General features: G+C 38.6%; 51 protein-coding genes and 8 tRNA genes (1 of these 59 running past the window's edge). 20 read left to right on the top strand and 39 right to left on the bottom strand.

The annotated features are described in order from the left end of the window. The 4 genes from murA to GJV03_RS04870 all read right to left on the bottom strand — a co-directional run. Nucleotides 1–1,004, bottom strand: partial view of a UDP-N-acetylglucosamine 1-carboxyvinyltransferase gene (gene murA, locus GJV03_RS04885; RefSeq protein ID WP_004817645.1) — the 5' portion only. It extends 256 nt beyond the left edge of the window; the window shows 1,004 of its 1,260 coding nt (coding positions 1–1,004); it begins with the start codon at nucleotides 1,002–1,004; its stop codon lies beyond the left edge, outside the window. A gap of 6 nt (nucleotides 1,005–1,010) precedes the next feature. Continuing rightward, nucleotides 1,011–1,262, bottom strand: coding sequence for a BolA family iron metabolism protein IbaG (ibaG, locus tag GJV03_RS04880; RefSeq protein ID WP_004723729.1), 252 nt, complete (start codon nucleotides 1,260–1,262; stop codon nucleotides 1,011–1,013). Between the two features lie 135 nt (nucleotides 1,263–1,397). After that, a complete protein-coding gene (raiA, locus tag GJV03_RS04875) occupies nucleotides 1,398–1,739 on the bottom strand; it encodes a ribosome-associated translation inhibitor RaiA (protein WP_004723731.1) in 342 nt (113 codons plus the stop codon). Between the two features lie 179 nt (nucleotides 1,740–1,918). Next, on the bottom strand, nucleotides 1,919–3,367 hold the full coding sequence (locus GJV03_RS04870) for an RNA polymerase factor sigma-54 (protein WP_034613871.1): 1,449 nt from the start codon (nucleotides 3,365–3,367) through the stop codon (nucleotides 1,919–1,921). Nucleotides 3,368–3,890: 523 nt separating this feature from the next. Between GJV03_RS04870 and GJV03_RS04865 the strand changes: the two genes are divergently transcribed. The 4 genes from GJV03_RS04865 to GJV03_RS04850 all read left to right on the top strand — a co-directional run bounded on the left by GJV03_RS04865 (nucleotide 3,891) and on the right by GJV03_RS04850 (nucleotide 7,173). Next, the gene (locus GJV03_RS04865) at nucleotides 3,891–4,802 is read left to right on the top strand and encodes an amino acid ABC transporter substrate-binding protein (RefSeq protein WP_105714337.1); all 912 of its coding nucleotides are present in this window, start codon (nucleotides 3,891–3,893) and stop codon (nucleotides 4,800–4,802) included. A 91-nt stretch (nucleotides 4,803–4,893) separates the two neighbouring features. Further along, on the top strand, nucleotides 4,894–5,736 hold the full coding sequence (locus GJV03_RS04860) for an amino acid ABC transporter permease (protein ID WP_004723738.1): 843 nt from the start codon (nucleotides 4,894–4,896) through the stop codon (nucleotides 5,734–5,736). Nucleotides 5,737–5,738: 2 nt separating this feature from the next. Next, nucleotides 5,739–6,416, top strand: a complete 678-nt coding sequence (locus tag GJV03_RS04855; RefSeq protein WP_004723739.1) for an amino acid ABC transporter permease — start codon at nucleotides 5,739–5,741, stop codon at nucleotides 6,414–6,416. 13 nt (nucleotides 6,417–6,429) lie between these two features. Further along, nucleotides 6,430–7,173, top strand: a complete 744-nt coding sequence (locus tag GJV03_RS04850) for an amino acid ABC transporter ATP-binding protein (protein WP_004723740.1) — start codon at nucleotides 6,430–6,432, stop codon at nucleotides 7,171–7,173. A 79-nt stretch (nucleotides 7,174–7,252) separates the two neighbouring features. Here GJV03_RS04850 and GJV03_RS04845 read toward each other — a convergent pair whose 3' ends face one another. The 4 genes from GJV03_RS04845 to GJV03_RS04830 form a co-directional block, all read right to left on the bottom strand. After that, nucleotides 7,253–7,927: a DUF799 domain-containing protein gene (locus tag GJV03_RS04845; RefSeq protein WP_154129591.1), complete on the bottom strand. Its 675-nt coding sequence runs from the start codon at nucleotides 7,925–7,927 to the stop codon at nucleotides 7,253–7,255. Next, nucleotides 7,924–8,301 (bottom strand): DUF4810 domain-containing protein, encoded by a 378-nt coding sequence (locus tag GJV03_RS04840; protein ID WP_154129590.1) that lies wholly within the window; start codon nucleotides 8,299–8,301, stop codon nucleotides 7,924–7,926. The genes GJV03_RS04845 and GJV03_RS04840 overlap by 4 nt, the downstream gene beginning before the upstream one ends. A 10-nt stretch (nucleotides 8,302–8,311) precedes the next feature. After that, entirely contained in the window at nucleotides 8,312–8,983 is a 672-nt protein-coding gene (locus GJV03_RS04835; RefSeq protein ID WP_154129589.1) for a CsgG/HfaB family protein, read from the bottom strand. 130 nt (nucleotides 8,984–9,113) lie between these two features. Continuing rightward, nucleotides 9,114–9,737 carry a LysE family translocator gene (locus GJV03_RS04830; protein WP_034613803.1) on the bottom strand — a complete coding sequence of 208 codons (624 nt, stop codon included), beginning with the start codon at nucleotides 9,735–9,737 and terminating at the stop codon, nucleotides 9,114–9,116. Between the two features lie 399 nt (nucleotides 9,738–10,136). Here GJV03_RS04830 and GJV03_RS04825 point away from each other — a divergent pair, with 399 nt between their 5' ends. Then, nucleotides 10,137–11,756 (top strand): oleate hydratase, encoded by a 1,620-nt coding sequence (locus GJV03_RS04825; RefSeq protein WP_154129588.1) that lies wholly within the window; start codon nucleotides 10,137–10,139, stop codon nucleotides 11,754–11,756. Between the two features lie 89 nt (nucleotides 11,757–11,845). Here the strand turns inward: GJV03_RS04825 and GJV03_RS21415 are convergent, their stop codons facing one another. From GJV03_RS21415 to GJV03_RS04805, 5 genes are all read right to left on the bottom strand, one after another. Continuing rightward, nucleotides 11,846–12,019, bottom strand: a complete 174-nt coding sequence (locus tag GJV03_RS21415; RefSeq protein WP_171252542.1) for an NF038215 family lipoprotein — start codon at nucleotides 12,017–12,019, stop codon at nucleotides 11,846–11,848. A 106-nt stretch (nucleotides 12,020–12,125) separates the two neighbouring features. Further along, on the bottom strand, nucleotides 12,126–12,689 hold the full coding sequence (locus tag GJV03_RS04820) for a hypothetical protein (RefSeq protein WP_171287950.1): 564 nt from the start codon (nucleotides 12,687–12,689) through the stop codon (nucleotides 12,126–12,128). 56 nt (nucleotides 12,690–12,745) lie between these two features. Continuing rightward, nucleotides 12,746–13,507 (bottom strand): class I SAM-dependent methyltransferase, encoded by a 762-nt coding sequence (locus tag GJV03_RS04815; RefSeq protein ID WP_154129587.1) that lies wholly within the window; start codon nucleotides 13,505–13,507, stop codon nucleotides 12,746–12,748. Nucleotides 13,508–13,606: 99 nt separating this feature from the next. Beyond that, complete coding sequence (locus tag GJV03_RS04810; protein ID WP_154129586.1) at nucleotides 13,607–14,251, bottom strand: hypothetical protein; 645 nt, start codon at nucleotides 14,249–14,251, stop codon at nucleotides 13,607–13,609. A 330-nt stretch (nucleotides 14,252–14,581) separates the two neighbouring features. Beyond that, nucleotides 14,582–15,253: a D-Ala-D-Ala carboxypeptidase family metallohydrolase gene (locus GJV03_RS04805; protein WP_056515162.1), complete on the bottom strand. Its 672-nt coding sequence runs from the start codon at nucleotides 15,251–15,253 to the stop codon at nucleotides 14,582–14,584. Between the two features lie 209 nt (nucleotides 15,254–15,462). Here GJV03_RS04805 and GJV03_RS04800 point away from each other — a divergent pair, with 209 nt between their 5' ends. From GJV03_RS04800 to GJV03_RS04780, 5 genes are all read left to right on the top strand, one after another. Next, on the top strand, nucleotides 15,463–16,011 hold the full coding sequence (locus tag GJV03_RS04800) for a TetR/AcrR family transcriptional regulator (protein ID WP_056515165.1): 549 nt from the start codon (nucleotides 15,463–15,465) through the stop codon (nucleotides 16,009–16,011). Nucleotides 16,012–16,022: 11 nt separating this feature from the next. Continuing rightward, nucleotides 16,023–17,675, top strand: coding sequence for an MFS transporter (locus GJV03_RS04795; RefSeq protein WP_105714344.1), 1,653 nt, complete (start codon nucleotides 16,023–16,025; stop codon nucleotides 17,673–17,675). Between the two features lie 75 nt (nucleotides 17,676–17,750). After that, entirely contained in the window at nucleotides 17,751–18,878 is a 1,128-nt protein-coding gene (locus GJV03_RS04790) for an HlyD family secretion protein (RefSeq protein ID WP_034613784.1), read from the top strand. A 161-nt stretch (nucleotides 18,879–19,039) separates the two neighbouring features. Then, on the top strand, nucleotides 19,040–19,903 hold the full coding sequence (locus GJV03_RS04785; RefSeq protein WP_154129585.1) for a pyridoxal-phosphate dependent enzyme: 864 nt from the start codon (nucleotides 19,040–19,042) through the stop codon (nucleotides 19,901–19,903). Between the two features lie 80 nt (nucleotides 19,904–19,983). Next, on the top strand, nucleotides 19,984–21,183 hold the full coding sequence (locus GJV03_RS04780; protein ID WP_004817673.1) for an NAD(P)/FAD-dependent oxidoreductase: 1,200 nt from the start codon (nucleotides 19,984–19,986) through the stop codon (nucleotides 21,181–21,183). Nucleotides 21,184–21,353: 170 nt separating this feature from the next. Here the strand turns inward: GJV03_RS04780 and GJV03_RS21410 are convergent, their stop codons facing one another. From GJV03_RS21410 to GJV03_RS04775, 3 genes are all read right to left on the bottom strand, one after another. Beyond that, complete coding sequence (locus GJV03_RS21410) at nucleotides 21,354–21,506, bottom strand: hypothetical protein (RefSeq protein WP_004723764.1); 153 nt, start codon at nucleotides 21,504–21,506, stop codon at nucleotides 21,354–21,356. Nucleotides 21,507–21,650: 144 nt separating this feature from the next. Next, on the bottom strand, nucleotides 21,651–21,815 hold the full coding sequence (locus GJV03_RS21405; RefSeq protein WP_171287947.1) for a hypothetical protein: 165 nt from the start codon (nucleotides 21,813–21,815) through the stop codon (nucleotides 21,651–21,653). Nucleotides 21,816–21,898: 83 nt separating this feature from the next. Next, nucleotides 21,899–23,521: a mechanosensitive ion channel gene (locus GJV03_RS04775; protein WP_154129584.1), complete on the bottom strand. Its 1,623-nt coding sequence runs from the start codon at nucleotides 23,519–23,521 to the stop codon at nucleotides 21,899–21,901. A gap of 534 nt (nucleotides 23,522–24,055) precedes the next feature. On the opposite strand from GJV03_RS04775, the gene GJV03_RS04770 reads away from it, so the two are divergent. Continuing rightward, complete coding sequence (locus tag GJV03_RS04770; RefSeq protein WP_154129583.1) at nucleotides 24,056–24,478, top strand: hypothetical protein; 423 nt, start codon at nucleotides 24,056–24,058, stop codon at nucleotides 24,476–24,478. 108 nt (nucleotides 24,479–24,586) lie between these two features. Here the strand turns inward: GJV03_RS04770 and GJV03_RS04765 are convergent, their stop codons facing one another. Together GJV03_RS04765 and GJV03_RS04760 are read right to left on the bottom strand one after the other, a co-directional pair. Beyond that, nucleotides 24,587–25,036 carry an ABZJ_00895 family protein gene (locus GJV03_RS04765; RefSeq protein ID WP_004723773.1) on the bottom strand — a complete coding sequence of 150 codons (450 nt, stop codon included), beginning with the start codon at nucleotides 25,034–25,036 and terminating at the stop codon, nucleotides 24,587–24,589. Nucleotides 25,037–25,514: 478 nt separating this feature from the next. Next, nucleotides 25,515–26,726 (bottom strand): multidrug effflux MFS transporter, encoded by a 1,212-nt coding sequence (locus GJV03_RS04760; protein ID WP_154129582.1) that lies wholly within the window; start codon nucleotides 26,724–26,726, stop codon nucleotides 25,515–25,517. A 146-nt stretch (nucleotides 26,727–26,872) separates the two neighbouring features. On the opposite strand from GJV03_RS04760, the gene yccS reads away from it, so the two are divergent. The 4 genes from yccS (at nucleotide 26,873) to GJV03_RS04740 (ending at nucleotide 33,425) form a co-directional block, all read left to right on the top strand. Beyond that, on the top strand, nucleotides 26,873–29,047 hold the full coding sequence (gene yccS / locus GJV03_RS04755) for a YccS family putative transporter (protein WP_081401077.1): 2,175 nt from the start codon (nucleotides 26,873–26,875) through the stop codon (nucleotides 29,045–29,047). 99 nt (nucleotides 29,048–29,146) lie between these two features. Further along, nucleotides 29,147–29,707, top strand: a complete 561-nt coding sequence (locus GJV03_RS04750) for a YcxB family protein (RefSeq protein ID WP_004723779.1) — start codon at nucleotides 29,147–29,149, stop codon at nucleotides 29,705–29,707. Nucleotides 29,708–29,866: 159 nt separating this feature from the next. Continuing rightward, on the top strand, nucleotides 29,867–32,515 hold the full coding sequence (locus GJV03_RS04745) for a PepSY domain-containing protein (protein ID WP_154129581.1): 2,649 nt from the start codon (nucleotides 29,867–29,869) through the stop codon (nucleotides 32,513–32,515). A 124-nt stretch (nucleotides 32,516–32,639) separates the two neighbouring features. Next, on the top strand, nucleotides 32,640–33,425 hold the full coding sequence (locus GJV03_RS04740; protein ID WP_154129580.1) for a YdcF family protein: 786 nt from the start codon (nucleotides 32,640–32,642) through the stop codon (nucleotides 33,423–33,425). A gap of 33 nt (nucleotides 33,426–33,458) precedes the next feature. On the opposite strand, the gene GJV03_RS04735 is transcribed toward GJV03_RS04740, so the two are convergent. From GJV03_RS04735 to GJV03_RS04690, 10 genes are all read right to left on the bottom strand, one after another. Next, on the bottom strand, nucleotides 33,459–33,926 hold the full coding sequence (locus GJV03_RS04735) for a DUF2750 domain-containing protein (protein ID WP_034613763.1): 468 nt from the start codon (nucleotides 33,924–33,926) through the stop codon (nucleotides 33,459–33,461). A gap of 75 nt (nucleotides 33,927–34,001) precedes the next feature. Beyond that, nucleotides 34,002–34,077, bottom strand: a tRNA-Val gene (locus GJV03_RS04730). A gap of 185 nt (nucleotides 34,078–34,262) precedes the next feature. Further along, nucleotides 34,263–34,339, bottom strand: a tRNA-Asp gene (locus tag GJV03_RS04725). A gap of 8 nt (nucleotides 34,340–34,347) precedes the next feature. Then, nucleotides 34,348–34,423: transfer RNA gene (locus GJV03_RS04720), tRNA-Val, on the bottom strand. 107 nt (nucleotides 34,424–34,530) lie between these two features. After that, a tRNA-Asp gene (locus GJV03_RS04715) sits at nucleotides 34,531–34,607 on the bottom strand. A gap of 8 nt (nucleotides 34,608–34,615) precedes the next feature. Then, nucleotides 34,616–34,691: transfer RNA gene (locus GJV03_RS04710), tRNA-Val, on the bottom strand. Nucleotides 34,692–34,763: 72 nt separating this feature from the next. After that, a tRNA-Asp gene (locus GJV03_RS04705) sits at nucleotides 34,764–34,840 on the bottom strand. Nucleotides 34,841–34,884: 44 nt separating this feature from the next. Then, nucleotides 34,885–34,961: transfer RNA gene (locus GJV03_RS04700), tRNA-Asp, on the bottom strand. A 23-nt stretch (nucleotides 34,962–34,984) separates the two neighbouring features. After that, a tRNA-Val gene (locus GJV03_RS04695) sits at nucleotides 34,985–35,060 on the bottom strand. A gap of 282 nt (nucleotides 35,061–35,342) precedes the next feature. After that, nucleotides 35,343–35,741 (bottom strand): YbaN family protein, encoded by a 399-nt coding sequence (locus GJV03_RS04690; RefSeq protein ID WP_004723787.1) that lies wholly within the window; start codon nucleotides 35,739–35,741, stop codon nucleotides 35,343–35,345. 225 nt (nucleotides 35,742–35,966) lie between these two features. On the opposite strand from GJV03_RS04690, the gene GJV03_RS04685 reads away from it, so the two are divergent. The 3 genes from GJV03_RS04685 to dapE all read left to right on the top strand — a co-directional run bounded on the left by GJV03_RS04685 (nucleotide 35,967) and on the right by dapE (nucleotide 38,358). Beyond that, the gene (locus tag GJV03_RS04685; RefSeq protein WP_154129579.1) at nucleotides 35,967–36,812 is read left to right on the top strand and encodes a DUF1853 family protein; all 846 of its coding nucleotides are present in this window, start codon (nucleotides 35,967–35,969) and stop codon (nucleotides 36,810–36,812) included. 115 nt (nucleotides 36,813–36,927) lie between these two features. Then, nucleotides 36,928–37,068, top strand: a complete 141-nt coding sequence (locus GJV03_RS04680; RefSeq protein WP_004723791.1) for an entericidin A/B family lipoprotein — start codon at nucleotides 36,928–36,930, stop codon at nucleotides 37,066–37,068. A gap of 156 nt (nucleotides 37,069–37,224) precedes the next feature. Then, the gene (dapE, locus tag GJV03_RS04675) at nucleotides 37,225–38,358 is read left to right on the top strand and encodes a succinyl-diaminopimelate desuccinylase (protein WP_004723792.1); all 1,134 of its coding nucleotides are present in this window, start codon (nucleotides 37,225–37,227) and stop codon (nucleotides 38,356–38,358) included. A gap of 76 nt (nucleotides 38,359–38,434) precedes the next feature. Here dapE and GJV03_RS04670 read toward each other — a convergent pair whose 3' ends face one another. The 6 genes from GJV03_RS04670 to pilG form a co-directional block, all read right to left on the bottom strand. After that, complete coding sequence (locus GJV03_RS04670) at nucleotides 38,435–38,899, bottom strand: hypothetical protein (RefSeq protein ID WP_105714352.1); 465 nt, start codon at nucleotides 38,897–38,899, stop codon at nucleotides 38,435–38,437. Nucleotides 38,900–38,907: 8 nt separating this feature from the next. Continuing rightward, the gene (locus tag GJV03_RS04665) at nucleotides 38,908–43,434 is read right to left on the bottom strand and encodes an Hpt domain-containing protein (protein ID WP_154129578.1); all 4,527 of its coding nucleotides are present in this window, start codon (nucleotides 43,432–43,434) and stop codon (nucleotides 38,908–38,910) included. A gap of 145 nt (nucleotides 43,435–43,579) precedes the next feature. Next, nucleotides 43,580–45,649, bottom strand: coding sequence for a methyl-accepting chemotaxis protein (locus GJV03_RS04660; protein ID WP_105714354.1), 2,070 nt, complete (start codon nucleotides 45,647–45,649; stop codon nucleotides 43,580–43,582). Between the two features lie 42 nt (nucleotides 45,650–45,691). After that, nucleotides 45,692–46,228 (bottom strand): chemotaxis protein CheW, encoded by a 537-nt coding sequence (locus tag GJV03_RS04655; protein WP_004723799.1) that lies wholly within the window; start codon nucleotides 46,226–46,228, stop codon nucleotides 45,692–45,694. A gap of 3 nt (nucleotides 46,229–46,231) precedes the next feature. After that, entirely contained in the window at nucleotides 46,232–46,600 is a 369-nt protein-coding gene (locus GJV03_RS04650; RefSeq protein ID WP_004723801.1) for a response regulator, read from the bottom strand. Nucleotides 46,601–46,625: 25 nt separating this feature from the next. Beyond that, nucleotides 46,626–47,009, bottom strand: a complete 384-nt coding sequence (gene pilG / locus GJV03_RS04645) for a twitching motility response regulator PilG (RefSeq protein WP_004723803.1) — start codon at nucleotides 47,007–47,009, stop codon at nucleotides 46,626–46,628. 284 nt (nucleotides 47,010–47,293) lie between these two features. On the opposite strand from pilG, the gene GJV03_RS04640 reads away from it, so the two are divergent. Together GJV03_RS04640 and GJV03_RS04635 are read left to right on the top strand one after the other, a co-directional pair. Further along, complete coding sequence (locus GJV03_RS04640) at nucleotides 47,294–47,935, top strand: hypothetical protein (protein ID WP_105714355.1); 642 nt, start codon at nucleotides 47,294–47,296, stop codon at nucleotides 47,933–47,935. 249 nt (nucleotides 47,936–48,184) lie between these two features. Continuing rightward, nucleotides 48,185–49,900: a proline--tRNA ligase gene (locus GJV03_RS04635; RefSeq protein ID WP_154129577.1), complete on the top strand. Its 1,716-nt coding sequence runs from the start codon at nucleotides 48,185–48,187 to the stop codon at nucleotides 49,898–49,900. Between the two features lie 96 nt (nucleotides 49,901–49,996). Here the strand turns inward: GJV03_RS04635 and GJV03_RS04630 are convergent, their stop codons facing one another. From GJV03_RS04630 to GJV03_RS04610, 5 genes are all read right to left on the bottom strand, one after another. After that, a complete protein-coding gene (locus GJV03_RS04630; RefSeq protein ID WP_105714357.1) occupies nucleotides 49,997–50,956 on the bottom strand; it encodes a DUF6160 family protein in 960 nt (319 codons plus the stop codon). A 95-nt stretch (nucleotides 50,957–51,051) separates the two neighbouring features. Further along, nucleotides 51,052–53,541 carry a DUF6160 family protein gene (locus tag GJV03_RS04625; protein WP_154129576.1) on the bottom strand — a complete coding sequence of 830 codons (2,490 nt, stop codon included), beginning with the start codon at nucleotides 53,539–53,541 and terminating at the stop codon, nucleotides 51,052–51,054. Nucleotides 53,542–53,562: 21 nt separating this feature from the next. Continuing rightward, nucleotides 53,563–54,315 (bottom strand): DUF6160 family protein, encoded by a 753-nt coding sequence (locus tag GJV03_RS04620; protein WP_004723808.1) that lies wholly within the window; start codon nucleotides 54,313–54,315, stop codon nucleotides 53,563–53,565. Between the two features lie 16 nt (nucleotides 54,316–54,331). Then, on the bottom strand, nucleotides 54,332–55,888 hold the full coding sequence (locus GJV03_RS04615) for a hypothetical protein (protein WP_004723809.1): 1,557 nt from the start codon (nucleotides 55,886–55,888) through the stop codon (nucleotides 54,332–54,334). Between the two features lie 261 nt (nucleotides 55,889–56,149). Further along, nucleotides 56,150–57,529, bottom strand: coding sequence for a hypothetical protein (locus GJV03_RS04610; RefSeq protein ID WP_105714359.1), 1,380 nt, complete (start codon nucleotides 57,527–57,529; stop codon nucleotides 56,150–56,152). Nucleotides 57,530–57,671 lie beyond the last annotated feature (142 nt).

The raw sequence follows: 57,671 nt of genomic DNA, 5'->3' as shown, positions 1-57,671 counted from the left end.
TGCATAAAACGATTTTCAAAAATCGTTTCAGAAATTGTAGCAAAACCACGTCCAATGGCATTTACCGCCATGATCTGTGCTTGCATATCCGTTGGGAATTCTGGATGTGGCAAGGTACGGAAGCTGACAGCCTTCGGACGTTTCCCCAGCATATCCAATTCGATCCAGTCTTCACCGCGTGTGACTTCTGCACCCATTTCTTCAAACTTATCTAAAACAGATTCAAGAAGATTTGGGTCAGTATGTGTGGTTTTTACCTTACCGCCCGTAATTGCTGCCGCGGCCAAATATGAACCGGTTTCAATACGGTCAGCAACCACTGAATATTCACAGCCATGGAGACTTTCAACACCAGTGACCACTAAGGTATCTGTGTCTAAACCTTCAATTTTTGCACCCATTTTAATAAGCATTAGTGCAAGGTCTGTAATTTCAGGTTCGCGCGCAGCATTACGAATTGTTGTAACACCCTCTGCCAATACTGCTGCAGTTAAAATATTTTCGGTTCCACCTACAGTCACCATATCGAAGATGACTTCACCGCCTTTTAAACGGCCATCCACTTTGGCGTGAACATAACCTGCTTCGACCTCAATTTGTGCACCCAAAGCTTCTAAGGCTTTTAAATGCTGATCAACAGGGCGTGAACCAATTGCACAACCACCAGGAAGTGAAACTTTTGCACTACCATAGCGCGCCAACAGTGGCCCGAGCACCAAAATAGATGCACGCATGGTTTTAACCAGTTCATAAGGTGCAAACTGATTATCCAGTGTAGAGGTATCCGCGATAACCGTTTCGCCCTCATAACTCATGGTGATACCTAAACCACCAATCAGCTTAACTAAAGTACGAACGTCTTTTAGATCTGGAACATTTTTTAATGTAATCGGTGTATCTGCAAGAATCATTGCAGCCAATAAAGGTAAAGCCGCATTTTTCGCACCAGAAATACGAACTTCACCTTCGAGTTTTACACCACCTTGAATGACAAATTTATCCATTGACGCTTAAGCTCCAAACATACTGGCTTTGCGCCATTCTTCTTTAGTCATTGCACGAATAGTTACCGCATGTACCTCACCACTGGCAATATAAGAATTAAGTGGCGCGTAAACAGCTTGTTGACGAGGAACAGGACGTTTCCCTTCAAACTGATTGTCGACAATACGGAGGTCAAATTTACCTGCTTGTCCACTGACAGCAACTTCAGCATCAGGAAAAGCTGCTTTTAAGATTTCAGTGAGCTGTTCACTATTCATTGCATCGACCTCTTATAGGACTGACAGTGTAAAAACCGGATATTTTACTATAACTCACCGAAATAATTCATTAACTTGTACAAAAAATATAGATAAAAAAAAGAGGTCTTTTCAACCTCTTTTAAAATATCAATTTTATGTCGCTAAAATTTCCATTGGTTGATAATCCAACTGCATTTTCCGATGCTTATCTAATTGCCTTTTTAATTTATCTGTCAATTTTGTAATCGCATTATACATATCATCAGCGCTCGCTTGGGCGAAAAGCTCTATACCCGGCAAACGAACAATTGCCTCAGCAATATGATTTGCACTGCCTTTTTTTGATCTTTTATCCAATTGATGATCTTTACTCAGCTTGACCTGCATACTATTGACCTGATCAATATGCTTGGTCATCTGGGTAAATCGATCTCGAATATTTTCTTCTATTGCTGGTGTAATACTTAAGTGATGTCCACGGATTGTAATTTGCATAGCTTTATCCCTCTCCTTATATAGGAATATGAAAGTCATAACCCAAACGATCTCATGACAGCATTCACCAAGGAAGAAACTGTGCTCAATATCATGCAATCATTTAAGTTACTCCAAAAGACAAAAAGCGATTCATTATTTCGTCATAATGAACAATTAGAATAGCCACACTTTAAAATTTAGATCAACACTTTTCGGTCAGATGAAGACGGAATATGTAACGATTCACGATATTTTGCGACTGTCCGTCGTGCCACATCAATCCCCTCTTCTTTTAATAAATTGGCAATTGTATTGTCTGACAACGGCTTACGCGGGTTTTCATCTGCAACAAGCTTTTTGATTTTTGCTCGAATGGCTGTTGACGATGCTTCTCCTCCTGAAGTGGTTCCAACATGGCTCGAAAAGAAATATTTCAGCTCAAATAGACCACGAGGTGTCAGTAAAAACTTATTGGTGGTGACACGAGAAACTGTTGACTCATGTAATTCCACTTCTTCTGCAACATCTCGCAAAACCAAAGGTTTCATTCCTTCAGCACCGATTTCTAAAAACTCACGTTGATGTTGCACAATGCAACTTGCAACTTTTAATAAAGTTTTGTGACGTTCATCAACACTTTTAATAAAGTTTTTCGCTTCAAGCATTTGATTGCGTAAATATTGATTATCATCACTTTGATCAGCACGTTTAATCATGCCTGAATAAAATGAGTTAATTCGAAGTTTTGGTAAAATATCTGGGTTCAGTTGAACATACCAATGGTCATTTTTCTTGGACACCACCACATCTGGAATTTGATAATCTGATTCTTTTTGCTCAAATTCAGCACCCGGATAAGGTTTAAGGGTTTTCAATAAATCAATTGCTGACTTTAATAACTCAGCATTTAAACCCGTTTGCTTAATCAGTTTATTTAAGTCATTACTGACCAAAAGCTCATAATGTTTCAACAACATCAGCGCTTCTTTCCTAAACAGTGTGGTGGTAGCTAAAGCCTCAATTTGCACAAAAAGACATTCTGCAAGACTACGAGCACCAATACCAATCGGTTCTAAGCGTTGAATATGTTTTAAAACAACCAGAACTTCATCCTCTTCGACTTCAATGTCATAATCCATTTGTTGTAGTAAATGCTGTACTGAGCTAACAATTTCTTCAATATCGGCAGCCAAAAATCCTTTTTCATCTAAAGCATCGACAATGCAATACGCAATCAATTTATCCACTGGAGAAAAATGCAATAAATTGACTTGCCCCAACATATGTTCTTTTAATGATGCTTCTGAATGACGATTGTCTTCACGATCCTCAAACTCAGGGCGCTCCATTGCAGTTGATTGATGGGTATAGACATCATCCCAATCTGTATCTACAGGCAGTTCATCAGGTAAGTGGTTGGCATTTAAAGAATCTGAAAGCTCATATTCTTGTTGTTCTTGTTTTACATTTTCAGGGCTTTCATGTGTCTCTTCTTCAACTTTTTCAAGCAAAGGATTACTATCAAGTTGAATTTGAATTTCTTGCTCAAGCTCCAAACTCGATAATTGCAGTAATCGAATGGCTTGTTGCAGTTGTGGCGTAAGCGACAACGAATTTGCAACTTTTAATCCAACCGATAACTTCATACCCATAATTCCCACACTGTATTATTTCATTTCATCTTATGTGAATAAGCAATGCAAAATTCATGCCTACTGATTTTTTATATCACAGGAAAGGGATTAGGACTAGTAAAAAAAATGAATACGTTACATAAAAATGTTTGTTATTTATCAATTAAAGATAAATTTTAATTATGTCGTTTTTTTATTCAATTTTTTAAAAAGACCTCCGATCCAGATCTGTTGAAATAGTCATCAATTATATAAATAGAGATTTAAAACCTATAAGCAAAAATAAATGGCTTTAGGGCTATTTATTTCAAAATATTTAAATAAAATAGGTTCCACTTTGTGAGACCAGTCACATTTCTAGTTTGTGAAATTTATTATTTTTATCCTTTACTTATTGGAATAGTGAGTATAAAAATAATGATATAAAGAAATATGATGAATCGTAGTTTCAAGGAAAAGGTTTGGCACGATAACTGCTTAATTTTAGAAACGAGCGGCTTAAACTGCCAAAAAAATCATGTAATGGAGAACTCAAATGACACTATCTACAAAAACACTATCAAAAAAAGTTTTAACCACAGCACTTGGTATACTTATGGCTGGCGGTGCTTTTTCACAGGTTCAAGCAGCAGATACATTAGCAAAGATCAAACAATCAGGGAAAGTGATCATTGGTTACCGTGAGTCATCTGATCCGATTTCTTATGTGATTGGTGGTAAACCAATGGGATACGCTGTTGATATTTGTAATAACTTTGCCAATGAGCTGAAAAAAACGCTCAAGATGCCAAATCTTAAAGTTGAATATAAAGCAGTTACCTCTTCTACGCGTATTCCAGAAATGTTGGCAGGCAATATCGATATGGAGTGCGGTACGACAACAAACTCTATTCAACGCCAACAACAGGTAAGCTTCTCAACCAACTATTATGCAACAGAAGTACGCATGGCAGTTAAAGCCAGTGCACCAATTAAAACAATTGCAGATTTAAATGGTAAAGCAGTTGTAACCACCCAAGGGACTACATCTGACAAATACATCAAAATGGGTGAGAAAGGCGAAAAAGTCAACGTAAACAACGTTTATGGTAAAGACCACTCAGACTCATTTGCTATGGTCGCTTCTGGCCGTGCTGCAGCATTTGTGATGGATGACAATATTCTTGCAGGGTTAATTGCAAAATCATCAAATCCAAAAGACTTTAAAATCGTAGGTCCAGTACTTTCTTCTGAACCATATGGCATTATGTTACCGAAAGGCGATGCAGCATATAAAGCAATCGCAGATAAAACAGTAACAACAATGTGGAAAAATGGTCAAATGGCGGCGCTATATAAAAAATGGTTCCAATCACCAATTGCACCTAAAAATGTCAATTTAAATATGCCAATGAGCTCATCATATTTAAAGCTTAAAGCTAATCCTACGGATGCTGGTATTAACTAATAACGTAGTTTAAAACAACGGTTTATAGATCAGATTCGGTTTAAAGTCTGGTCTATAAATTTTTATAAAATTAAAAATACAAGGAGCACACATGTCCGTAGGCTCACTTAACTGGACAGCATATTGTCTCCCCTCGAATGAATACAGTCTTGATAAAGCTGCATGGGCTGAATCTGTCTGTAAAGCGATTGGTGGTGAAAGTTATTCCCCTGTTGCAGATGCACCAACCTGGCTACAACTTCTAGGCTCAGGTGTTTGGACCATGGTCTGGACCGCGATTGCTGCATTTTTCATTGCATTTCTTCTTGGATCTCTCATCGGGATTTTACGTACATTACCCAATAAACCACTTTCATTTATTGGTACCTGCTACGTCGAACTTTTCCGAAATATCCCCTTGATCGTTCAACTGTTTTTCTGGGCATTTGTATTCCCACAATTACTGCCACTCAGCTTAAGTACTGGTAGTGGTGAGATGGTTCATGGTGGATGGTGGCAAAATATTCTCAATGACAATCCCGCCGTGGTTGGGGTGTTTGCACTCGGTCTATATACTGCAGCACGTATTGCTGAACAAGTACGTTCAGGTATTAATACGGTTTCAAATGGACAAAAAAATGCAGCTTTTGCAATTGGTTTAAATCAAAGCCAAAGTTATCGCTATGTCATTCTCCCTGTCGCTTATCGTATTGTTTGGCCAACGCTCACTTCTGAAGCAATGAATATTTTCAAAAACTCTGCCGTGCTTTATGCACTGAGTGTTTTGAACTTCTTTGCTTATACCAAAACCATGCGTGAAGAAACATCCCAAGATATTGTTATTCTTATTCTTTCGACACCAGTTTACTTAGTCATTACCTATACCATTAAGTTGATCATGGCTTGGATTGAAAAACGTATGGCTGTTCCTGGTCTAGGCTCGGGGGGTAAATAGTCATGGATTTTAGTATTTTACAAAATCAAGATGTTATTCAAACGCTGATCGCAGGTTTTAAATTTACCGTTACGGTGACGATTTTATCGATTATTGGCGGGATTCTGATTGGCACACCTTTGGCCATGATGCGTTTATCCAACAATAAAGTCGCCAGTAATTTTGCTAAAGTTTATGTCGATTTCTTCCGTGGTGTACCACTGATTCAAGTGATCTTCATTTTCTATTTCTTATTGCCAAAGATTTTTGAGTTTCAATCAGATACCTATTATGGCCCACTGTTTTCAAGTGTGGTGACCTTTGCAATTTTTGAAGCAGCATTCTTTTCAGAAATTGTACGTTCAGGGATTCAGTCTGTTTCTAAAGGTCAGGTCAATGCAGGTTATGCACTTGGTTTCACCTATGGACAAACCATGTCCAATGTGGTGTTGCCACAAGCTTTTAGAAACATGCTACCTGTCATTTTGACTCAATCTATCGTACTTTTCCAAGATGTATCATTAGTTTACGTGATTAGTGCGCCAGACTTCTTGGGCAATGCCAATACCTTAGCAAATACCTACGGTGCTGAAACCAAAGCAACTTTCTACCTGATTGTAGCAGTTGTTTACTTCTGTATCTCCTTTGCGCTTTCACGACTTGTGAAGCGTTTACATCAAAAAATAGCAATAATTCGATAATTGGAGAATCAATATGCCAATGATAGAAATACAACATATCTCAAAATGGTATGGAGATTTTCAAGTTCTTACAGATTGCACCACTTCAATTGAAAAAGGTGAAGTTGTGGTGGTGTGTGGACCTTCAGGTTCTGGTAAATCTACACTGATTAAAACTGTAAATGCATTAGAACCGTTCCAAGAAGGCAATATTGTTGTTGATGGAACAGCGTTAAAAGACTCAAAAACTGATCTGGCAAAATTCCGTTCTCGTGTGGGAATGGTATTCCAACACTTTGAATTGTTCCCACATATGACTGTTTTGGATAATTTAACCATTGGGCAACTTAAGGTTTTAAATCGTTCTAAAGCAGAGGCTGAGAAAAAAGCGTTGCAATATTTAGATCGCGTTGGTTTGGCAGCCCACAAAAATAAGTTCCCAGGTCAACTGTCTGGTGGTCAGCAACAGCGTGTTGCGATTGCCCGTGGTCTGTGTATGGATCCAGTGTGCATGTTATTTGATGAACCTACTTCGGCATTAGACCCTGAAATGGTGGGTGAAGTGCTTGAAGTCATGAGTCAATTGGCAAAAGAAGGCATGACCATGATGTGTGTAACTCATGAGATGGGCTTTGCTCGTAAAGTCTCAAGTCGAGTTATTTTCATGGATCAAGGCAAGATTTTAGAAGACTGTGCAACAGATGACTTCTTTAATAAGCCGGATGAGCGTCATGAAAGAACCAAATTCTTCTTAGACAAGATTTCTATGGTGCACTAATCAGCAATATGCTTTAAACATAAAAACCCCAATTTTTAAATTGGGGTTTTTATTTGATGCTCGCAAACAGTACCAGTGCTTAAGGTTTCACCGCATTTTGGGTGAAGTTTGGAGATCGTGGTCCATATAACAGACCTTTTTGCTGATTTAGACTTGGTGAATATAATTGCGAGCTTACAGTACTGGATAAAGTATAGGCTTTATCTGACAAATGATTGGATATTTGATCAACTAAAGCACCGACCAGCGCGCCAATCAAACCTGCATTGCTATTATCATTGGCTTGCTGAAGTCGCTGCTCACCTTGCCAGAGTAATGTTCCAGTTTGCAAATCTACAAGTTTGGCTTCTACTGCAACTGCAGCTACAGATTGAATCACCTGATATTTAGAACCATACTCTTTAACTTTAATGTATAACGCGGCATCCGCTCCGAAAATCTCTTTTAACTTTTGAGGTGGAATTGCTTGAGCATCAAATCCATTGGTCACCCCATTCTCTTTAAACATGGTGTCAACAACAGAAATTGGAAATACATAATAACCAGCTTCAGCTACAGGCAATGTTACTGTTGACCAATACCCATAGGTTGCACGCGTATCAGGAGACTCATTGATTGGAGGAAGTACCAAAATCGACTTAGGGATATGCTCACGATATGCTGCTAAATCACGATTTTGTTTAGGTGATACCGCACAACCGGTGAAAAGCATCATCAGTAAACCAAGTACAAATAATTGTTTCATATTTTTCATTTGGGATTTACCTCAGTCGATTGAGGGGGCATCTTCTTCAATAAACGATCCATCAATACGGTTGACTCAGGATAAATTTGGCGCTCTAACTCAAAATATTCAATTGCACGTGGGCCATTTTGAATATTAAGATTTAACAAGCCCAAATGCGCATATAAACCTGGCGGAACTGCGGCATTTTTTGCTTTTGCTTTCTCAACATCTTTTTCAAGCGCTAAAATTTGTTGCTGAGGCGAAGTTTTTTCTGGAACCGCCAGCATTAAATAGGTTTGCTGTGGATATCCGCCCCAACTATATAAAGACTGTGGTCCAGATGCACACCCAACCAAAGTTAACGTTGCAAAAAAGCTTAAAAATAATAAAACCCGTTTCATTTATTCAAACCTATTGTACGAACCACTTATTTGTTTGAATATCTGTGACAAGGTGATTAACCGCTTCGCGTACAGCCAGATCTAAAACCTTACCATTTAAGGTTGAGTCATAAGATGCTGTAGAACCAAAACCTAAAATTTCGCGTTCACTGAGCGCGTATTCACCTGCACCCTGCACAGAATGGACAACTTCTGCTGTTTTTACATCGACAACATTAATATTGACTTTTGCATAGGCAATTTGAGTTTTACCACGCCCTAATAGCCCAAACAATTGATGGTCACCCACTTCTTTACGTCCAAATTCAGATACATCCCCAGTGAGCACATAACGTGCACCCTTAATGGATTGAGATGCTTTACCAAAACCAGCCTCTTGTTGCAGCTCTGATAAATTGTCTCGATTTAAGACTGAAAAATATCCGGTTTGTTGCAAGTGCGTTTCTAAAATCGTTTTTGCTTGACCGCCTAAACGATCGACATTATCAGAGAAGATTCCACGCATATAACTTGAGCGGTTATCAAACTTACCAATCGAAACTGCTGTTTTCGCACCTGAATATTTAACCGCTGAAGTCGCTACAGCCACTTGAGGTGCTTGGATGGTTTTAGAGCTTTCAGTGGTAGAACAAGCTGTAAGTACCAAGCCATTTAAGGCAGCAATCAATAATATTTTTTTCAAAATTACATCTCTCTAAGGTCTAAACCATTATAATGAATATATATAACATAAACTAAACACACTATTAATTAATTTTCAACAAATGGGATCTACTGATAAAATGTATGACTATTTTTACTCGTAAAAACAATCATTTCATACCAAAAATTAACTTTAAACCAAGTAAGGTCATGACACCGCCTGCGACTCGATCGAAGACTTTTTTAAACTTTAAATAAACACGACGCGGCTTTTCCGCTGAAAGCGCAACAGCAACCAGTGAATACCAGCCTGCATCGATAAAGAAGCACAAGATAGGCAAAACAAAATAAAAATACGTTGGAATGTCTTTGGGTAAAAGCGCAGTAAAAATACTGGCTAAAATAATCGCAATTTTAGGATTACTTAACTGGGTAATTAAACCTAAACGAAACGCTTGTTGATAACTCATCACCGTGGATGAGTCAGATGCCTGCGCCATTGGATCTTTAGCATGTTTAATAATTTTATAAGCCAGCCAAAGTAAATACAGACCACCACAAATTTTTAAAGCTAAATATGCAGAAGGTACAGCCAATAAAATTGCCTGTAATCCCATTACAGCTAAAAAACCAAATAAAGCTGCGCCCGTGCCTGTCCCTAAAGCGGTAAACAGACCATGTTTACGAGAAATCGCAATTGAATTTTTAGCCACATAAACAAATGTAGGACCAGGGCTAATTGCGCCAAGCATTAATGCCAATGCAATTGAACCTAAAATCAATAATGATTCCAAGAGATACCCCGACCTAGACTATTTTTAAGAATAGATATTTTACGCTACAACCGATTTTTGAAGATATAAAAATCTTTATTATTTCGCGATTACACTTTTATTCAATGCAAATTCATCAAAATTTCAATCATAAATTTAAGTACACTTGTGTATTATGACCACAAACAGAGTAAACAAATATTTTTAGAGTAAAAACTAAATAAAAAATTTATTTTTCAATATTTTAATTATATCAATAAAATCATCAAGGTATATAAAATATCCTAAAAAGCCATAAAATAGACCACATTAATCACAAAAATTAACTTCCATTTTCATGTATTTATAGGCTATAAAAAACCATAATAAAACTATGGTTTTAAATTATCCAAAATCAATATTTATACTCAGGGGTAAAAAATGCACAACAACAAAACCAACCGCTTAGATGCAAGCCAAGCACATTTGTGGATCATTGGCGGTGGAATTGCTGGAATGGCAGCTGCCGCATTTGCCATACGTGATGCCAAAGTACCGGCTAAAAATATTCACATTCTCGAAGAGTTAGATGTCTCAGGTGGTTCAATGGATGGCGGCCATACGCCACATGCTGCACAAGCATGGGTTACCCGTGGCGGGCGGATGCTGACAGATGAAACATATTTATGTCTTTGGGACTTATTTTCGAGTATTCCATCCTTAGAAAATCCTGAAATTTCTGTTCGTGAAGAATGTCGTGAGTTCAATGAGCAAGTCAAAACCCATGCACAAGCCCGTTTAATTAATGCGCAACATGTAATTTCAGATGCCGCTAAACTGGGTTTAAATACACGCCATCGCGCGCAAATGTTACGCTTATTGGCAGCGAAAGAAGAAAAAATTGGCAGCCGTCGTATTGATGAATTTTTTGATGAGACCTTCTTTGAAACAAACTTTTGGCGTATGTGGCGTACGACATTTGCCTTCCAAAAATGGCACAGTGCAGCAGAACTTCGTCGCTATTTCTTACGTTTTATCCAAGAGTTACCACGTATTCATACCCTCGCTGGGGTAAAAAGAACCAAATACAACCAATATGATTCCATGATTTTGCCGCTACAACGTTGGTTGCTTGAACAAGGCGTAGATGTTCGTTTTGGTAATTATGTGACAGATGCAGACTTTCAAACCGATGATGTAACCCTAGAACGTCGTGCAACACGCTTGTATGTCAACCTTCCTGAAGGTACTGAGCAAATCAACCTTCAAGAGAATGATCTTGCAATATTTACTTTAGGTTCAATTACAGCAGATTCTCGTTATGCAGGGAATGATGATGTTCCAGCGCTTATTCGTGATCGACTTGATCATGGTTGGACCTTATGGGAAACCCTTGCGAAAAAAGCACTGGACTTTGGCCGACCAATGACCTTTTACGGCAACATTGATGAACATAAATGGGAGTCTTTTACACTCACCATGAAAGACGATGTTCTGTTAAATCGTATCATTGATTACACAGGCAATCAGCCAGGTACTGGAGCACTGATGACTTGGTTTGAATCTGGTTGGCATTTATCGATTGTGGTGCCAGCTCAACCTCATTTTGCAAATTTACCTGAAGGCACATTTACTCTCTGGGGCTATGGTTTCCAAATTGATCAAACAGGTGACTACATCAAAAAACCGATGTCACAAGCAACAGGCAATGAAATACTCACTGAACTGATTCATCAACTCGGTTTTGATGACATTCTTGAGCATGTTGTAGCAAATACCATTGTAACAACTGCAATGATGCCTTATGCATCGGCTTTATTTGCTTGCCGTAAGCCTGGTGATCGCCCACAAGTTATTCCACAAGGCGCAAAAAACTTCGCATTCTTGGGACAATTTGTTGAAATTGAAGATGATGTGGTTTTTACTGTTGAATATTCTGTTCGTGGTGCCATGATTGCAATTTATGAGTTCTTTGGCGTAGAACGTGAAATTCCTGAGATCTATAATGGATTACTTGATCCTAAAGTCGGACTAAAAGCTTTAGAAACTGTTTTTCATTAATTCATTTAAAATCAACTGAGTTAAATTGAATTAAAACCAAACGAGTGTATCCTTTTTTGATGCACTCGTTTTTATATTTTGAATAAAAATCAGGGTTGTGAATCCACTGAACGAGCACTGAGACGATAGTCTTTTTCATACACAGGCATACCTGCGATATGGATTGAACGAACTTCAGTTTTTGTTGGTGTAGGTGGTTTCTTTTCACACCCAACCAAAAATACTGCAAGTATTACACTCAAACTGATGGATAGCTTTTTCATGGCATCTCCTCCATTTTTTGTTTTATTTATAGTTCGAGCATAACAGTTCTGATTAAAAATACAGCTATTTTTTATTTCAAAAGGTGTCTATCTCTATAGAAAGTTGCTATACCTCACAAGGATCTATCATTAAAACAGTTTGATCTTCACCATTTTTATTTTTGTAACGATAGTGAAAGCCACCATTTCCATCAAATTCCATGTCACTAAAATATTGAAAAGCATCTACGCTTACAGACTCAATTTTAGAGTATTGCTCTGGTTGAAATTGAATTTTATTTAAAACTTTTGCAGTAAATACTTTTTGGAAAATAATCGTAGGCGCATTTTTTAATTCAAATCGGGCGATACACTCAGTGTTTTCATCCACAGCAACAACGTTGTCTAAAGCCTGAACGATCCCCGCCTTCGAGATGAAAAGACTATGATGAACATTAAAGGTATAGCCATAGCTTAAATGCAAGAAATCCTCGGTTTGGTTTTCAACATTTAAACCACGCTCCCAGTCCATGACCAAAGGTAATCTATAGTCATCGCCTTCATAGAGTACAAAATCACAATGATAATTTGCATCTTCATCACATGTTTGCTGAATGACTGAAAATTGCCCTATCTTCGCTACTGTTCGATGAATCTGCTCAGCATAACTACTGCTGGAATAGACCATCATGCTAAATAATATCGGAAATATTGTATTGATTATTTTTTTTGACATCAGATTTCTAATCAAGTTTTACTCAATACCAAATATACAGCTTCACTGGTAAATGTGCCATCTTGCTGAATCTGATAATACTGTTGTACTTGATCAGCGGCTTTGGACTGCAAATAGCGAATGGTATTGATGCCCTCTACTGGTGTTTGCATACGCTCCACCCAACTTTGAAAATTTAACTTTAAACTTTGCTTTTCAATGGTTTCTACCTTAAAGCCTGCTTGTTCTACGATTTGTACCCATTCCGCCAAACTATAATTTCGAACATGGCTTGGATCACGAATGGTTTCTATGGTCTGAATAAAGGTGTCTAAAATAGGGTTAGAATTGCCAATAATATCAAACAGGATCACTTTGCCATCAGCACGTAATACACGATAAATTTCATGAATTGCTTGAGTGATACTTTGCCAATGATGCGCAGAATAACGACTGATCACACAATCAAAATGCTCAACAGGAAAATCCAATTGCTCTGCTGCACCAACCTTCCCTATGACATGATCGAATCCCTTTTGTTGAGATTGCATGGTCACAAGATTGACCATTTCAGGCGTAATATCATAGGCAATTACTTGCTCAGTGAATGCTGCAATCTGATAAGTGACATGCCCACCACCGCAGCCTAGATCCAAAACTCGTTTGAATTGATGTTGTTGGATTAAATTTTGCATTTTTTCAAACTCAATGCCTTGTGCATGTACTTGGCTATTTAAGTATGCTTCTGATTTATCTTGATATTGTGCCTGATTAACTTGCTGTTGAGTGGTCATTGTCGTGTCCTTGTTGTTGAATAAAACTACAATAGACAACTCAATTCAAAAATAAAAATGATGAATTTTAATAAAATTAATAACTTTATTTTATTTATATTAACTCATAATTACCCGATAATCAGACTGACAAGGGTTTTGAATGATGACATCCTGTACACCCATCTCGTTTCCGATCTTGATATTATAGTTAAATGAAAAATCACCATTATCCTCAAAATTTGCCGTTGCAGGATAGTTCAGCTTTTTAAATTGCGGCACTTTATTGTTGAGCACTAAACGTACTCGAAAATCAGGAATGCTATAAAATACCAATGAATTTGGCATATTTTTTAAATTCGATTCAAAAGTTACAAAACAACTTTGCTGCCCATTCATCGCAAGAAAACTACTATAATTTTTTTGTTGATTTTTATCGTTAATCACAGTGAGATTATACTCACTTCCTGTTAGCCCCAACAAAAAACCCATTAAATTTGGATTAAATTGATAAACATTTGCGGTTTTACTCCATTTTTCCATTAATACCTGCTTCTTTCCTTTAGCATCATAGAGTACATAGTCACAACTAGAACCATGCTGAGTGCAAGACTCTTTTTGAATTTTCAGTTTTCCTGCACGCCCCAATACTTCGTATTCAGGGTCAACTTCGACAGCAGCATCAGCTTGCGCAAAAGCAGAATAACTACTGAAAAAAGGCAGAGCAAATAAACAACCCTTTATTAGGGTCTGTAGACATTTCATAAATGGCTTGCGTTGTAGGTTAAAATTGAGCAGGCAAGGCAGGAAACGAAGAGAATAGCGAGACTATTTTCGAGTTTCATAACGTAGGCTGAGATAATTTTAGCCACAACCCTTCGGGACTAGCGTGTTTTTTGACGTTACGTCGTTACAAACTACTCATTTAGAATGACTAAATTTCGTATTTCGCGCCTAGTATCGTCTAAAAAACACACGTAGTCGCAAACATAGACGAATTGTCAGCAGACCCTATGTTCAACATAAATAACGTTCCCAATATCTCAGCATTTTTTAATATAGATTCAAGTTCAATTCTTGCTCAAAAATACAATTTTAACTTTTTACACACGGCGAACTTTTCGATTTAAAGTCCTTACCCCAAGTACGATATCCTTGGGTATCAATATGATAGCGATTATTACCATAAACGCCTAAACCCATTTTATAACTTTTACCTTCCACTTGCCAAAAATGACACATTTTTTTAAGCAATAATTCGCGATCTTTTTTAATGGTTTCTTTGGGTGATAGCACATGAAAATCAACGGCATAATTACTTAAATGCTTACTTTTTTCCGCCCCACCTATGCATTTATTTAATTCAGGGGCACGATAGATTGCTGAAATCGTATATGTTTTAAAATATTCATTTCGATTTAACTTTTCCACCAATTGCAAACTACTCACCACATTTTTCCAAAAGGCTTTAGGTGGAATGGCAAAACGTTTTGAGTAACACTGTTCTGGCATATAGTTTCGGCTGGTTGTCAGCTCCATCAGACTAGGCGGATGTTTTAAATACTGCGACATAAACTGATAATAATCTGCCAATAATTGGGGATCTTGTTGCGCCTTCCAAAGCTTGAATTGTTGTTCAATCTGTTGATCTGATGATTTTCTTGAAGATGCGGCCTGATCTGCTTTTTTCTCAGATGGTGTACAGGCATTTAACACCAATACACTGATGCAGCAGATCGAAATAACAATATTTTTAAAAATTTTCACAATTTCAGCACACTTATTGTTTTATTTTAAAGGGTAAATATTTAGAAATCTAAACCTATTTATACGATTTATTAATCATTGACCTAAGTCATTCTAACCAATCTCATTCACTTTAAAGCTGCTATTTACAAAAATCCACAGAGTTAGTAATTTACAACGGACAAAAATGTCCGTTAAATATCAGAATAAAATTTAATGCAATTTCCCCTATGCGTATACGTCAAAAACAAGCGGCACAAAATCGCGAAGATTTGCTCAATGCTGCACTGAAAATATTCCGTAAACAAGGGATTCGTGCGCCATTACAGCTCGTGATTGATGAAGCTGGCGTTGGACGAGCAACCTTTTATCGTAATTTTCAAGATCGCCGTGAGTTAGTCATCGCCTTGATGGAACAAGCATTAACTCGTCTAGATGAACGGGCAAAAAGCTTTTCAGAATATCCTGACGGTTTGATTCGGTTAATTCGTAATCATGTCGAGAATCTGCCTTATCTCACCGCATTGATGGAATATTGGCGTGTGATTGATCGTAATGACCCAAGTATGGTGGATATTTATCAACGGCGTGACGCAATTCTTCAACCGCTGATTGATCAAGCCATTACCCATCATATTTGCCGACCAGATCTCACCCCAAAAGATTATGCGCTAATTACCGGTATTCTAAGAGCTTCCTTTCAAGGGCTAACCGATGAAGAACAGGTTCAACTGGCCACTCGTGCAGTTGACTTACTGATTGATGGCATCAAGGCGTAATTGAGGCAATTATGGATAAATCGCCACGTTTACTTGAACCTGCCCCAGATTGGACACCTGAAGAACGTCCAACATTACCAGGCTCACCTGCGGCTATTGCACATCCAACACATAAGAAGCTGATTTATTTTTTTATTGGCCTGTTTGTTGCAATCTCAGGCAGTTTAAGTAATGGTTTTATTACCGCAAATTTACCACTTATTCAGGGTGAATACTCGCTAACGCCTTCAGAGGCTGCATGGATTCCCGCAGCTTATGTGATGGCAAATATTAGTTCCAACATGATTCTGTTTAAAGCTCGGCAACAATATGGGTTACGGCTTTTTTCTGAAATTGGTTTAGTGCTTTTTATTTGTGTGTTGGTGCTGCATATCTTTGTGCACACCTTTGAAATGGCATTGTTTGTCCGTGTGATCAGCGGTTTGGTTGCCGCTCCCCTGAGTTCTTTAGGCATGTACTACATCATGCAGGCCTTTAAACGAGAAAACTTTGGACGAGGAATTTATCTCGCACTGGGCTTTCAGCAATTGGGTATCCCACTGGCATGGATCATTTCCCCTTCTCTGGTCGATGTAAATGACTGGATTGTGCTCTATACCTTTGAGTTGGGTTTAGCGATATGTTGTTTGGCTATGGTGGTTTCTTTAAAACTGCCGCGTAGCTTAAGAATCGAAGTCTTTGAAAAACAGGATTTCTTTACTTTTGCCTTACTCGCACCTGGTTTTGCCCTGCTATGTATCGTCCTGACCCAAGGCCCAATCCTTTGGTGGTTTGAAGTCAAATGGTTAGGGTATGCCTTAATTGCAGGATTCAGTCTTATTATTATCGGACTGACTTATGAACATTACCGTGTCAATCCTCTTATCATTACCCGTTGGCTAGGTTCAGCCACCACACTTAAATTTGTGTTTGGTGCGTTGGCGATTCGCTTGCTCATGTCTGAGCAAAGTTACGCAGCTGTTAACTTTTTAAAAACCATGGGCATGGGACCTGATCAGTTCGTTACCTTGTATAGCGTGATTTTTCTTGGCATTGTGCTCGGCACTGTTTTTAGCGCCATGACCTTTAAAAGAGAGCGCATCTCATGGCACTTGGTCAGTGCTGTGGTCTTGGTTCTTATCGCCTGCGCTCTAGACTATCACCTCACCAGTGATGTACGACCTGTGAATTTTTACCGCAGCCAATTTATCGTTGGCTTTGCCAGTGGTATGTTTATCGGACCATTGTTGCTGACAGGGATTATTAATGCCTTACAAAAAGGTCCATCACACATGGTCACTTTTGTGGTGTTGTTCTCTGCAACACAAAGCTTTGGTGGTTTAATTGGAAATTCATTCTTTTCAACCTATCAACAATTACGCACCCAAAATTATCGGGCTGAAATTGTCAGTGACTTGTCACCAACTGATCCATTGGTGGTGCAACGACTTGCAGCCTATCAGCAAGCAGCCAATAAATATACTTTAGATGCATCACTCGAACAGAACCAAGCTTATCGCAATTTAAACCAGATTGTGACACGAGAAGCGCAAGTGCGTGCCTATAATGATGTGATTGCATTAAATGGAATTTTCGCCATTTTACTGTTGATTTGGAGTAGTTTTAATATTGCTTGGACACGCTATCAACTCAAAAAACAGCAACAGGTCCTCAATAGCAGTTAGACAGATCTCAGGCTATTCCGAAATCAGATGATCCATGATGTCACGCTATGTATTAAAAAATATTTGAGAATTCTTATGTCGCAAGATCAAAAACCAACAGAGCAAGCAGCAGTTACACCACCACAAGCACCTGCAACAGCAGCAGCGCCACCACCATCCAGTAAGCTTATTCCAACTGCAAAAAGAACATTGCTGTTGATGCTCTTGGTCTTGTTGGTGGGGATTGCTGTGATTATGCGCGCATGGAAAATTGGCCCTTTTGATAGCAGCATAGAATCCACCGACAATAGTTATATCAAAGGCAGAACCACAGTTTTATCTTCTCAAATCAATGGTTATGTCAAAGATGTATTGGTGACTGATTTTGACCATGTCAAAAAGGGTCAGCCGTTAATGCATATTGATACCACAACCTATGATCAGAAAGTGACTCAGGCTGAAGCGGGTGTTGATCAGGCCAATACCACTTTAGCCAATCAAACCCAAGCGATTGAACAACGCAAAGCAGATATTGTGGCTGCACAAGCCAAAGTTGAACAAGCCAAAGCAAGTTATGAACTTTCAACAGCACAACTCAATCGTTATCAACAATTGGGAAATACTGGCGCAACCTCTAAAACAGAACAAGACAAAGCGGCTGCGGATGTAAAAAATAATTTAGCCTTACTCAAACAAGCGGAAGCCAATGTATTGGTTGCTCAAGAAGCATTAAAAACAGCTCAAGTGGCTCAATCGGGCTTAAAAGCACAAGTCACCAATGCCAAGGCACAATTTGATCAAGCGGTAACGACAAAAGACTACAGCGTGATTGCAGCACCGATGGATGGACAGTTGGGCGAAGTCACTCCGCGTGTGGGACAATATGTTGCAGCTGGAACCCAGTTAATGTATCTGATTCCGCAACAAACTTGGGTAATTGCCAATTTCAAAGAAACACAAATTGCCGATATGCACATCGGGCAAAAAGCAACATTTACTGTAGATGCCATGAAACATCAAAAATTTACTGGCCGTATTGAACAGATTTCACCTGCTGCTGGTGCTGAGTTTAGTGTGCTTAAGCCTGACAACACCACAGGTAATTTTACCAAGGTCGTGCAGCGTATTTCTGTGCGGATCGCCATTGATCCCAATCAAAAAGGTTTAGAATTTTTACGACCCGGGATGTCTGTAGTGACTTCCGTCGATACCAGCACTCAATGATCCGCCTAAGTGAAAAGCTTGAGTTAAAACCTAGAAATTTATCCCCAATAATAGACATGAAACTCAATCAAACCTGTCTTGTTTTACAGGTTTGATTAGAATATCTTGAACAGGCTTAAGTCAAAGCTACTCATACACACCCATTCAGTTAAAAAATCAGCATGTTTGATCATATTGCCCAAACTATTCCCTACCAAAGTTTAGATTTTGCTGGATCTGTTCAACTTACAGTTAAACGGCTTGATCTAATCCATCCACAAATTTCTGGCAATAAATTTTTTAAACTCAAATATAATTTGATTGAAGCACGTCAGCTTGGCCTAAAACACATTCTGACGTTCGGTGGTGCTTATTCCAATCATATCGCTGCCACAGCCTATGCAGCACAGTTATTTGGATTTAAAAGCATCGGGATCATTCGGGGCGAGGAGTTAGCGCATAAACCACTCAACCCAACCCTGACAACAGCACAACAATTGGGTATGCAGCTAGTTTTTGTTTCACGTGAAAAATATAGACAAAAAAATAATCATGACTGGATCGATGAATTAACACAACATTATCCAAACACTTATATTATTCCTGAAGGTGGAACCAATGAGCTTGCTATACAAGGTTGTCAGGAAATTTTAACGACAGAAGATTTAAATCATTATGATGTGATTTGCTGTGCGGTAGGAACAGGTGGCACAATCACTGGGCTGATTAACGCCAGTTCACCACAGCAGGAAATTTTAGGATTTTCAGCACTTAAAGGTGATTTTTTACAACAAGATGTCAGTCAACTCACCCATAAAAGCAATTGGAAAATACTGGATGATTATTGTTTTGGAGGCTATGCCAAAACCACTGCTGAATTACTTAGCTTTATAAACAACTTTGAGCAGCAATATCGCATTCCGCTTGAACAGATTTATACTGGGAAAATGTTTTATGGGATTTTTGATTTAATTTCAAAAGGTTACTTTAAAGAAAATGCAAAAATCTTGATCCTGCATAGTGGTGGCTTGCAAGGACGTAGCTAAACCCTACCTATTTATAATTGTCCTGAAAATTACTTTAAATTTGTCTATAATCCCCTGCTCAAAGTTTCCATGAGTGTGATATGTCTTCTAACCAATATGATGTGATTGTCCTCGGCGCAGGTGCTTCAGGTTTAATGCTTGCGGCAAAAGCAGCTGCCCGTGGTCGTAAAGTCTTAGTGGTTGAGAAAGCCAATAAAATTGGTAAAAAAATCCTCATGTCAGGTGGTGGTAAATGTAACTTCACCAATCTTTATGTTGAGCCTGAAAATTTTATTTCACATAACCCACATTTTGTCATCTCTGCCCTGACGCGTTATACCAATTGGGACTTTATTGGGATGGTCTGTGAATATGGCATTGACTATGAAGAACGCAAACATGGACAACTGTTTACCTTAAATGGCGCAAAAGAAATCTTAAGCATGCTGCTCAACGAATGTGAAAAAACACATCATGTTGAGATTAAAACCAGTTGTGAAGTCAAAGCGATTAACACGGTTGACGATCAGACTTTTCAAGTCGCCACCAATTTAGGCTATTTTCAGGCTGAATCTGTAGTTGTTGCATCAGGAGGCTTATCTATTCCAACATTGGGTGGCTCTGGCATCGGCTATGAGATTGCCAAACAATTTGGTCACCACATCTATCCTACACGCGCAGGTTTAGTTCCCTTCACTTTTTCAGATCAATTTAAAGAAGTTACCACTCGTTTAAGCGGCAATGCGGTTGAAGCAACGCTATCTAACGAGCTGATCGCATTTACTGAAGCATTGTTGTTTACACATCGTGGCTTAAGTGGTCCAAGCTCATTACAACTTTCAAATTATTGGAATGCAGGGCAAGCATTCCATATTAACTTTTTACCAAGTCTTGAGCTGTTTGATTTTTTAAAGCGCAAAAAGCAAAGCCAACCTAAGGTGTTAATCAGAACCTTACTGACTGAACTTTTACCGAAAAGTGTGGTGATTGAACTACAAAATCTCATTTGGTCCGAGTGGGCTGAAACGGCGATTGGGCAATTAAGTGATGAAAAACTTGAAACGATTGCCAATAAATTACAGCAATTTGAAGTCAAACCCTCTGGTACTGAAGGCTATCGGACTGCAGAAGTCACTTTAGGCGGTGTCGACACCACTGAAGTTTCATCAAAAACCATGGAAAGTAAAAAACAAAAAGGTTTATTTTTTATAGGTGAGATCTTAGATGTAACTGGTCATTTAGGCGGGTTTAATTTTCAGTGGGCATGGGCTTCAGCACATGCTGCTTCAGAATATGTTTAATTTAAACTGATCAATAAAGATCTTTCATAAATCAAAAAATGATCATGTGCAGTGAATCATATGGGTATTATGAAAGTGCCTTCTCTCGCTGGGAGAAGGCTAGGATGAGGGCGCTTTTATGTTGATTTATGGTTTTAAAAAGGACGTATGAAAGAAGTCTAATAGAAAGCTTATTCCAGATAATCTGTTTTAAATAAGATAAGTTGGTTCTGGATTTGCTGCTTCTGGGTCACACGTTGAATCGCCAAATCCATCGACTTTAGATCATGGTTTTTTGCAAATAACGACTGATGAATTTTGTGTAAAAAATAGATGATCTTCATTTCAATTCCTTTGAAAATGATATTTATCAGATGAGTGTGTTTTATATTGCCTACATATTCACCCATTCAATCTAGACAATAAATCATCTGATGTCTATCTCTTTTCTATAAAAAACCGATAAAATTCATGCTTTGCAAACACAATCACTCTTGAGATTTGTTTTTAGATTCATGTTGTTGCTTAACAATTTCGGATGATTGCTTTTTCGGTTTTGCAAACACAAATTTATAAGCACTTGCTAAAAACCCTACAGTGATTCCTGCAATCACAATGGGTGCAATGAAATTATTTGGCTTTTTCTTAGACATCTCTATTCCCTCTCACTTTTGACCTAAAAATAAAAAGATCGATCAAGCATCAATCCTGATCGATCTTTAAAAGAATTTAAATGTTAATTCGGGTCATCTTTGTCCTGTTTCAATGAATCAGTAAGTGACTTGTACTCATTTTCAATCGCAGGGGTATCCGCGGTTACTTGCGTAGCGTCTGTACCACTTGGCTGTGATGAATAAGTATTTTCTTGCTTTAATGGATTCGGTTGATTTGCCTCTTTCTTGGCTTTATCGATTAAATCCGTTAAAACGCGTTCTGCAGGTTGACGTCCACCTAGACCAAAGGCCAATGCAAAAGCAACTGCCACAGAACCCAAGGTTAAGCCAAAAGCAAGATTAACGATCGAATCGGCAATTCCCATGGCTTTTAAACCCATTGCAATCACCAGCCCCATGATCAAAACACGAACCAAGTTGCCTAACCATCTTGAGCTATTGTACTCACCACGCTGTACCACATTCGCCACGATATTGGCCAACCAGAAACCGATCACCAAAATCACTGCGCCTAACAAAATATTGGCACCAAAGTAAATAAACATTGAAATCAAATGACTAACTTGCTCAAAGCCCAGTCGATTTGCCGCTTCGGAAACAGCAAATAACATGGTAAAGAAAACAATCAGATAACCAATGATACAAGAAACTTTCGTGTCACCTAAAAAGCGTTGCAAATCTAATTTTGCAGGAATTTCATCAACACCTGTTCGAGCTACAACTTCTGAAACCAAACGCCCCACAAAACGAGACACCACATAGGCCACAATTAAAATTAATCCGGCTGCAATAATATGTGGAATTGCATACATGATTTCACCCAGCATTGCGGTTGCTGGTTGTGAAATAGCCTGTATACCAAGTGCTTCAAAAGCCACAATTAACGCAGTAATCATGACAACGGCAAAAACAAAAGAGCCTAAAAACTTCGCTAAACCTTGGTTTGAGTTTTTAAATAGCCCTACTTTTTCTATTTGGGTTTGTAAATTTAGACTGTTGATTAAACCCTCAACAATCCCGCGCAGGATTTTTGCCAAGATATAACCGACAAAAACGATGACACCCGCAATGAAAATATTCGGTATATAAGAGACTGCCTCATTCAGCATGTTCTGCACTGGAAGCAATAAGCCTTGCAAACCTAAAATTGATAATACAATTGGTAGGAACAGCAATAAAATTAGCCAGTACACAATATCAGCGATATTCTGACTGATCGGACTGACCCCAACATCAGCACTTAATTTCTCATCAAGTTGAGTCCGATCCAAAGCTTTTTTTAAACCGACTTTAACCAGATTTGCCACAATCCAGCCAATAAACCCGATGGCGACGGCAGCCAGTAATTGTGGAATAAACAATAAGAATTGCTGAATCATCAAACTAAATGGGCTGCTTACGCTGGTAAGATTCAGCACATTTAATGCACCAATCACCGCGATCACCATCACCACCCAAAAAACAATTCGAGAAAGAATACTTTCAATATTTGAACGATGACCTGTTGCTGAAGACAATTTTGTATTTGTACCTAGTTTTTCTAGGATTTTTTTAATTCCTGCTGCAACAATCAGTGCAATAATCCATCCCACAATAAGGATGGCAACAGCGGCGAGAATCGGGTGGAATTGATCCCAATAATACATGGCATCAAATCTCCCCCTTGTTTGTAAAATTTCATTCATTTTTATTTCCTCAAGTTATAGATTTATAACAATCTGAGTGTGCTCAAATGACTTTAAGCAACATTCTTTATTTGAATTGGATACTTGATGAATTACTCTTCTACTTTATCTATTGCTTATATAACGAGCAAATTTAACTGCATAAATACAACAAAAGCATGCAAAAATGAAAAACTCCAGCTTTGCAGCTAGAGTTTGTCTTATCAATATAATCTTTATAGATGATATATGGGATTAAACCCAGTCGGCGATCATGTAAACAAGCAAGGAAACAAGAAATAACCCCACAAGAATAAGCATATAAATGGGTAAGCGATTCTTATGCGTTATATCTTCAGTACTTGTTACATAAGATGGTTTATTGAAATCGTGTTTCATGACGTCCACCTCCATCGAATTGATGTATTTTTATACTAACAGGCTATTTGTGATCTGTGTGTAAAAATATTTTAAGCAAAAGTAAATTTTAATTCGAGCAGTTCTTGATAGATAAATGAGCTATAATATGTACCCCATTTTTTGGCTATTGTAGATATGGCTTATCAACGACAAAGTGTCGAGTTGGACTTGGACACTGATGTCACGCATCAATGCTTCACACATACCTCAAGAGATGATCATCTCATTGGAATTATTGAATTTAACAAGCCAAGTTATATTCTAAAATGGGGCGATTTAGAGTATTTCCGTCGCCGTACAGATGAATTGTCGGTCATGCCGTTCCCAGAATGTGTCAATGCAATGATTATTGATATTCGCAATGTCGTACCATTTCTGGATAATGAAGTTCCAATCGTGCCATGGCGTTTACTTGAAGAAGACTGCCCGATACGACTTGTTGTTTCTCAAGATCGTTTAGAACATTATGCAGGGATCTTTGAACCAACGTGGTTAACCACAGACATTGAAATTGCCATTCAAGAATTACGCGAATTTATGGATATGTTCGTACACTAACAGCATATCCTTAGCTTAAAAATAAGATTTATTTTTTGCTTATTTGTATTGATACAGATTTCATCAATGACTTTGATTTCTCAAAGTAAAGTCAACAATTTAAATAGATCATTGACCAAACATTTTAACTGCCATACGCTGCGCTTGCTTTCCATAAAACCAATAGGTAATTAAATATAAAGGGATTGCCAACATCAGCAACATGATCAATGCAGTGAGCAAAAATTGAGTATTTTGCAGATACATCACAAAAGTTTTCCACACTTCTGGATCATTTTGAGAAAAAAACCAAACACCCGCAAATACCCCAAGTAAATTATAGCCCCAAAATATTGCAGTATAACCAAGGGTCAATTTTTTACGCTCTTGATCTGTAGGCGCACGGCGTTGTTGTTTGAGAAAACGATATAACACGATAATCATCGCGATCAGATAAGGTATTGCTGTTAATACCCCCGCAATTTCATTGGGCAGTAATGCTGCTAACACACCTGCAACCATGGTCAAGACTAAACAAAGCAGCAAAAACCACAAAAAATATTTGTTTAAAGACACCATGACGACAGCCTAGATTGCATAAAGAACAATATTATAATTTTTTTTCAACTTTTTTTCATTTTCTTGTCAACCAATTTGAAACTGTTGTCGTTATATAAGTATAAGGTCTGCAGCAACCAAATTGATTGCACGGCATCCGCAAAGAAATTTGGAGACCTTCTCTCAGAGAAACTAAAAACTTATGCTTCTTAAGATTCAACTTAGCAGCCTGAATCTTTATAACGAAGTATTTTGGCCGACGATTTACTCATCACTCGAATCGTCGGCTTTTGTTTTTCTGGCGTTTGTGTTTTTATCGTTTCTGCTTTGACCGCGTGTATGTGTATCGCGTACTTGTTCTAACAATACAATCTCTTAGAACCTGTCAATTTCCTCATACTTGAATAAAAAATACAGATCGTCTTTGATTCGATAAAACAAAATTCACTTTTGTCTTGTAAATAAACAAGACGATCTCTTGTTCAGTATCGATATAAGCTTAAATTTGTTTCATCTTGAACTGTTGAGCCACTTTTAAAATTGCCATAAATCCAGCCAGAGTAAAAGCCAACATCAAAATTCCCATATTTAATAAATGATTCCATATGAGAAAATTCAATACCACACCACCCAATAGACCACACGCAAATTGCATACTGCCCATAATTGCACTTGCAGTTCCTGCTCTTGAGCCTTGTTCAGACATCGCCAATGCCATCGCATTCGGTCCAGTAAAACCAATCCCTGAAACAGAGAAAAATAAGCCCAACATGACAATCGCCAATGGTGCATCAGACATGAAACCTGAGCTGACAATAATCAGCCCACCTGTGACTTGAATCAAACCACCAATTTTTAACCGCAGGATCACCGAGAGTTTGTTGGCTAAACGCTTATTGATAGAAGACAGTAAAATGATACCAAAAGCATTAAAACCAAAGGCAATAGCAAACTGTTGCTGAGTTAAATGATAACCATCCATCAACACTGCTGCCGCGGAACTGATATAACAAAATAGTGCTGCACCAGTAAAGCAACCTGCCAACATTGGAAAGCGAAAGCTTCGATCTTTAAAAATAGCAGCATATAAAATAAAAACTTGTTTAAAGTTGAGACGCAGCCTACGTTCTGGTGCGAGTGTTTCCTTAAATAAAAAATGTACACAAAATAAGCAAAACAGACCAATCACAAACAAGGCAATAAAGACACCTTGCCAACTAAAGAATTGTAGAATGGCGGCACCCAAGGTTGGAGCAAGAATTGGGGCAATCCCCATCACAATCATCATACTGGAAAAAGCTTGTGCTGAACCTTGCACATCTAAACGGTCTCGAATTGCAGCCCGTGCCATCACCACACCCACACAGCCCCCCAAAGCTTGTAAAACGCGTGCGGCAATCAATGACCAATGATCAGGTGCTAAAACACACAACAAACTGGCAAAAGCAAACAAGGTCATACCAAAATAAAGCGGTTTCTTACGCCCAATACGGTCACTGATTGGACCATAAATCAATTGACCAACAGCAAGACCAAAAAAATACGCCGGCAAGGTATTGGCGACTTGCTGGGTCGTCACATTAAAATCTTGCGCCATTTGTGGTAATGCTGGCAAATACATATCAATGGATAATGGACCCAAAGAAGTAAATAAAGCCAAAAGCATAATCCAGCCCGTTGAATACTGCTGACCAACGTTTTTTTCAGACATAGATGGTTTATAATTTGATAAGGAATGTTGCAGACAAGTTTACACTGTCCATTGTATGATTTGTCACAAAGATAAGTGAAAAGTCATATAAGCCAAATCGCATTTCCCAAGTAAATAACACCCTATTGATTTAACAAGGATTTCCTTTGAACACTTGGCTGTTAAAACTCAGAAAAGCAACCTACAACACAAGTTTCATGTATAACTTGAGAATGATCATTGCCTTTACAGGGACTGCATTTGTACCTTATCTGTTGGGACAGCAGTTAATGACCATTCCTCTCACCTTAGGGGTGGTTGCAGCAGGTCTCAGTGATATAGACGATCGCTTCTCTGTACGTATCATGAATTTGATCTATACCTATATCGGATTCTTTATCACCGCTGCCTCAGTGAGCCTGCTCTTTCCTTACCCTATTCTGTTTGCCTTAGGTTTGATTGTTTCTTGTATCGGTTGGATTTTATTGGGTTCTTTGGGACGTCGCTATGCCACCATTTCTTATGGCTGTCTGGTGGTTTCTGTGTATTCCATGCTTGGGGTGCATTTATTTGATCAATGGTATATCCAGCCAAGTCTATTGGTGGTTGGTGCAATTTGGTATGGGGTTATTTCAACCATCAGTTTTTTACTGTTCCCAGTACGGCAAGTTCAAGACAAGCTGTCTCAATGTTTTTCATCATTAGGTAATTTTCTATTTTCCAAATCCAATTTGTTTGATGTCGATATGACACCAACCAGCTATCAAGACAGTATGATTAGTTTGTCTATGGAAAATGGGCAGCTCATCAGCATTTTTAATGATATGCGTACCGCCTTGTTGACGCGTTTAAAGGGTGACCGAGGACAACGTGATACACGTCGTAGTTTACAATATTACTTTGTTGCACAAGATATTCATGAACGGGCCGATTCAGCACATATTGATTATCAAAAGCTGGCCAAAATGTTTGAACATAGTGATGTATTATTTCGTTTTCAACGTATTTTAGCGCTGCAAGGCAAAGCCTGTAAGGATCTAAGCGATAGTATCTTACACCGCACCACCTACCAGCATAATGTCCGTTTTGAGCATGCTTTTAAAAACCTCAGATACTCGCTGGATAAACTCAAAAAAGAAGAAAATTATGACTTAATTTGGATCAACTCATTGTTTGCACTTTATCAAAACTTAAAGTCGATTGATGCCCAATTACAAAATCTCGAAACTGAACGGCATATAAAATACGATCAAAGTAAAAATTTCGAAAACCAACTTAAAGATGATGACCTCAAAGGTTGGGATGATATTGTCATTCGAATCAAACAAAATTTAACTCCCGAGTCTGTACTTTTTAGACATGCAATTCGTGTTTCGATTGTTTTGTTTATTGGCTATGTTTTTGTGCAACTCACCAATATTGAATATGGTTACTGGATTCTATTAACCGCACTGTTTGTCAGCCAACCGAACTTTAATGCGACCAAACGACGTTTAAGATTACGGATTATTGGAACATTAGGCGGCATTATTTTAGGCTATGCAATTTTGTATTTTGTGCCCTCTATTGAAGGACAACTCTTATTACTCGTACTCAGTGGTGTATTGTTTTTTGATTTACGCAGTAAACAATATGCCCAAGCCACTGCCTTTATTACCATCATGGCGCTGATCAATTTTAACTTGGATGGGCTTGGCTATGAGGCAGCGCTACCTCGTATGATTGATACAGTGATTGGCTGTGCCCTCGCCTGGTTCGGTGTCAGCTTTATTTTCCCTGACTGGAAGTTCCGTCGTTTACCCCGCACCATTCAACGCTCACTGGAAGCTCAATGCAATTATTTGGCAAATGTAGTCGCTCAATATCATCAGGGACGCAATAATAGTTTAGAGTATCGAATTGTTCGCCGTGCTGCACATAATCGGGATGCAGATGTTGCCTCACTGATTTCAACCCTTGCCACTGAACCAGATTTTGACCCAAGTCAAAAAAGCTTAGCTTTTGAGTTCTTATGTCTAAATCATACCTTTCTTAGCTATATCGCAGCACTCGGCGCACATCGTGAGCAAGTGAAAGACCAACAGGTGCTTAATTTATTGGATCAAGCTTTAGATGATATCTCTGGGGCTTTATTACGGGATGAAATGCCTGATTTAACCGCGCACAATATGTTGAAAGCCATTCGTACCCGTTTAAGCCAATCCGAGTCAGAAGACTCTAAATCACTCATTATTCTTCAACAATTGTCATTAATGTTCAGTATTTTAAAGCAACTAAGTAGCTTGAAACAGAATTTAAGCCATGAACGAGATGATCAATCTACTGAATTGGCTTCTTTATAAATCTGCATCAAAATTGCATCGTTATTTGGTACAATAGGTGCACTAAATCTTGAGATTTAGTGCTAAACTCTGACTAGATTTACATACATTACTGACACTATGACTGCCAAGAATATTTACGCTTATACCTTACAACCTGTTCCGTACGAAGTTTCGGAAGCCGAACAACGCGGCGCTCAACTTGCAATTTGGCGTAGTACCAATAAAATTGGGATTAAAGCTTGGGCAATCATGGGTGTAGCAGTGGTACTCTCATTACTTGGCATCGCTTTAATTAAAAACTATTCAACCATTATTTTTTGGGTGGTTCTTGCTGCAGTTGCCATCTATCTTTTGGTTCGCAAGTTCGGTCTTGAATGGTATGTAAAACGCAAGATGAATGAATTTCCAGTTCAGGAAATCAAAGGTGTAAAATTAGGGGTGCAGCCAAGTGGTATTGTGATGCGTCAACAAATGGGTGTACAAGAAGGTGTTGGAACCGTGGCTTGGAAAGACATTTATGAATGGTACAACACCCCTGAATTCTTACTGGTAAACTTTAAAGTAAAAGGCCAACAAGGCGCATATATTCTACCTAAACGTATGGATAGCAAGAATTTCCCCTTTGAAACACTGCGTAAACATTTAAAAGAAGTTGTTGGTGAACCCAAGACACTTTAATTTAAAATTTTAAAAGGCCTCCATTTTTGGAGGTTTTTTTGTACTTCGCTATTTTAATAAAAATGATAATGAGAATAAATATTATCTGCAAAATTCATTATCTCTCCGATTTATTCAGCTATAATTTGCTATCAAAAATATTCTGCCCTTTGCATTGCCATGTTTAAAAAGACTTTTTTTCAAATTCACTGGTTTCTAGGGATTACAGCTGGTTTAATTCTCTCAATTATGGGAGTGACTGGTGCAATCTATTCTTATGAACAACCTATTCAAAGATGGTTAAACCCAGACAGCTACACGGTAAAAGTTGAAAATCAGGCAAAACTCACGCCTGCTGAAATTTATCAACATTTCCAAACCCAAAACCCTGAAATGAAGATCAACAGTATTACTGTCGCAAAAGCCGCTGAAGAAGCTTCAAACATTAATATTGTCAAAGAAGGTGCTCGTAGAGGTTATACCATGATGGTAAACCCTTACACGGCCGAAGTTCTTCCAGAAGTGAAAGGCAAAGATTTTTTTCAATTTATACAGCAACTGCATCGTAACTTAACTGTCGGTGAAGTCGGTAAACAAATTACTGGTGCCAGTACCTTGATGTTAATTTTCTTTGTACTCAGTGGCCTCTATTTACGCTGGCCGAAAAAGCATTCTTTTAAACAATGGTTTGCCATTAAGCCTAAACTCAAAGGTCGTAATTTCCTTTGGGATCTACATGCTGTAGTCGGCACATGGGTGGTGATCTTTTATTTACTTTTAGCATGTACTGGGCTGTATTGGTCGTATGACTGGTGGCGCAATGGTATGTTTAAAGTAATGGGGGTTGAACGACCTCAGCCTGAAATGCAAGCGGCACGCGGTGGAGAAGGTCAAGGACGTCAAGGGGCTTCTGGCAATCCTCAACAACAACCACAACAACGTGGCGAAAAGCAAAATCCAACGACAGATCATCAACAACCAGACCGTGAAAATAAGCATGAGAATAAAGAAGGCTTAAAACCAGAACAAATTCAACATGTACTTACTCAAACATGGAATGGGTTTAATGCTCAAATTAATCGTGACTATTCGACACTGACTGTTTCGATCCCTAAAAAGCCAGATGGTAAAGTTGAACTCACTTTTGTTGATGCTATTCCACAACATGAGCGTGCACGAAATAAAGCAACCTATAACTATCAAACTGCACAAATTGAAAAATTAGACTTATACGAAAGCAAACCACTCAATGAAAAAATCATGGGAAGTATGCTCCCTGTACACCGTGGTAGTTTCTTTGGCCCAGTTTTTCAATTCATCGCAATGCTTGCGGCATTGGCAATGCCATTATTTTTTGTTACTGGATGGATGCTATATTTAAAACGTCGTAAGCAAAAGCGACTTACGCTTGCTGCAAAACAAGCGGGTTCAGCAATTCAAATTGATCCAAATGCAACACCTTGGTTAATTGCTTATGCCTCTCAAACAGGAATGTCTGAGCAATTGGCATGGCGCACCTCAACCAGTCTACAAGAAGCCCATCAGCCAACAACGGTAAAAGCTGTACAACAACTCTCTGAAGATGACCTCAAGCAAGCCAAACAGATTCTCTTGATTGCAAGTACCTATGGTACAGGTGAAGCACCTGACTTAGCCTCGCACTTTGAGAAAAAGCTTATGGCTACATCATTGGATCTTTCGCATTTAAAATATGCGGTTTTAGCATTGGGTTCACAAGACTATCCTGAGACCTATTGTAGCTTTGGGCATCGCATAGATGCATGGTTAAAACATTCTGGTGCGCAACAATTGTTTGCTACGCTTGAAGTCAACAATGGCAATAATGCAGATATCCAACATTGGAATGATGCTTTAGCAAAAGCCACAAAACTCGATCTACAAACAATGTCTATTGATAAAGTTTTTGATCAATGGCGTCTAACAAAACGAGAATTACTCAATCCAAACAGCTTAGGCGCACCCGCATTTAATCTTGAATTACAAGCCAGTTATGATACAGCTTGGCAAGCAGGTGATATTGCTGAAATTCAAACGGGAAATAGCCCAGAACGTATTCAATTGTTCTTGGATAAATATCAAGTTCATGCAGAAACAAAAGTGGATTCACTCGAACAAAGTATTCAAGAAGCGCTTTGGAATCGCGATTTAACTGTTGCTGTTGAACCTTTTGCTAATATGGAACATTTACTTGAGCAACTCCCTACACTACCGACTCGTGAGTATTCGATTGCCAGTATTCCAAGTCAGCAAGTGTTGCGTTTGGTGGTTCGTCAGCAACAAAATCCTCAAGGTGAGCTTGGTCTCGGTTCTGGTTGGCTGACAGAACATGTGCAATTGCGTGATAAAATTGCGTTAAGAATTCGTAATAATGAATCTTTCCATTTAATTACCGATAACCGTCCGATTATCTGCATCGGAAATGGTACCGGGATTGCGGGATTAATGAGTTTGATTCATGCCCGTGTTCGTATGGACTATACTGAAAACTGGTTGATTTTTGGTGAACGCCAACAAGCAAACGATTATTTCTTTAAAGATACAATTCAAGCTTGGCAAAATACAGCGATGCTCAAACGTATTGATTTAGCCTTCTCTCGTGATCAAGCTGAAAAAATTTATGTACATCATAAACTGCGTGATCAAGCGGAAGAACTGAAAAAATGGGTAGCCAATGATGCGGTGATCTATGTCTGTGGCAGTATCAATGGTATGGCAACTGATGTTGATCTCGCTTTAATTGATATCCTTGGAGAAGACACAGTTGAACAATTACGTTTAGATGGTCGTTATCGTCGTGACGTTTATTAGGGTCTATTGAATAAATTTACCCGCCAAAACCGAGCTCGATTGCTCGGTTTTTTTTGATTCATATATAATAAATACACAGATTTCGTTTAGAATTAGACTAATTTTTAATGATTTGTTTTCACCCATGTATAACAATAAACTCTTCCGCATTGTCTTTTTTTTGCTGGGATTTGTCTTATTCCTCGATGGATTTATTTTAATTTTATATAAAAAAATCCACTTAGGAACAATACTCCCTTTGCTGATTGGCTTAGCCTTTATCACTACAGTGCTATGGAGCCAACACATTCAGCAGTATTTAGCACAACACTTAAAGTTAAAGAAAATCTGGCGCTTAGGATGGATTCTATTTACACTTTGGTCAGTCAGCTTAATCGGCTTCTTTGGTTATATCCACTTAAAATCCCAACAAAATACAGCAGAAAACAATCTACAAGCAATTATTGTTTTAGGCAGTGGCATTACTCAAGGAAAAGCCTCACCGACCCTCGCAAAACGTTTAGATCAAGCCGGTGAAATTGCAAAACAACAATCACAAGCTTTGATCATTGTCAGTGGTGGTTTAGATTTTGGTGAAGAAAAACCTGAAGCGGAAATTATGTCGCAATATTTACAAGAGCATATGCAAATCCAAGCCAGTAGAGTCCTACAAGAAAATAAAAGTACCAGTACTGACTTAAATCTAAAAAATAGCCAAGCGATTTTAAAAGCGCATGGTTTAACTTTAGACTCTAAAATTGCGATTGTGACCAGTGATTTTCACACCTTACGTGCCGCAGCAATCGCCAGAAAGCAAGGCTATCATAACTTCATTACTGTAGGTGCTGAAACTCCACTCACGACACGCTATAACGCATGGTTAAGAGAGTATTTTGCCTATATCAGCGGTTGGGTGCTCGGTGAATATTAAGACGTAGAACGCCATATGATTGTTTATACAGCGTTACTGATGTAAGCGAATTTTCCGTGGTAACGGTAAGCGTTTATTGTTTTGAAATAACTCAGGTTGAGTCGTATACATCTGATATAAATAATTTTTGATATCGAGTAAAAATTTATTTGTCGAAACTAAAATATTCCGCCCTTCAGGGGTTAAATTTATAGAAATTGCGGTATTATTTTGTTTGATAAAAGGAATCATCTGTTCAATAAAAACAATGAGTTCAACTTCTTGAACTGCGTAACGGCTCCAGTTATCTTTAATCAGAAGTTGTGCCAAATTTTTACTTTGCCAAACAGCTAAAGACTGTTGCCCTGTCGGTGATGCGCACAAAGCCCAGCCATCATCATACAGAACAAAAACCTTAGTTTGCGAAACAATCATTTCGACAAAATGTTTGTATTGGTCTAGGGTTTGAACTGAGTTTTTTTGAGTTGAAGACGCAGCTTTACGTTGATATGGATTTCTCATAGAAAATTTATTTTTAAAATACTTATGCTTATATATTATACAGAAGTTCTAAACAAATAACTAGATTGGAAAATTTGGTGGGCGCTGACGGGATCGAACCGCCGACATTCTGCTTGTAAGGCAGACGCTCTACCAACTGAGCTAAGCGCCCTGAGTGTGGATAAACAAAGTTGTTTACTCTGTTTGAACCTATAAGAAAATCGATGATTTAATCTTAAGTTCTATCCTAAAGATGGGGAGTAAGCGATATGAAGTCTATAATGTTTGATCTCTAAAAATCAAAAAACTTCAAATTCTTACAATTCCAAATATCTTGATCTCAGGAAATAAGATAAATGGCGCAGCGGACGGGACTCGAACCCGCGACCCTCGGCGTGACAGGCCGATATTCTAACCAACTGAACTACCGCTGCGTTGTATATGGTGGGCGCTGACGGGATCGAACCGCCGACATTCTGCTTGTAAGGCAGACGCTCTACCAACTGAGCTAAGCGCCCTGAGTGAGGATCATCACAATATTACTTTATCAGAACATAAAAGAAAACAATATTCCCTTTCAAATTCTTATACATCCAAATATCTTGATCTCAGGAAATAAGATAAATGGCGCAGCGGACGGGACTCGAACCCGCGACCCTCGGCGTGACAGGCCGATATTCTAACCAACTGAACTACCGCTGCATTGTATATGGTGGGCGCTGACGGGATCGAACCGCCGACATTCTGCTTGTAAGGCAGACGCTCTACCAACTGAGCTAAGCGCCCTAAACTAGAATAAATAAAAAACTATTTAGACTCTAATTCAGTATTACATGTCACTGCAAAATCATTCTAAAGTGGCGCAGCGGACGGGACTCGAACCCGCGACCCTCGGCGTGACAGGCCGATATTCTAACCAACTGAACTACCGCTGCACTTTAACAAATGAATTGCTATACATACGATGATTGAATTTAAGTGGCGCAGCGGACGGGACTCGAACCCGCGACCCTCGGCGTGACAGGCCGATATTCTAACCAACTGAACTACCGCTGCACTAAAAATTCAACGTTAAAGCTTGGTGGGCGCTGACGGGATCGAACCGCCGACATTCTGCTTGTAAGGCAGACGCTCTACCAACTGAGCTAAGCGCCCTAACGACTTCATCGTTTGTGAGGTGCATTATAGAGAATCTTTACTGAGTGTCAAACGCTTTTCTCGATGTTTTACCTATTTTAGGTTTGAGTGATTAAAAAATAGATCATTTTAGTTTAAATTGGTGTTTTTTGTTTATTATTTATCTATTTATAAGGTTTTAAAACCTGTATTTTAATTAAATTGAGTTGATCATTTAATCAATATTTTAACCCTATTATCTATTTGCTCTAAACTTAATAAAATATTCAGTACTGAATGATCAAGAATATCAAATAAAGACTATTCGGATTTATCCATTTCATTCAGATTTTTTACAATAGGTTTTGGTTCAGGGCGCAACCAAAGCCAGATAGCCACAATCAACATGGTCACATCGGTAAAAATTTTCACAGCCAGTGGCGCATTGGTGAATAACATGATCACCCCACTGATCAACATCATAATACTGGCGATCCACTTTGCTTTACGTGGCACAGTCCCATTTTCACGCCAAGCACGAAGCGTTGCACCATATTTTGGATGATTGAGTAACCAAGCATCAACCTGTGGCCAACCTTTTGATGCCGCCCAAGCGGCCAAGATGAGGAAAACTGTCGTTGGCATTCCCGGTAATATTGCCCCAATAAACCCGAGTACAATAAAAACAATCACCAATGTTCGCCAAAACAAAACTTTCATAGATTAACTCAATCTGCCCATTCGACTAGTATACCGCCCAAATGATTTTGCCAGTATATTTTAAATCAATTGAAATCATTGTATTTTAAAATCACGGTGTTCATCATTTCCAATACAGTCAAATTGAGCTTGCATGTTTATCCACTTATTTGCTTGAATCTCAACACGCTAAAGACCTTTTCTTAAAAATAAACTGAGTGAGTCTTCAGTTTAGGACAGCATACAATGACAGACTACTTTGAACCTTGGTTAAAGTACAAACATCCTATTGTTCGTCAATTGGCTTTTTGCATTGCCAGTCCCAATATTATTCAACATCTGCCTGATGAATTAGAAATTAAAAATCGTTTTGAAGTACACACCACGGCGTTTTGGCAACAACAATATATAGATTTTCAAACGCGCTTAGATCAACTTGATCATGACCCCACCCCACTCATTGAGTTTGTACAACGGCTTAAAAGCACACGTTTAGGCTTACGCTTTGAGTATTTATTTTGGTTCTGGTTACAAGATCAAGCCAATCAACACTATCAACTGATTCAGCATAGTATCCAAATCATTGAAGCAAAGAATACATTAGGCGAAATTGATTTCCTTGTTCGTAATCATGCCACAAAACAGATTGAGCATTGGGAAGTTGCTTTAAAGTACTATTTAGGCGAATCAAACTTACACTTAAAGCATTGGTATGGTCTAAATCGTAGCGACACCCTTTTACGAAAACTGAATCATTTCTCAGAAAAACAATTTCAATTTACCCAGGCTTTAGATCTTAAAATTGAAAAGAAACTGGCTGTGATGAAAGGACAGCTTTATCTGCCTCACAATAAAGACGGTGTTGCATCCCCCTCATGGATCAATACGCAACGTCGATTGGGGCAATGGGGACATCACATTGCACAAGATTTTTACCGCCTACAACGGCATGAATGGATTTGTCCAGATCTAAAGCAAAGTTCAGCTACTGCCCAATTTTGGTGTAATGGTTTATACCATGATACCCATAGCCTGCAATTTTATATGTACCGCCAAGCCCCTCTGGCGCTTTTCTTTGACATAAATGCTTAATTATTCACGTTTCTTATACACGGTTTAACCAATCCACTCATAAAAACATAACGATATATTGACCCGATGCTCGTATACTAAAATTCTAATTAACGCGTGAAACACGGAGATAGTAATGAAAAAAATTTTAGCAGTTTCAATGTTATTCGCTTTTGTTTTAGCTGGTTGCAACACATTTAAAGGTGTTGGTAAGGATGTATCTAAAGCGGGGGATGCTGTTACGAATTCTGCAGAAAAAGTTGAAAATAAATTGTAAGACTCAACTTCATTCTACAACATGAGCCTTATCTCAATAGATAAGGCTTTTTTAATGCCAATTTAAATAGTTTTATCCTTTCTCAAGCTTTAAGGTTTTCATTCGGTTTTATCTTCCTCTATTATATTGTTCAATTTACTTACTTGATCAATGTCCATGAATCATTCGGATACCTTAGAACTGAGTTTACAACTTCTTCGTCAGCCTTCCGTGACACCTATAGACCATACCTGCCAAACTATCATGGCAGATCGTCTGTCTGCTATTGGCTTTAATATTGAAAATATGCGTTTTGAAGATGTTGATAATCTTTGGGCAAGACGCGGAACGGCATCTCCAGTTTTCTGTTTTGCAGGTCATACCGATGTTGTGCCTACAGGTCATCTAGATGCATGGGAGTCTGATCCATTCCTACCTGAAATTCGTGATGGCAAACTCTATGGTCGTGGCAGTGCTGATATGAAAACAGCATTGGCTGCAATGGTGGTTGCATCTGAACGTTTTGTAAAGAATCATCCCAACCATAAAGGTTCTATTGCTTTTTTAATCACCTCTGATGAAGAAGGCCCTTCTATCAATGGTACGGTTAAAGTTGTCGAAACCTTAGAAGCACGTAATGAAAAAATGACATGGTGCCTTGTCGGTGAGCCTTCAAGTACAGATACGCTGGGCGATATCGTAAAAAATGGCCGTCGTGGTTCATTAAATGCAGTGTTAACGGTAAAAGGGAAACAAGGCCATGTTGCCTACCCACATTTAGCCATCAACCCCATTCATACCGCGTCAAAAGCCTTAGCTGAACTATGTGATACGGTGTGGGACAATGGCAATGAATACTTCCCCGCAACTTCATTCCAAGTTTCCAATATTCAAGCAGGTACAGGCGCAACCAATGTTGTACCCGGCACGATGACCGTTACCTTTAACTTCCGTTACTCAACTGAAGTGACTGCAGATCAACTCAAATTACGTGTTCTTGAGATTTTAGATCGCCATCATGTTGATTATGATATTGAGTGGACGTTATCAGGTTTGCCATTCTTAACCCCAGTCGGTGAATTGGTCAATGCTGCACGAACTGCAATTAAAAATGTGACAGGGACAGAGACCGAACTTTCAACCAGTGGTGGGACTTCTGATGGTCGTTTTATAGCACCGACAGGCGCTCAAGTGCTTGAGTTAGGTGTTTTGAATGCAACGATTCATCAAATTAATGAGCATGTGAATATTGCTGAATTAGAGCCTTTGGCTGAAATCTACGAACAAATCTTAGTCGAATTACTCGCTTAAGCTGAGCGATTCTCACTAAGTAAAAAAGGACGCAAATGCGTCCTTTTTTACAGATAAGCTTTGAAAGCATTGCAGATCAAGCCTTCTTTATCCCAATCTGTAACTGGATTTGATCCAAATCCGGCACATGATAAGTCTTATCGCCAATTTTCACATATTGTAAAATCGTCTTATCTTTGATGCTATCCTCTGCGTCGACCACTTCTGAAATCCGGAGCCGTATCGAGCTTGGCATTTCATTGCACATCAAGGCAAAACGCTCGTCTGCATCTTCCCCTTCAATGATCAGTGCGACACCCAGGGTCTTTTTAGGATCACTGACACTAAATGTCGGTAACTTCTTTTCATGCCATTCCACGACATTGACATAGGTTGGACTATTCTGAGCAGAAAGCACCACATTTTGGGGTAATAACATTGGTGCTTTATCATAACAATCAATAATATATGCATCAATAAACCCAGTAGACACCGTAATTAAATGCTGTAATTCCCGTGTGCTAATTTTATCAATTGCAGACTTTTCGATATTCTTTGTCATGAGCGTTCCTATTTAACCGTCAACAAAGCTTCAATATTTTCCAATAAATCAGCTTCTTGGAATGGTTTACCCATATAATTTGTCACACCTAAGCTAAATGCCCGTTCACGATGTTTTTCACCTGTTCGTGACGTAATCATGATGATTGGCAAATCGCGGTGAATTTCATGATGGCGAACCAAGTTGGTGACTTCAAAACCATCCATTCGAGGCATTTCAATATCCAGCAACATCAAGTCTGGTTTGACATTTTCAAGTTGCTCAATCGCATCCACACCATCTTTCGCAGTAATCACATCGAAACCTTGGCGTTCAAGCAAACGTGAAGTGACCTTACGAACGGTAACTGAGTCATCCACGATCATAATCAAACGGCGTTGATCACGATGACGTTGTTTATCATGTTGAAGATGTTCAGCGCCACCTCGGGTAGATGCTTGAACTTGTCGTGCAATATTTTGTCCATCCAAAATCAAACACACCTGACCATCACCCAGAATGGTTGCACCCGCAATCGCATTGATGGTAGCAAACTGCTTACCAATCGGTTTAACCACAATTTGTGAACGTGAACCAATTAACTGATCAACCAGAATGGCAATGGATTGCCCCAAGCTTCCCTTGATCAACAACACTGGTAATGAATGTGCAAGTCCATGTAACCGTGGAGTGACTTGATTCGAGGTAAACTCACCTAAATAACGTAGCTTATAGCTTTGGAAATCGATATCAAAATAGTCATTTTGAGTTTCAAAATATTCTTCCAAAGCGGCTGGTGAAATTCGAACAATACGATCAATTTGAGATAATGGGACTGCAAATTGCTGATCACCGACTTTCACCATCAAGGCATCGCTGACCGCAACTGTTGTAGGTACGGTAATCGTAAAGGTTGAACCATGCCCCAACTCAGAACTGACACTCACTTGTCCACCAAGTGATTTAATTTCACTTTGCACAACATCCAAGCCAACACCACGACCAGAGATTTGTGTCACTTGCTGTGCTGTACTAAAACCTGGATGGAAAATAAACTGTAGGATTTCCTCAGGCTCTAACTGCTGATCAGTTTTGATTAAGCCTTTTTCGATTGCTTTATCACGAATAACTTTTGGATCAATTCCTTTACCATCATCTTTAAACGATACAAGCACATCTGTACCTTGACGACTAATATTCAAATCAATTCGACCTGTCAACGCTTTGCCCGACTTCTGACGCTGTTCCGCATCTTCAATCCCGTGGTCAATCGCATTACGCAACATATGCTCTAACGGTGAAACTAATTTTTCCAGAATATTACGATCCAACTCCCCTTCAGTATTATTGACTAAAAGCTCAGTGGGTTTATTCACGGTTGAAGAGGTCTGACGAACCAAACGCTGTAATCGAGGCAACAATCTTGAGAATGGTACCAGACGAGTACGCATCAAGCTTTCCTGAATTTCAGCTTGAATACGAGATTGCTGAAGCAATAAACCTTCAGTATCACGAATCTTTTCAGCCAACGTGGTCTTAAAATCAACCAAGTCAGATGCAGATTCAGCCAACGATTTTGATAACTGGTTTAGAGATGAATATTGGTCCATTTCTAAAGGGTCAAAATCTGCATAGCGAGCGCTTAAATCACCATGTTTTGCAATAATTTGGCTTTCTAACTCACCTTCCATACGGCGTAGCTGATCAGCCAAACGTTGAATAGCCAACTCCATATCAGTCAAGGTATTCCCTAACTGCCCCAAATCCATCTCAATACGTGAACGGTTGATCGCGTTTTCACCAGAAAGGTCAATCATTTTTTCAACCAAATCCGCAGAGATACGAATCATCTCATTGTTGGATTCAGTTTTTTGTGAAAGATCCCATTCACCCAGCATTGACGGTGGCTCAGTACCATCCCCCTGAACAAACTCACTGATTGATTGCTCAAAGATTAAATTTGTTCGAGATAATTTTTCTGGAAGCTGTGCAGAAACATCAACATATTCAATGCCATGTAAACTCGACTTTAAGCCTTCAAAGTTATCGTAGTGATGTTTAAAGATTGCTGCATCTAGCCAATGAAAGGTTTTTTCCAGTAAACCATCATAAACATTCGAGTTAAAATTATGTAAACCAAATTGCTCAAATGCATTTTCTAATTCATATGCAATATCAGCAACTTCTTCCAATTTCACCATTTTTGCACCGCCTTTTAAGCTGTGTGCAATACGTTGTAATTGGAGTAGGAAGCTACGGTTGCTACGCTGATCAAACCATTGAGATAAAATGCTTAAACCATCATCAATCAGCTCTCTTGCTTCTTCGATAAAGGTTTCTCGGGCAACAACTTCAACAGGATCTAAACCTGCATCTTGATTTGCATCTATAAACAATTGAGTAGCATCAATTGCAGGTTGTTGATCTTGATCCGAGGGTTCAGTTTCAAGCAATTCTGGAGTTTGATCAATCGCTAAAACGATATCGTCTTCAACATATGCGACTTCATGTAAATCTGCTGAATCATGGCTAAATTGTGGTTCAACCACTGTTGGCGCTTGAACAGTTTCAATCGGATCTTGCTGATCGATATTGTGTAAAACATTGAGAATATGAGTTGCAGGATAATCAATTGTTTTTTCACGAATCATTTGAATGCGATCTGCCACATCATCTTGAATTAAACGAATTGCTTGAATAATGTGTGGTTCTGCTTTGAGTTGACCTTTAATCACGCGTTCATAAATGGTTTCTAACTCATGCGCAATCAAACCAATATGGGTCGCTTGCACCATATTTGCACCACCTTTTAAGGTATGCAAATAACGCATCAAATTGTTTAGTGCTGTTGTGTCATCAGGATGAATTGACCAAGTATTTAAGTCATGGTCCATCCCAACCAACAACTCGTCAGCCTCTTCAATAAAAATGTCGAGGACATCAGCATCAAATTCACGTTGACTATGTTCTGATTCAATATTCTGTTTATCCAGATTAATTTGCGTCAGTACATAGTTCCCTACTGATTCAACAGGGTTCGCTGCAATTGAGACTGTATCTGGCTGCTGTTCAGTGTCTAGCGCAGTCCTTGTTTCAACACTTTGACCATCAACACCTGTGTCTATTTCTTGGTGTAAATAGTCATGTAACTCAGCCAAAATCGCTTGTGTTGATTCATTTAGGCTGACTCTTTGTCCTGATGCCAAAGTATCGAATAAATGAATAAATTCTTGATGAGCCTTAGAAAACATTTCAAAAGCATAATCAGTATTTAATAAGTCAGGCTTGCGAATAACTTGTTCATAACCATCTTTTAAAGCGAGACTAAAATCATGAATGCCTTGTGCAGCACGATTATTGGTATGATCTATCAACATCTGCGCTTGTTGAGCCAGTTGTTGGAAATATGCTGGATATTCAACTTGGGCGCGTTTATCAAACTCAAACTCGGCATCAAGTAATAGATCGATCTCAAGATCAACCAATTGTGTGACTAAACCCGTTTGTGAATGTTGATATTGATGTTGGAAATCGTAGCGCTCCCAAGCATCATTAAATTTTTGATAAATGGTTTGTAGCTCAACAGCTTGATTACCTTTCAGCTTTAAAACATAGAGATAATCACTGACAAATTCAGCATAGTAAGTCAGTAGCGCATTTTCATTTTTTGAGGACTCGGTATCTTCTTGAACCAATACTTTAAATAAATGCTCGACCTTACCACTTGCTTCAAAGACCTCATTGACATGCGCCATTGAAGAACTGCCACGCAAAGTATGCAAGGCACGAATCAAGCGATTATATTGATCAGGCGTATGTTCTTCTAAGTGCAAAAAGTCTTTAATTGCCGCCAGATGCTCCTCTGACTCTTCAACAAAGATTTCCAAGGTTTCAGAGGTTAAACTATCATCTGCAACAGTCGATTCAACTGCCACTTCTTCTTCAGTCGTATCTGTAGAGCCATCTGCAACGAGATCAACCACATGCGGAGTGGTCACTGAGGTTACTTCTGCTGTTGTATTATCTTCACCAATCTCCAAACCAGTAATGACATTTTCATTATCCAGTGTATTTGATAATGCCAATAACTCATCTAAAGCAGGTTCTAAGCTTTGTTTCTGTTGTAGCTGTTGCCCCAAATACACCAAAGGTGCTAAATCTAAATGATGCGGTTTTCGATTTAAAAACTCTGAGTAGAGTTTGAATTTATAAATATTAAATACTGCGCTTACATAGTGTTGAATCTCGGAAGTAAGTTCCAGATTTTTCGTAATAATACGATTTAATGTATCTTCAACAGTCCAAGCAAGTTCACCAGAACGTTTAGCCCCCACCATACGCCCAGACCCCTTAAGCGTATGAAAATAACGGCGAATATTGACCAATTCGGTATCTTTAAACTCTTCGAGTTGCCATCGATCAAGAGAGGTTTGTAGCTGTTCAAAAATTTCTTCAAGTTCTTCTACAAAAATTTCTAAAATTTCCTCATCCTGACCAAGATACGCATCTTCAGGTAAAGTAACGTGTTCCACTAAATGTTTTAATATTTCTTTCATAGCTCAGGCTTCTATGTTAGTTCCCGTCTTTGGGACTAAAACCTTTCAAAATACAGTCAAGCTGAATGGCTTTAGAAGGCGTTCCATTCTGTGCAATAGCCACTTGTTACAGTCGATATTGCACATATATAAAGTATCAATCGTTTTAGTCAGGCAGTTTAAAGTCTGAAACTGATTGACGTAATGAATCCGCCATACTTGCCAATTCAGAAACCGAACGGGCTGTATCAAATGTTGCACCAGTGGTTTGTGAGGTAATTTCTTGTACGACATTCATCGTATTTGCAATATGACCTGCTGAAGCAGACTGCAATTTCGCTGACTCAGAAATACTTTCAATCAAACCAGCCAAGTTACTTGATACTGTTTGAATCTCACCCAAGGCAACACCCGCATCTTTTGCAAGGTTCGCACCACGCACAACTTCCGAGGTGGTTTGTTCCATTGAAATTACGGCTTCATTGGTATCGGTCTGAATGGTTTTAACCAGTGTTTCAATCTGCTTGGTTGCAGATGCTGAACGTTCAGCAAGACGCTGTACCTCGTCCGCAACCACGGCGAAACCACGACCCGCTTCACCTGCCATAGATGCCTGAATTGCTGCGTTTAATGCCAAGATGTTGGTTTGGTCGGCAATATCATTAATCAGCGATACGATGTTACCAATCTCTTGAGAAGACTCACCCAAACGTTTAATACGCTTAGAAGTTTCTTGAATCTGCTCACGAATCGTATCCATCCCCTCGATTGAACGGTTTACCACATCTGCACCATTTGATGCAATTTGTACAGAACGCTGTGCTACCTCTGCTGATTCAGCAGCATTTGCAGATACGTGGTCAATCGACTGTGCAATTTCATTAATCGCTGTTGATGCCCCTGCAATCTCTTGCGCCTGATGCTCAGAAGCTTCAGCCAACTGGTTAGTAATCTGTTGCGTATTCTGCGTATATTGTGCAACTTCTTGAGAAGTGTCATTAATTCGAGATACCAGGTCACGTAATTGGTCAATCGCAAAGTTAATCGAGTCGGCAATTGCACCAGTAAAGTCTTCCGATACCGTAGCATACGAACTTAAATCACCATCTGCCAAATCGGCAATTTCATCAAGTAAACGTAAAATCGCATTCTGGTTACGGTCATACTCATCTTGTAAACGTGTTACACGAACTTTATCTGACTCACTACGTAAACCGAGTAGTTTAAATACAGCAAATAAGAATGCGCCAAGTGCAAGGAGTAAAATCAATGCAGGTAAAATCGTACCCACACCAGTATTTACCGAAAGTCGATCCAAACCTTTTAATAAATTATCCGATTGCGCAAAGATGTCTGACGATGCCTGACGTACTTTAAAAATCTGATCAGAGTTCTTTAGTACAGAAGTTGATGCCAATTGCACAATTTCATTGTAATCCGCTTTAATACTTTCTAAAGACTCACGTAGTTCAGGTTTATCAATACGTATTACACCTAAATCGGCACTACCATTGAGTTGCGCATTTAAATACGTACCAAATGTTTCGGTATCCGCATTAAAGTCATCTGCTGAAACACGGGTATTCTCTGAACCACTTAATACTGAACCAATAGAACGTAAAATACGTTCCGCAAGGAATACTTGGTTTTTTGCGATAACAACCTGAGTACTTGACATATTGTCACGTGCCATTTGGTCAACCATTGCATTATATTCAGCCTGCATGCCAGGGATCACATCCGCAACAGCGATATTGGTATCATATAATTGGTTAATGATCTTTTGATGTGTCGCAATCATGTCGATATCAGCAGAAACTTGTTTCCATGTTTTTTCAACGTCTTCCACTTGTTTTGAAGATGCATGAATATCTTTGACAACATCTAAGTTTTCTTTAAATTTCTTTTGTGATGCAACTAAAGCCTCTATTGATTTTGTCGAACCTGATCCAGTGGCTTCAGCTGCTTGACGAGATAAGGTCTGTGATAAAAGTTTTAATTCACCCAAGCTACGAGTTAAGTCGTTATTTCGAGGAACTGTATAGAATAGAACCAAAAGCAAAATAATCGCAACGATGATGCTGGCAATTGCCATTTGAATAAATGGCTTTGATTTGTCGCTTTCCCCAAACAACTTAGCAAATTCATCAATTTTTGATTTGGTTTTGGTTAATACGCCTGAACTACTTTTTTGAGCAGTATCCCCTGTATTTTTCTTCTTTAGTTTAAAGCCCATTCAGCTTCTCCCGATTCGCTTAACTCTCATTAGGCGTCAAAGCTAGTTTATAAATTTTTCTGATGCATTCATGTATTGAGGATCATTTAACAAACGACTAAACAAGAATATATTCCAAGCCTGATTATGCTGCTGAAAATATCCCTGACAATAGGTTTGAAGGTTTTCTTCTAATTGATTGTTTTTAGAAAAAAAACCTTTTTTATTAAAATGTTGAATCCCCAAAACCTGATCTACGATCAGACCAACATAGTGGTCATTATGACTAATACATAAGACTTTTTGAGTAGGTAAAAATTGGCTTCTTTGCCCCGTTAAATAAAAAGCCAAATCAGAAACTGACAATAACCGTCCGCGAATATTCGCTAAACCTCTCACCCATCCCTGAACATTGGGAACGGGTGTGTATTTTGGCGGATAAATAACTTCTGAAACCTCACCCAAAGGCGCAACAAAATATTGCCCCATCATTTCAAATGCAATGCCTGACCATCGGTTTACTTCATTTTCATTGTCAGCGTAATTTTTATTTCCTCGCTTAGACAATCGAAGTAATTCGATAAATCCATTTGCTGCCATACATTATCCTGCTTGTAGATGTTGCTTAATCGTACTGATCAGCTGATTCTCATCAATCGGTTTGGTTAAGTAGTCACAAGCCCCTTGACGTTTTCCCCAAACGCGGTCGGTTTCTTGATCTTTAGTACTTACAATCACAATTGGAATATGCTTGGTCGCTGCACCACGTGCGATCTGACGAGTCGCTTGGAAACCATTTACACCAGGCATAACAACATCCATTAACACAAGATCCGGCAATTCAGCTTGCGCGAGTGTAATACCATCTGCACCATTGGTTGCTTCAATCACTTCAAATCCATGCTTAGCTAGAATTTCTTTAAATCTAAACATTTCTGTTGGTGAATCATCAACTATTAAAATTTTTGTCATTATTTCCCCCAAATTAACCGTTCAGTTAAGCAGTCACATGATTGCGAATAGCATTTAATAGTTCATCTTTACTAAATGGTTTTGTTAAATATTCGTCCGAACCGACAACACGACCTTTTGCTTGATCAAATAAGCCATCTTTACTAGATAACATGATGACTGGAATATTTTGATAATTTTGGGAGTTTTTAATCAAAGCGCAGGTTTGGTAGCCATCTAGACGAGGCATCATGATATCGACAAAAACAATATCTGGATTTGCTTCAGCAATTTTAGATAAGGCTTCAAAACCGTCTACAGCAGTGACAACTTCACAACCTTCTCTTTGTAATAATGTTTCAGCAGTACGACGAATGGTTTTAGAATCATCGATCACCATGACTTTTAGATTTTGAAATTTATCGTCCATTTAATGCCCCTTTCCGTAAGCTTGGAATGAATTGTGCTGTACAGATTTATTTTTACAATTAATCATGTTTTTTTAACATATATTAACTCACTTTATCAATGAACATTTCTTGTCGGAAATCTCACTTCAAACAGTAAAACACAGTAAAGCTCACATAAAAAAAAATATTCTGCTTTTTTTTAGAAGTTAATTGTTTATTAAAATTTTGTAACCACATAAAATGACCAAAGATAGTTTCAAAATCATATAACTTACATTGATTTTTTGGGGATGGTAGACTTTAAATGGATAGAATAATCTATTACCAAAATATAGCGTCAAAAACAAAAAAAATATGCAATACCGCCCTTTCAGTCAGCTTACTCATCTGTACTTTATCGGTCTATGCCGATACGCCTCAGGCTAAAGCGGTATGGTATCGATATTATGATAAAAATGGGGTGGCCAATATCAGTACCTCGGTTACACCAGCACACATAAAAAATGGTTATGAAGCGCTGGATCGCAACATGCAAGTGATCAAACGTAATCATGCTTATAATGTCGAAAAAGATTTACAGCAATCGACGTCACGCGCATCTGAAGTGCGTAAATTAGAACAAGATGCGCGCTTAAAGCGTGCCTATGGCAACTCATCTGTCGCTGTTAACAAAAGAAATGAACTTCTAAGCAATATAAAACAACAAATAACACTACAAAACCAAACACTTAAACAGCTTCAAAGTGATCGTATTATACTTAAAAGACAAGAAATGGAGTACTACCGCAAAGGTAACTCTGTTCCTGTTACACTCAAAGACCGGATCAAATACAATTCTGAAAACATAGATAAAACAAAGAATTATATTGGAAGCCTACAAGACAACTACCGCAAGACACAAACCTACTATGATGATATTATTAATCGCCTTAAAAAACTTGAATAATCACTTTTTAATTCGAAACTTCTTGACCCTATTGTTGATAAAAACTTAACAAAACAATATAAATGATTTGAACAACCGATCACGATATCGGATAATTTCAAGTTAAAACCGAACTCTGATCGCATCGCCAATATAAGAATAGAAAGTTTTCAATTTAAACAATCATTAAAAATGTTCAGCTTATTTTTTTATCGTATTTTTTTATCGTATAATCATTCCTTTAAATCTAAAAATTTTAGGACAGTTTCCATGCGCGCGAGTCGCTTTTTATTTGCAACGTTAAGAGAAACCCCAAACGATGCTGAAGTCATTTCACATCAGCTCATGTTACGTGCTGGGATGATCCGTAAATTGGCTTCAGGTTTATACACTTGGTTGCCGATGGGTGTACGTGTGCTCAATAAAGTTGAAGCGATTGTTCGTGAGGAAATGAATCGTGCAGGTTCTTTGGAAACATTAATGCCCGTGACGCAGCCGGCTTCACTATGGGAAGAATCTGGTCGTTATGTACAATACGGCCCAGAACTGTTGCGTTTTAAAGACCGCCATAGCAATGACTTTGTTCTTGGTCCTACTCATGAAGAAGTCATTACGGATTTGGCTCGCAATGAATTAAAAAGTTATAAACAACTTCCAATGAATTTCTATCAAATTCAAACTAAGTTCCGTGATGAAATTCGTCCACGTTTCGGTGTGATGCGTTCGCGTGAATTTATTATGAAAGATGCTTATTCTTTTCATGTCGATCAAGCGTCATTACAAGAAACTTATGATGTTATGTACGACACGTATTGCCGAATTTTCACCCGCTTAGGTTTAAATTTTCGCCCTGTTCAAGCAGACACAGGATCGATTGGTGGTTCAGGTTCACATGAGTTTCACGTACTTGCATCAAGTGGTGAAGACGATATCGCTTTCTCAACACAATCTGACTATGCTGCCAATGTTGAAATGGCTGAAGCAGTATTGACTGGTGAACGCGCAGCACCCACCCAAGATCTAAAAATTGTAGACACACCAAATCAAAAAACCATTGCTGATGTTTCTGCATTTTTAAATACAGATCCAGCGCAATCAGTAAAAGCCTTACTTGTACAAGGTATTGCTGATGAAAAGGGTCATGTTCCTGTAATCGCGTTATTCCTACGTGGCGACCATGAGCTCAATGAAATTAAAGCTGAAAAGCATCCACTGATTGCAGCACCTTTAACATTTGCAACAGATGTTCAACTGAATGCTCTTGGTTTAACTGCGGGATTCTGCGGACCACAAGGACTGGTTGAGAAAGGCTTAACTGTGATTATTGACCGTGCAGCCTCTGTGCTTTCAGATTTTGTTGCGGGTGCCAATGAAGTAGATAAGCATGCCACTGGTATCAACTGGGACCGTGATGCAACATTTACCGAAGTTTTTGACTTACGTAATGTGGTTGAAGGTGACCCATCTCCAGATGGTCAAGGCACGATTTTAATTAAACGTGGTATTGAAGTTGGTCATATTTTCCAATTGGGCACCAAATACTCAGAAGCACTCGGTTGTAAAGTTTTGGGTGATGATGGCAAACCATTAGTAGTGACAATGGGCTGTTATGGAATTGGTGTAACCCGTGTAGTTGCTTCCGCGATCGAACAAAACTTTGATGAGAAAGGTATTATTTGGCCATCTGCAATTGCCCCTTTCGAAGTTGCAATTGTGCCAATGAATGCGCAAAAATCTCCACGTACGCTTGAAGCAGCTGAAGCGCTTTATACTGAATTACAAGCTGCAGGCTATGATGTATTACTGGATGATCGTAATGAGCGTCCTGGTGTTAAGTTCTCTGACTTGGAACTAACAGGTATTCCTCACCGTATTGTCATTGGTGAAAAAGGCTTAGATGCAGGTACTTTTGAATATAAAGGTCGTAGAGATGCCGAATCTGTAAATTTAAGCAAAGATGATTTAATGGCTAAATTGGTGAAGTAATTTTTCAACCGCATTAAAAAAGCTCTGAAATAAACTAAACCCTATAAGCACACAACTTATAGGGTTTTTTATGCTTTGGTATTTTATAGACCATCATTACAGACCATTAATTTTTACTTTTAAATCTGTAACTGATGTTCCGATTGCCCCAAAGTTCCCCATCGAGCCATTTTGCAGACCATTAAAAGTCCCTGTCGCACTTGCCCCACTCGTTCCCATAATCATCTGATTGATACCCAGATCAAACTTACTCGATTCACCTGTATTACCAAAGACAAAACCTGTTGGTTCAACGCCAGCATAGAAACCGTTTAATGAAAAACCATTGACCTTATCTGTTCCAGTTAATTGGAAGTTAAAATTTGCACCAATATCACTATCATCCGATAAAAGTGCAATAGCACAGCCTGATCCTGTACCACAAATCGATTGAATTGCACCACCAAAGGCAATCATACGCCCTTGAGGCGCATTGCCAAACTGTAAATTAATGGTGGGTTTGGATGCAGCAAAGTTGATATCAAAACCATCACTCAGTTTTAAAAATTTAATGACATCGGATTTTTCACTGGTACCTGTAAAAATAGATTGATATCCAGCAGGCCCTGAAGATGAACTCGCTCCAGCCAAGTAAAGCGCAAATGGTGAAACTTTAATCCCCGTAATATTGCTTCCGAAGCTCATTCCAATATTGGCAAAAGGTTTACCACTTGCTCCACCTGTAGCACCCCCATCGGTATCCATGACTATATTCATGGTTGGGGTGTTTGAAGCGCCTAGAAAAGTAATATCAACACTTTGGTCAGCAACCGTACCAGCACTTTTACCCGCAAGAACCAGCGATGCTTTATTTGCATCATTCACAGTTGAGCCTAATCCGTCACGATCAATAATTGAAATTTGATTGAGTTGAACTTTACTCAGATTTATACCAACATTTATCCCATCTTGCCCCGTTGTTTGGGAAAGACTTTGATCATCCATAGGTTCCATTGCCAGCGCAATTGGACTCAGTATCAATAATGATATACATCCTAGGTTTCTATTTTTTTTCATTATCCTAATCCTTAGGAAAATTTATATACTGCCTACCACATCACAGTCTAATCAGAAATTCTGTACGATAAAAGCACAAGCCGACCAATAACGAATTAATTCCGTGGAACAATGTTGAATTCACTGGTCAACCGGCCTCCTGTTAACGCAATTTCACCTAAGCGCGCACCTGATACTAAAGCACCATTTATAGATGGAGGATAGAAGTTTAAATCTCTCGCTCTAAATACACCGCCGACTGACTGTGTTGGATTAAATTGTAAACTTGCATTAAATCCAACCTGACCAGTCCCACTCGTTGAGTTTTTACTGAGCACAATAGCATTGTTAAAGCGAATATCACCCGTCAAGTTATCTAAACCGAGTATAGAACCATTGACAGGATCACTAATCTGGATGGTGTTATTTGTAGCTGCTAATTTTAAATCACCGACCACAGTTAAACGATTGCCTGTGCCATCTGCTTTAATTTCACTATTTGGAATAAGTGACAAATCCATATCACCACCAAAGCGAAGTTTTAGACCAAACAAGACATCATCACTTTTGGCGAAATTATTGGAATCAGATGCTCCCTTGTTGCCACAAGCGACACTTGCTGTCGCAATACCACCTGCACATGATGCATAGGTTGTTCCAGGTAAATAACCTGCCGCAACTTCAGCTGCCATCACCACCAACATATTTTTTAAACTTAAATTTAAACTTCCGTTTTCAACTCCAATACTGCCATTACCTTTCAGCAACATATCGATGTTTCTTAAACCTAAATAATAGTCTTTAGAGGTACCCGCAATTGGAATACCTGCATCATTTTTCACCTGACCACCATCAATCACCAGAATCGAGGTTGTTTTATTGCCAAGCTTAGTTGTACCATTTTTATCCACACCCTCTGTACTTAAACCTAAAGAAAAACCGAGTCTAGAGGTTTGCATACCGGCTGTATTTGAGACACTGCTTTTCGCACCATCTGCTGAATAATAATAGGCTTTATCAGCATCAACGGTTGTGCCATACATCGCTAAATTGGCATTTAAGTTATAAAAGGGTAAAGCCAGTCCCCACTGATTATTTAAACCACTCTCTGTAAATAAATTACCAGCAGCAACACCAGCGGCAGTGGTAAATCTCCCTCGTCTAGAGATGGCTTGGAATTCCCCACCACGAATTGAAGCGACCACAGCATAAGGACGATTACCAGCTGATAGGGTCGTATAAATATCTTGTTTATAATCACTTAAATTAGTTAAAGCTTGGCCATTACCAAAACTTGAATTTTGGAAGGTTGTGTTTACAGGTATCGTAACTTGCTTAGAGTCGGTAAGGTTTAAAAAAACATTCCCTGTGTCAAAAGAAGCACGCGTTCCCTTTTGTAAACCGGTTAAATTACCAAACTCAAAACCGTAACTATTTAATCCAGCACCACCAATTTCCAAAGTTGTTGCATCGCCACCACCAGCAAGCATTGTGTCACCTTCTTTGGTGAAATCCGTCTTCATACGAAATGCGATACCAGAACCACCAACAATATCTTTTCCAGTGTCTGCACCACTCGAATTAACAGCAGAACCAATTAAACTACTGGCATTCTGTACACCACGAAATTGCAATGAACCATTCACCATACGCCCACTGGCACCCACGCGAATCAGCCCTTTAGCACCTGTTGGGGTATTATAGCTATCGACATCATAAAGCGATGTAGGATTGATCCCTTTATTATTCACCATAATTTCAAGATTTAAACCCGCATTGGTTGTGGAAGTCCCATTTCCATAACTGCCTGTGTTTATAAAACCCGCCTTTAATGAAGCGGGATCAACCACACGGGTTAAATCTACATAACCATAGTTCGTATCTGGTGCCTGATTTGCACCCGCGATATTACTTCCAGAATTCGTTTGTAATTTAAAGCCTTCAGCTGCATCGATAAACGCAAAACCTTTTCCTTTAAAGTTAAAGTTAAAATTCTTTAAAATCAGTTGATTTAATTGATTTGTGGCACTGCTTTGGCCTAAATAGATGTTGGCATTTTGAAGCCCTAAAGTTAGCTCAACTTGATCTGTTTTACTTAAAAGACCATTGCTTGTTTTTAATCCAATACTGGTATTTGATGCCGTCTGTACCGCTAAATTACCCAACTTTGCACTACAACGCGCCCCACTTGGATCACTATCACAAACACGAAATGAATCGACGGTCATCAGCATAGGAGAGAGTGATAAATCTAAATTCACTCCAGTTTTACCCGCAACAGTGCCCATATTAAGCTTGATATCTGCTTTTAATGGATCTGTAGAGGTATTGCTCTGCTGTATTTTAACCGTATCTGCTGTTGCAACGAGCGCTTGACTGGTTGCATCTGCTTCTGCGCGACCTGCCTGATCTGTCCAGTACAATGTTTTAATATTGGCTTCTTTTAAGCTAGCCTCTATATGTACGCCATCCTGACCATTTATGTTTCTTAAATCGCTATCATCTAAAGCTTGTAATGCATAAACAGGTGCATGTATAGCCAACAAACTCAAAGCCAATGTATTTAAAATAAATCTTTTTCCATATTGTTGTTTTTTAATGTTCATCCCTAAACCCTCAGATTTATTTTAGCAACGCTTATTCATTGTAGAATCACAACTAAACATCATCAGCTTGCCCTGCAGCACAAGATTACCGTTCATTTGTACCCCCATAAAGCCCGTTTCTCGACCGACATCATAATTGTTTGCGGTAGAGCCATTAGCGCCCGTTGTTTGAGGTTTTGCTACATATTTATTGGCTTTTAAATAACCATACTGGCCTTCCGTTGCACCCGATGAGTTTTCCGTAACTGTTCCATCTGGATTAGTTTTACTGGTGAAATCATCTTTTTCGATAGAAAGAGAGTTGAAGCCAAAATTACGAATTTGAATCGGTTGATTCGCATCAAAAGATAACTGAATTGCGGGTTTGATCATCTGCATAGCAGTGGTATTTTTATAGACCAAATCAACACCGTCCAAACCCAATTTCTGGATATTAATCGTCCCTTGTACACCTTTAAAGACCACCCAAAGTTTATTCCCTTCAGTACTACTGGCTAAACCATTTGCATCAACATAGCGATTATTGACAGACAATGCCAAATGACAAAATTGTAATTTCTCACAAATACCGCCAGTACCATTATCAAACTTATAGGCATTATTTGTGGTGTAATATGAATCACTTGCATTAATTTGGTTCAATACCAATTTTAAAGATAAATCGGCACCTGCTTGTCCTTCAACTTGCTGCATGTCTGAATCAGTTAAAGCCTCCATCGCTGCCAAATGAGAACTCACCAAACTGGTTAAAATAAGAAGTACTATTTTTTTCATTATATTTCTTCCTATCCTATAGGCCTTTGGTGGTTATTTTCATATGCTGAATCAGCATTCCATCAATCAAGGCAGATCCTAAGTTATTCTGTGCATTTGAACTGGTGGCATTGTTTAATTGATTAAATGAAACCCCTACAGCCCCTGCTGATTTATCTGCAAGTAAAGTCTTCCCTGCATCCATACTATAAACAGTCCCTATACTAATACTACTGTGTGTTGCCGAACTGCCTTGATAACCCGCTATTGAACTTGTGCCACAGTTATAAACATTACAAGTAGACCCAGTATATGAAGTATCCGCCCCTGTATAATCCGTATAGATCTTCTTATAAATTGATTCTTTATTTGGGATTCTAGCCAGTTCTATACTAAAGTTTGTGCCATCAGATCCGAGAATCAAAGGCTGATATAATGAACCAAGCACCAAATTGGTATTCAAATTATAAATATAAATACCTTCTTTATCTGAAAAAGTCGGTGCTGTTCCGCCATTAATTGCTGGAGTCGACAAGATGTCTTGCGCTGAAGGTGTGGTACAACCATTTAAGTTACCAACCCCACATTCTTGAGTGCTAATCCTAAAAACATGGCTCATCAAATTCGCTGGAGCAGTCCATGAGTTTGCTGTAGATGTTCCCAATAATTTTGAACCATCACCACTATTTAATCGTATAACACCAGCCAAACCTAAAGTATTGTTATAAAAAGCACTCATACCACCCGTATTTGTAGCACCACCGAGCGTTTGGAATAATTGAATTTTACTGCCATTTAATCCAAAACCGTTAAAGATACCTTGTAAGCGAATACGGTTTGCTCGCCCCGTCGCAGTGGTACTAAACCCCTCGCCTAGATTAAATTGATTTGGATCTTTGTCAGCCTTACTTTGATCGCGTACAAAACCATCTGCCCAAAATGCAAGTTTAAGGTTATATGCATCTTCCCCACCAACATCATTGACAAAAGCACTGGTCGTCACTGTTTTCTTATCAGCAGCAAATGAATATAAATTTTCATATAACGGCGCTTCAAAATTTAAATACGTTACAGAACCCGCACCTGCACCAAAGTCAGGTACATTGAGGTCTGTTTTTACATTGAATATCCAAGGGTTGGTTGCAGTTCCCCAGCTTTTAATCGCAGCATTCGCTACGCCATTGGTTGATCCCGCATCCAATCTAAGGTTGGCATTATTGCTGGCATTTTTAGACAACGCTAAACCATATAGATATAAATCAGCTTTCCCGACTGAATGATCACTGGCATTCACAACACCATCTTTATTGGTATCTTGAACGATTGATGACAAAGGTCCCACAGGAACATAATAGATATAGCCTGTGTCTAAACTACGATTTGTAAGCACAGTATCTTGAGTTTGGTTAACTCCAGCGCCCTGAAAAACCATATAAGTGTCTCTAGGCAATAAAGCAATACCTTCGCCTGTGGTATCACTTAACTTTTCATCAGACATTTCTTCAAGTGCGAAGCAAGATTGGCTTAAGCATAAACCAATCAAACTCACCAAAACGGTTTTATGAAATTTTACCGTATAATTGAGTGTAGTCATCCACGACCTTCCTGTGTTATACGATGCTCCGCACCATATTTTATTTTATTTCTTAAATTCCCGACTTCAAACTGCACAAAAATACATATCCTTGTTTATACAGTTTTGTTATGTCTATCACACTTCATACTATGTAATTTTTTTAATTATGACAAAGTTTTTTTGGTTAAAATCTATCATTTCCGACAAATGAATCTTTTTAAACAATAAACCAGTCATAAGGTTTGGCATAATTACTGTTAAAGCATAATAAACATTTGATTAACAAAATTTTAATGAGCCATAGCAGTTTGGAGTGAAATTTTGATTTTTTAATGATAAATTCTTCATTGCCATATCTACAGGACTTGCATTATTAGGCAAATTTGCTGTTCCCAATGGAATATTACCAGTAAGACAACTTAAAGCTAACGAACCACAATACACCCAATTATCTGCTAAAAAGTTGTTTACCTCACCCAGTGCTTCTTTAATAGTTGGCATAGCAATATCAATATTTTTATTTGGTGTAATGTCACCAATATCAATCGGATTTGAAATCTCTAACCACCAACCTTTTTGAGCTACAGATTGCGCTCCTGGCCACTTTATGTCTTGAAATTGTGTGGACAACAAAACAGGAGTGCCATTTAATGTGGCTTTATGGAACAATCCTAAACTTTCATCAATCGTTGCATTAACCTTAAGATTATTTAAGACTCCACTTGTATTTCCTGAAATCTTAATGCCTAAAAGTGTAGTATCAGCAGCCAATTGACCGGAAAGCTGAATATTATTTACAGTTGTCGATGCAGTCAAAAGTGCGGAATTCATACGTTTACCTTCTATTGGTTGCTGCGGTAAAGTAAGAGTTGCTTGTGACGTGGGTGTCAGAGTTATATCATAACTCGTGGTTGTATATGTTGTCCGTATAATACCACAGCCACCAAACAATCCCGTACTACAGGCTTTACCTGCAAGAACGACACCAGTAGCATTATTTGCACCATTCTGTGTAATTGTTATTGGATTTATTGTCGCTTTACCTGTTTGCTGTGCGATCAACATATAACCACTCAGGCTATTTATACCATTAGGTATACCATTATTAGATGCATCAACTGCATTCTCAAGACCAAATGTCATAAGACCTGTAGCTTTTTCTGAACTTAAATTTAGCCCCACGACTTGTCGAGTAGAAGCACTTTCAGGGTTTTTAATTGCAAATTGAATAAACGGGTTGGTTAAAACGGCACTTGATCCTACACGGGCAGCTCGATCAGAAGCACTATCTGTATTTGATGTTGCAGAGTTTCCTAGTCCACTTAATCCCAAATTATCAATATCAATGTCGCAGTTCCCTGCACCATTTACACCACCACAACCTAACTGCAGTTTCTTAATATTTACATTAAGCTCTAATGCTGCCTCCAATCCTAATTTATAAAATCCAATATTTTTATCCCCCCCTGAGCGTTTGGCTTCAAGGTTTGTTGCATCCGTAGGTGCAATATACGATAAACTCATCAGTGCCTGACCTGTAGTTTCAGACAGTTGCTCATCAGACATACTTTTTAAGGTTGTAGGTTGTGCATATACAGTAGTTATTGCAAAGACACTGAATGAAAAAAGTGTTACACACAACAGCTTTATTTTAAGCATGAACATCTCCTTATCCTTAGATTATGTTCAAAATTGTGAAACTCTATTGTTCCAATAACCAAGCCTAATCTTAGATAAACTTCATAAAATTTAGGCTTTTATTGCTATTAAATATATTTTAGTTTTCAATAGAGAAATATAA

The sequence above is a fragment of the Acinetobacter sp. RIT698 genome (assembly GCF_009668065.1).
GTDB lineage: Bacteria > Pseudomonadota > Gammaproteobacteria > Pseudomonadales > Moraxellaceae > Acinetobacter > Acinetobacter guillouiae.
Note: the sequence above shows the minus strand (reverse complement) of the source record. Positions and strands in the feature narration are given on the sequence as shown.

Excerpts from the sequence above, each read along its gene's own strand:
- ibaG (WP_004723729.1), bottom strand. The coding sequence starts at position 1,262 with ATGAATAGTGAACAGCTCACTGAAATCTTAAAAGCAGCTTTTCCTGAT.
- raiA (WP_004723731.1), bottom strand. The coding sequence starts at position 1,739 with ATGCAAATTACAATCCGTGGACATCACTTAAGTATTACACCAGCAATA.
- GJV03_RS04870 (WP_034613871.1), bottom strand. The coding sequence starts at position 3,367 with ATGAAGTTATCGGTTGGATTAAAAGTTGCAAATTCGTTGTCGCTTACG.
- GJV03_RS04865 (WP_105714337.1), top strand. The coding sequence starts at position 3,891 with ATGACACTATCTACAAAAACACTATCAAAAAAAGTTTTAACCACAGCA.
- GJV03_RS04860 (WP_004723738.1), top strand. The coding sequence starts at position 4,894 with ATGTCCGTAGGCTCACTTAACTGGACAGCATATTGTCTCCCCTCGAAT.
- GJV03_RS04855 (WP_004723739.1), top strand. The coding sequence starts at position 5,739 with ATGGATTTTAGTATTTTACAAAATCAAGATGTTATTCAAACGCTGATC.
- GJV03_RS04850 (WP_004723740.1), top strand. The coding sequence starts at position 6,430 with ATGCCAATGATAGAAATACAACATATCTCAAAATGGTATGGAGATTTT.
- GJV03_RS04845 (WP_154129591.1), bottom strand. The coding sequence starts at position 7,927 with ATGAAAAATATGAAACAATTATTTGTACTTGGTTTACTGATGATGCTT.
- GJV03_RS04840 (WP_154129590.1), bottom strand. The coding sequence starts at position 8,301 with ATGAAACGGGTTTTATTATTTTTAAGCTTTTTTGCAACGTTAACTTTG.
- GJV03_RS04825 (WP_154129588.1), top strand. The coding sequence starts at position 10,137 with ATGCACAACAACAAAACCAACCGCTTAGATGCAAGCCAAGCACATTTG.
- GJV03_RS21415 (WP_171252542.1), bottom strand. The coding sequence starts at position 12,019 with ATGAAAAAGCTATCCATCAGTTTGAGTGTAATACTTGCAGTATTTTTG.
- GJV03_RS04820 (WP_171287950.1), bottom strand. The coding sequence starts at position 12,689 with ATGATGGTCTATTCCAGCAGTAGTTATGCTGAGCAGATTCATCGAACA.
- GJV03_RS04815 (WP_154129587.1), bottom strand. The coding sequence starts at position 13,507 with ATGACCACTCAACAGCAAGTTAATCAGGCACAATATCAAGATAAATCA.
- GJV03_RS04810 (WP_154129586.1), bottom strand. The coding sequence starts at position 14,251 with ATGAAATGTCTACAGACCCTAATAAAGGGTTGTTTATTTGCTCTGCCT.
- GJV03_RS04800 (WP_056515165.1), top strand. The coding sequence starts at position 15,463 with ATGCGTATACGTCAAAAACAAGCGGCACAAAATCGCGAAGATTTGCTC.
- GJV03_RS04795 (WP_105714344.1), top strand. The coding sequence starts at position 16,023 with ATGGATAAATCGCCACGTTTACTTGAACCTGCCCCAGATTGGACACCT.
- GJV03_RS04790 (WP_034613784.1), top strand. The coding sequence starts at position 17,751 with ATGTCGCAAGATCAAAAACCAACAGAGCAAGCAGCAGTTACACCACCA.
- GJV03_RS04785 (WP_154129585.1), top strand. The coding sequence starts at position 19,040 with ATGTTTGATCATATTGCCCAAACTATTCCCTACCAAAGTTTAGATTTT.
- GJV03_RS04780 (WP_004817673.1), top strand. The coding sequence starts at position 19,984 with ATGTCTTCTAACCAATATGATGTGATTGTCCTCGGCGCAGGTGCTTCA.
- GJV03_RS21410 (WP_004723764.1), bottom strand. The coding sequence starts at position 21,506 with ATGAAGATCATCTATTTTTTACACAAAATTCATCAGTCGTTATTTGCA.
- GJV03_RS21405 (WP_171287947.1), bottom strand. The coding sequence starts at position 21,815 with ATGTCTAAGAAAAAGCCAAATAATTTCATTGCACCCATTGTGATTGCA.
- GJV03_RS04775 (WP_154129584.1), bottom strand. The coding sequence starts at position 23,521 with ATGAATGAAATTTTACAAACAAGGGGGAGATTTGATGCCATGTATTAT.
- GJV03_RS04770 (WP_154129583.1), top strand. The coding sequence starts at position 24,056 with ATGGCTTATCAACGACAAAGTGTCGAGTTGGACTTGGACACTGATGTC.
- GJV03_RS04765 (WP_004723773.1), bottom strand. The coding sequence starts at position 25,036 with ATGGTGTCTTTAAACAAATATTTTTTGTGGTTTTTGCTGCTTTGTTTA.
- GJV03_RS04760 (WP_154129582.1), bottom strand. The coding sequence starts at position 26,726 with ATGTCTGAAAAAAACGTTGGTCAGCAGTATTCAACGGGCTGGATTATG.
- GJV03_RS04750 (WP_004723779.1), top strand. The coding sequence starts at position 29,147 with ATGACTGCCAAGAATATTTACGCTTATACCTTACAACCTGTTCCGTAC.
- GJV03_RS04745 (WP_154129581.1), top strand. The coding sequence starts at position 29,867 with ATGTTTAAAAAGACTTTTTTTCAAATTCACTGGTTTCTAGGGATTACA.
- GJV03_RS04740 (WP_154129580.1), top strand. The coding sequence starts at position 32,640 with ATGTATAACAATAAACTCTTCCGCATTGTCTTTTTTTTGCTGGGATTT.
- GJV03_RS04735 (WP_034613763.1), bottom strand. The coding sequence starts at position 33,926 with ATGAGAAATCCATATCAACGTAAAGCTGCGTCTTCAACTCAAAAAAAC.
- GJV03_RS04690 (WP_004723787.1), bottom strand. The coding sequence starts at position 35,741 with ATGAAAGTTTTGTTTTGGCGAACATTGGTGATTGTTTTTATTGTACTC.
- GJV03_RS04685 (WP_154129579.1), top strand. The coding sequence starts at position 35,967 with ATGACAGACTACTTTGAACCTTGGTTAAAGTACAAACATCCTATTGTT.
- GJV03_RS04680 (WP_004723791.1), top strand. The coding sequence starts at position 36,928 with ATGAAAAAAATTTTAGCAGTTTCAATGTTATTCGCTTTTGTTTTAGCT.
- dapE (WP_004723792.1), top strand. The coding sequence starts at position 37,225 with ATGAATCATTCGGATACCTTAGAACTGAGTTTACAACTTCTTCGTCAG.
- GJV03_RS04670 (WP_105714352.1), bottom strand. The coding sequence starts at position 38,899 with ATGACAAAGAATATCGAAAAGTCTGCAATTGATAAAATTAGCACACGG.
- GJV03_RS04665 (WP_154129578.1), bottom strand. The coding sequence starts at position 43,434 with ATGAAAGAAATATTAAAACATTTAGTGGAACACGTTACTTTACCTGAA.
- GJV03_RS04660 (WP_105714354.1), bottom strand. The coding sequence starts at position 45,649 with ATGGGCTTTAAACTAAAGAAGAAAAATACAGGGGATACTGCTCAAAAA.
- GJV03_RS04655 (WP_004723799.1), bottom strand. The coding sequence starts at position 46,228 with ATGGCAGCAAATGGATTTATCGAATTACTTCGATTGTCTAAGCGAGGA.
- GJV03_RS04650 (WP_004723801.1), bottom strand. The coding sequence starts at position 46,600 with ATGACAAAAATTTTAATAGTTGATGATTCACCAACAGAAATGTTTAGA.
- pilG (WP_004723803.1), bottom strand. The coding sequence starts at position 47,009 with ATGGACGATAAATTTCAAAATCTAAAAGTCATGGTGATCGATGATTCT.
- GJV03_RS04640 (WP_105714355.1), top strand. The coding sequence starts at position 47,294 with ATGGATAGAATAATCTATTACCAAAATATAGCGTCAAAAACAAAAAAA.
- GJV03_RS04635 (WP_154129577.1), top strand. The coding sequence starts at position 48,185 with ATGCGCGCGAGTCGCTTTTTATTTGCAACGTTAAGAGAAACCCCAAAC.
- GJV03_RS04630 (WP_105714357.1), bottom strand. The coding sequence starts at position 50,956 with ATGAAAAAAAATAGAAACCTAGGATGTATATCATTATTGATACTGAGT.
- GJV03_RS04625 (WP_154129576.1), bottom strand. The coding sequence starts at position 53,541 with ATGAACATTAAAAAACAACAATATGGAAAAAGATTTATTTTAAATACA.
- GJV03_RS04620 (WP_004723808.1), bottom strand. The coding sequence starts at position 54,315 with ATGAAAAAAATAGTACTTCTTATTTTAACCAGTTTGGTGAGTTCTCAT.
- GJV03_RS04615 (WP_004723809.1), bottom strand. The coding sequence starts at position 55,888 with ATGACTACACTCAATTATACGGTAAAATTTCATAAAACCGTTTTGGTG.
- GJV03_RS04610 (WP_105714359.1), bottom strand. The coding sequence starts at position 57,529 with ATGCTTAAAATAAAGCTGTTGTGTGTAACACTTTTTTCATTCAGTGTC.